Annotated in this window: 43 protein-coding genes; 23 read left to right on the top strand and 20 right to left on the bottom strand. The window is 59.0% G+C overall.

The window, feature by feature from the left end:
* From JWR14_RS21495 to JWR14_RS21475, 5 genes are all read left to right on the top strand, one after another.
* Positions 1 to 1220: hypothetical protein (locus JWR14_RS21495; RefSeq protein ID WP_299711148.1), on the top strand; the 1220-nt coding region annotated here is incomplete at its 5' end.
* A 307-nt stretch (positions 1221 to 1527) separates the two neighbouring features.
* The gene (locus JWR14_RS21490; protein WP_299711145.1) at positions 1528 to 2184 is read left to right on the top strand and encodes a response regulator transcription factor; all 657 of its coding nucleotides are present in this window, start codon (positions 1528 to 1530) and stop codon (positions 2182 to 2184) included.
* A gap of 349 nt (positions 2185 to 2533) precedes the next feature.
* Positions 2534 to 3286 carry an alpha/beta fold hydrolase gene (locus JWR14_RS21485; protein ID WP_299711142.1) on the top strand — a complete coding sequence of 251 codons (753 nt, stop codon included), beginning with the start codon at positions 2534 to 2536 and terminating at the stop codon, positions 3284 to 3286.
* A gap of 211 nt (positions 3287 to 3497) precedes the next feature.
* On the top strand, positions 3498 to 3965 hold the full coding sequence (locus JWR14_RS21480; RefSeq protein WP_299711139.1) for a cupin domain-containing protein: 468 nt from the start codon (positions 3498 to 3500) through the stop codon (positions 3963 to 3965).
* Positions 3966 to 4514: 549 nt separating this feature from the next.
* On the top strand, positions 4515 to 6002 hold the full coding sequence (locus JWR14_RS21475; protein WP_299711136.1) for a SulP family inorganic anion transporter: 1488 nt from the start codon (positions 4515 to 4517) through the stop codon (positions 6000 to 6002).
* Positions 6003 to 6138: 136 nt separating this feature from the next.
* On the opposite strand, the gene JWR14_RS21470 is transcribed toward JWR14_RS21475, so the two are convergent.
* From JWR14_RS21470 to JWR14_RS21460, 3 genes are all read right to left on the bottom strand, one after another.
* Positions 6139 to 6441 carry a DUF4148 domain-containing protein gene (locus JWR14_RS21470; protein WP_299711133.1) on the bottom strand — a complete coding sequence of 101 codons (303 nt, stop codon included), beginning with the start codon at positions 6439 to 6441 and terminating at the stop codon, positions 6139 to 6141.
* 292 nt (positions 6442 to 6733) lie between these two features.
* Positions 6734 to 7156, bottom strand: a complete 423-nt coding sequence (locus tag JWR14_RS21465) for an ACT domain-containing protein (RefSeq protein WP_299711130.1) — start codon at positions 7154 to 7156, stop codon at positions 6734 to 6736.
* A gap of 114 nt (positions 7157 to 7270) precedes the next feature.
* A complete protein-coding gene (locus tag JWR14_RS21460) occupies positions 7271 to 8728 on the bottom strand; it encodes an NCS1 family nucleobase:cation symporter-1 (protein WP_299711127.1) in 1458 nt (485 codons plus the stop codon).
* A gap of 358 nt (positions 8729 to 9086) precedes the next feature.
* Here JWR14_RS21460 and JWR14_RS21455 point away from each other — a divergent pair, with 358 nt between their 5' ends.
* Both JWR14_RS21455 and JWR14_RS21450 read left to right on the top strand, forming a co-directional pair.
* Entirely contained in the window at positions 9087 to 9929 is an 843-nt protein-coding gene (locus JWR14_RS21455; protein ID WP_299711125.1) for a DMT family transporter, read from the top strand.
* Between the two features lie 87 nt (positions 9930 to 10016).
* Positions 10017 to 10910, top strand: a complete 894-nt coding sequence (locus JWR14_RS21450; protein WP_299711122.1) for an alpha/beta hydrolase — start codon at positions 10017 to 10019, stop codon at positions 10908 to 10910.
* A 47-nt stretch (positions 10911 to 10957) separates the two neighbouring features.
* Here the strand turns inward: JWR14_RS21450 and JWR14_RS21445 are convergent, their stop codons facing one another.
* On the bottom strand, positions 10958 to 11284 hold the full coding sequence (locus JWR14_RS21445) for a hypothetical protein (protein WP_299711119.1): 327 nt from the start codon (positions 11282 to 11284) through the stop codon (positions 10958 to 10960).
* Positions 11285 to 11516: 232 nt separating this feature from the next.
* Between JWR14_RS21445 and JWR14_RS21440 the strand changes: the two genes are divergently transcribed.
* A complete protein-coding gene (locus tag JWR14_RS21440) occupies positions 11517 to 11945 on the top strand; it encodes a MarR family transcriptional regulator (RefSeq protein ID WP_299711116.1) in 429 nt (142 codons plus the stop codon).
* Between the two features lie 404 nt (positions 11946 to 12349).
* Positions 12350 to 12802 carry a ferritin-like domain-containing protein gene (locus tag JWR14_RS21435; protein WP_299711113.1) on the top strand — a complete coding sequence of 151 codons (453 nt, stop codon included), beginning with the start codon at positions 12350 to 12352 and terminating at the stop codon, positions 12800 to 12802.
* A gap of 100 nt (positions 12803 to 12902) precedes the next feature.
* Here the strand turns inward: JWR14_RS21435 and JWR14_RS21430 are convergent, their stop codons facing one another.
* The 3 genes from JWR14_RS21430 to JWR14_RS21420 form a co-directional block, all read right to left on the bottom strand.
* The gene (locus JWR14_RS21430) at positions 12903 to 13712 is read right to left on the bottom strand and encodes an alpha/beta fold hydrolase (protein ID WP_299711110.1); all 810 of its coding nucleotides are present in this window, start codon (positions 13710 to 13712) and stop codon (positions 12903 to 12905) included.
* 161 nt (positions 13713 to 13873) lie between these two features.
* Positions 13874 to 14020, bottom strand: a complete 147-nt coding sequence (locus tag JWR14_RS21425) for a DUF3563 family protein (protein ID WP_299711107.1) — start codon at positions 14018 to 14020, stop codon at positions 13874 to 13876.
* Between the two features lie 526 nt (positions 14021 to 14546).
* The gene (locus tag JWR14_RS21420) at positions 14547 to 15455 is read right to left on the bottom strand and encodes a transporter (protein ID WP_299711157.1); all 909 of its coding nucleotides are present in this window, start codon (positions 15453 to 15455) and stop codon (positions 14547 to 14549) included.
* A gap of 723 nt (positions 15456 to 16178) precedes the next feature.
* Between JWR14_RS21420 and JWR14_RS21415 the strand changes: the two genes are divergently transcribed.
* Together JWR14_RS21415 and JWR14_RS21410 are read left to right on the top strand one after the other, a co-directional pair.
* Positions 16179 to 16574, top strand: coding sequence for a hypothetical protein (locus JWR14_RS21415; RefSeq protein WP_299711104.1), 396 nt, complete (start codon positions 16179 to 16181; stop codon positions 16572 to 16574).
* 36 nt (positions 16575 to 16610) lie between these two features.
* The gene (locus JWR14_RS21410; RefSeq protein WP_299711100.1) at positions 16611 to 17498 is read left to right on the top strand and encodes an EthD domain-containing protein; all 888 of its coding nucleotides are present in this window, start codon (positions 16611 to 16613) and stop codon (positions 17496 to 17498) included.
* Positions 17499 to 17636: 138 nt separating this feature from the next.
* Here JWR14_RS21410 and JWR14_RS21405 read toward each other — a convergent pair whose 3' ends face one another.
* The 5 genes from JWR14_RS21405 to JWR14_RS21385 form a co-directional block, all read right to left on the bottom strand.
* A complete protein-coding gene (locus JWR14_RS21405; protein ID WP_299711097.1) occupies positions 17637 to 17942 on the bottom strand; it encodes a helix-turn-helix transcriptional regulator in 306 nt (101 codons plus the stop codon).
* Between the two features lie 300 nt (positions 17943 to 18242).
* Positions 18243 to 19487 (bottom strand): MFS transporter, encoded by a 1245-nt coding sequence (locus JWR14_RS21400; protein ID WP_299711094.1) that lies wholly within the window; start codon positions 19485 to 19487, stop codon positions 18243 to 18245.
* 271 nt (positions 19488 to 19758) lie between these two features.
* A complete protein-coding gene (locus tag JWR14_RS21395; protein WP_299711091.1) occupies positions 19759 to 20382 on the bottom strand; it encodes an NAD(P)H-dependent oxidoreductase in 624 nt (207 codons plus the stop codon).
* Positions 20383 to 20450: 68 nt separating this feature from the next.
* Complete coding sequence (locus tag JWR14_RS21390) at positions 20451 to 21092, bottom strand: glutathione S-transferase family protein (RefSeq protein ID WP_299711088.1); 642 nt, start codon at positions 21090 to 21092, stop codon at positions 20451 to 20453.
* Between the two features lie 106 nt (positions 21093 to 21198).
* On the bottom strand, positions 21199 to 21780 hold the full coding sequence (locus tag JWR14_RS21385) for a CGNR zinc finger domain-containing protein (RefSeq protein ID WP_299711085.1): 582 nt from the start codon (positions 21778 to 21780) through the stop codon (positions 21199 to 21201).
* 72 nt (positions 21781 to 21852) lie between these two features.
* On the opposite strand from JWR14_RS21385, the gene JWR14_RS21380 reads away from it, so the two are divergent.
* The 3 genes from JWR14_RS21380 (at position 21853) to JWR14_RS21370 (ending at position 26008) form a co-directional block, all read left to right on the top strand.
* Complete coding sequence (locus tag JWR14_RS21380) at positions 21853 to 23040, top strand: MFS transporter (protein WP_299711082.1); 1188 nt, start codon at positions 21853 to 21855, stop codon at positions 23038 to 23040.
* A 258-nt stretch (positions 23041 to 23298) separates the two neighbouring features.
* A complete protein-coding gene (locus JWR14_RS21375) occupies positions 23299 to 24351 on the top strand; it encodes a methyl-accepting chemotaxis protein (RefSeq protein WP_299711079.1) in 1053 nt (350 codons plus the stop codon).
* 457 nt (positions 24352 to 24808) lie between these two features.
* The gene (locus JWR14_RS21370) at positions 24809 to 26008 is read left to right on the top strand and encodes a GGDEF domain-containing protein (RefSeq protein WP_299711076.1); all 1200 of its coding nucleotides are present in this window, start codon (positions 24809 to 24811) and stop codon (positions 26006 to 26008) included.
* A gap of 120 nt (positions 26009 to 26128) precedes the next feature.
* On the opposite strand, the gene JWR14_RS21365 is transcribed toward JWR14_RS21370, so the two are convergent.
* The 4 genes from JWR14_RS21365 to JWR14_RS21350 all read right to left on the bottom strand — a co-directional run bounded on the left by JWR14_RS21365 (position 26129) and on the right by JWR14_RS21350 (position 28951).
* The gene (locus tag JWR14_RS21365; protein ID WP_299711073.1) at positions 26129 to 26422 is read right to left on the bottom strand and encodes a hypothetical protein; all 294 of its coding nucleotides are present in this window, start codon (positions 26420 to 26422) and stop codon (positions 26129 to 26131) included.
* Between the two features lie 370 nt (positions 26423 to 26792).
* Complete coding sequence (locus JWR14_RS21360; protein WP_366144580.1) at positions 26793 to 27302, bottom strand: hypothetical protein; 510 nt, start codon at positions 27300 to 27302, stop codon at positions 26793 to 26795.
* A gap of 84 nt (positions 27303 to 27386) precedes the next feature.
* A complete protein-coding gene (locus JWR14_RS21355; protein ID WP_299711070.1) occupies positions 27387 to 27785 on the bottom strand; it encodes a DUF1090 domain-containing protein in 399 nt (132 codons plus the stop codon).
* Positions 27786 to 27988: 203 nt separating this feature from the next.
* Positions 27989 to 28951: a LysR family transcriptional regulator gene (locus JWR14_RS21350; RefSeq protein WP_299711066.1), complete on the bottom strand. Its 963-nt coding sequence runs from the start codon at positions 28949 to 28951 to the stop codon at positions 27989 to 27991.
* 132 nt (positions 28952 to 29083) lie between these two features.
* On the opposite strand from JWR14_RS21350, the gene JWR14_RS21345 reads away from it, so the two are divergent.
* The 3 genes from JWR14_RS21345 to JWR14_RS21335 all read left to right on the top strand — a co-directional run bounded on the left by JWR14_RS21345 (position 29084) and on the right by JWR14_RS21335 (position 33117).
* Positions 29084 to 30373: an MFS transporter gene (locus JWR14_RS21345; protein ID WP_299711063.1), complete on the top strand. Its 1290-nt coding sequence runs from the start codon at positions 29084 to 29086 to the stop codon at positions 30371 to 30373.
* Positions 30374 to 30478: 105 nt separating this feature from the next.
* Positions 30479 to 31987 carry a M81 family metallopeptidase gene (locus JWR14_RS21340; protein WP_299711060.1) on the top strand — a complete coding sequence of 503 codons (1509 nt, stop codon included), beginning with the start codon at positions 30479 to 30481 and terminating at the stop codon, positions 31985 to 31987.
* 98 nt (positions 31988 to 32085) lie between these two features.
* Positions 32086 to 33117 carry an alpha/beta hydrolase gene (locus JWR14_RS21335; RefSeq protein WP_299711057.1) on the top strand — a complete coding sequence of 344 codons (1032 nt, stop codon included), beginning with the start codon at positions 32086 to 32088 and terminating at the stop codon, positions 33115 to 33117.
* Positions 33118 to 33152: 35 nt separating this feature from the next.
* Here JWR14_RS21335 and JWR14_RS21330 read toward each other — a convergent pair whose 3' ends face one another.
* Genes JWR14_RS21330 through JWR14_RS21315 form a run of 4 tightly spaced genes read right to left on the bottom strand, consistent with a single transcriptional unit; the run spans position 33153 to position 38264 of the window.
* Complete coding sequence (locus JWR14_RS21330; protein ID WP_299711055.1) at positions 33153 to 34427, bottom strand: MFS transporter; 1275 nt, start codon at positions 34425 to 34427, stop codon at positions 33153 to 33155.
* A 1-nt stretch (position 34428) separates the two neighbouring features.
* Complete coding sequence (locus JWR14_RS21325; protein WP_299711052.1) at positions 34429 to 34983, bottom strand: GAF domain-containing protein; 555 nt, start codon at positions 34981 to 34983, stop codon at positions 34429 to 34431.
* 38 nt (positions 34984 to 35021) lie between these two features.
* A complete protein-coding gene (locus tag JWR14_RS21320; protein WP_299711049.1) occupies positions 35022 to 36431 on the bottom strand; it encodes an MFS transporter in 1410 nt (469 codons plus the stop codon).
* A gap of 48 nt (positions 36432 to 36479) precedes the next feature.
* A complete protein-coding gene (locus tag JWR14_RS21315) occupies positions 36480 to 38264 on the bottom strand; it encodes a gamma-glutamyltransferase family protein (RefSeq protein ID WP_299711045.1) in 1785 nt (594 codons plus the stop codon).
* A 241-nt stretch (positions 38265 to 38505) separates the two neighbouring features.
* On the opposite strand from JWR14_RS21315, the gene JWR14_RS21310 reads away from it, so the two are divergent.
* The 6 genes from JWR14_RS21310 (at position 38506) to JWR14_RS21285 (ending at position 48237) form a co-directional block, all read left to right on the top strand.
* The gene (locus JWR14_RS21310; RefSeq protein ID WP_299711042.1) at positions 38506 to 39177 is read left to right on the top strand and encodes an FCD domain-containing protein; all 672 of its coding nucleotides are present in this window, start codon (positions 38506 to 38508) and stop codon (positions 39175 to 39177) included.
* A gap of 302 nt (positions 39178 to 39479) precedes the next feature.
* Positions 39480 to 40352 carry a 4-hydroxy-tetrahydrodipicolinate synthase gene (dapA, locus tag JWR14_RS21305; RefSeq protein WP_299711039.1) on the top strand — a complete coding sequence of 291 codons (873 nt, stop codon included), beginning with the start codon at positions 39480 to 39482 and terminating at the stop codon, positions 40350 to 40352.
* 117 nt (positions 40353 to 40469) lie between these two features.
* A complete protein-coding gene (locus JWR14_RS21300; RefSeq protein WP_299711036.1) occupies positions 40470 to 41645 on the top strand; it encodes a porin in 1176 nt (391 codons plus the stop codon).
* Between the two features lie 743 nt (positions 41646 to 42388).
* Positions 42389 to 45580: an efflux RND transporter permease subunit gene (locus JWR14_RS21295; protein ID WP_299711033.1), complete on the top strand. Its 3192-nt coding sequence runs from the start codon at positions 42389 to 42391 to the stop codon at positions 45578 to 45580.
* Entirely contained in the window at positions 45570 to 46769 is a 1200-nt protein-coding gene (locus tag JWR14_RS21290; RefSeq protein WP_299711030.1) for an efflux RND transporter periplasmic adaptor subunit, read from the top strand. Before JWR14_RS21295 ends, JWR14_RS21290 begins: the two co-directional genes overlap by 11 nt.
* Before the next feature lies 1 nt (position 46770).
* Positions 46771 to 48237, top strand: coding sequence for an efflux transporter outer membrane subunit (locus JWR14_RS21285; protein WP_299711151.1), 1467 nt, complete (start codon positions 46771 to 46773; stop codon positions 48235 to 48237).
* The last annotated feature ends 463 nt before the right edge of the window (positions 48238 to 48700 follow it).

Genomic DNA, 48700 nt, shown 5'->3' with positions numbered 1-48700 from the left:
GCGCTACGAGACGAATAGTTCGCCGCGCCTCGCCGACGGAAATGATCTACATGCAGACGCGCACGAATGTGGTGAGCCGGAGCAGTATCGGCGGCGCGGTCAACAGAGAGCAATTTGACACAGCCGTTGTGTATCTGGAGGCTCGCTACGGCATTCTTCGTTCGGTCGTCGAGGAGGGGCAATTTGTGGCGCGGACGGATAACTCGCCGGCGGTTGAATCCTGGTTGTCTGCCGATACGTGTTCCGCCGATGGTCTATATGCGAAGTTGCTGAATGCCGAGTTGGATACGCGGATAAAAATCTACAGCATCCACGTCATTGCCGGTGACGATACGCTCGATGTCTTCATGCTGAGCACCCATGCAGTGACAGACGCGGCATCGCTGGTCGAGTTGCATGCATGTCTTGCTTACGTGTGTGATTGCGTCGTGCTCGGCGAAGTCCCGGCGTTGGAGACGCAGCCCTTTCCGAGCCCGCTCGATGCGGCGGTGAGTCAAAGCCTGGCTGCGCTTCCAGCCGACCGTATAAGGGACCCCGCTTCGTATTCGGGGGCATTTGCGCAAATCCCGCTGCGGGCGCGGCACGATGGCGCCCCTTTGAGGCGACGCCTCGAGCGGACGGTGATCAACGCGGACGACATGCATCGAATCCACACCGCAGCCCACGCGCACGGTTCCTCCGTGCATTCACTTCTCCTCGCCGCGTTTGCCCTCGCGATTGCCGACGTAGCGAGGGAGCATCCGCGGCAGATTCTGATGCGATCGAACGTGGATATGCGCCGCCGGCTTGAACCGCACGTTTCAGCAGAACTTGTCTTTACCGCCATCACAGGACACATCACGTTGATCCCCGATCTGGACCGACCGCTCTTTGACATCGCGAAACTCGTTTTTCACGATATCCACGAGGGGGTGACCAACGGCTCCGTGTTTCGTACTTACCTGAACTACCCGAAACTGTTTGGCGGCACGCAACAACCGCCTGTTGCGCTCAATGTCTCTGACATGCAGGCGATCAATTTTCGCTGGCCGACACAACGGCTGAAAGTGACCGGCTTTGATTATGCGTGCGGGTTGAAGAATTTTCCGAACGTTTCGGTGGCGATTTTCGACGGATTGCTGGTCGCAAATACCGTGTACGCGGAAGAGTTTATTGAACCCGCGATCATGCGGGCGATTTCGGAAAACGCTGTGAAGAGATTAAATTTCGCTTGCCAGTAGGAGCCGCCCGCCCGGGAGCGAGCGATGAACAGGGCGAGCTATATGCGCTGCTTATATTGGCATCGTCAGTCGGTATTTTCGTTATTGCAAAAAATCCCGCACACTGCGCCCCGTAGTATCAAGACGACCACTTGTCGCGATTCGATCCAGGGCACAACCATGAGCGTAGATGCGCAAAACTCTTCACGATTCTGAGTTTCAGCTGATTAGCCCATCGCAATACGTTATACGAATCAACAGGGGGATTAGTAGTTTCAATAGCGTGCGGCCAACGCGGAGCGAACGCTATCCAAAACGGTGGGACATCATGCGAGTTTTACTGGTTGAAGAGGATATTCAGATTGGCGAAAGCCTGCTTCGCGCATTGAAAGGTGCGGATTGCAGTGTCGACTGGGTTCGCGACGGCAAGGCCGGTAGCGTGGCCATCAACACGGCTTATTACGCTGTCGTGTTGCTCGATCCCGGCCTGTCCGGCGCGGGAGGTATCGATCTGCTACGTTCGTTGCGTGCCGCGGGCAACGACGTCGCCGTGCTGATTCTCACTGCACTGGACGATCTGGAGACGCGTGTGCACAGTCTTGACATCGGGGCCGACGATTGCGTACTCAAGCGAATCGAAGTCCGCGAACTTCTTGCGCGAATCCGGGCGGTATTGCGGCGCAAGGCGGGTTACGCAACCTCGCGTATCGGCTGCGAGTCGCTCAGCCTCGATCTCAACAAGCGCCTGTTGTGCTGCAACGGGGTAGCGTCGTCGCTCTCTGCGCGTGAATTCGCGCTGATGCACGCGTTTCTGGAAAGGCCCGGCATGATCCTGTCGCGCGGTCAGCTTGAGGACAGGCTATACGGATGGGGTAAAGAGGTGGAAAGCAATGCCGTCGACGTGCTGATCCATACGATGCGCAAGAAGTTTGGCCAGTCCCTGATCCGCAACGTGCGCGGGATCGGCTGGACGGTGGCCCATTGAGTTCATCTATCGGAATGCGACAAATCGCGTGTTGGTTCCGGGTGATTGGTATGCAGGCGCACCGTTGAATCCGCAAGGACATCTCATGAGCACAATCGGAAATAGTACTGGCGCGACTCCAGGTCTCGCCGCGCCTTTGCAGGTGTGTGACATCGGCAGCTTTCACGTTGGCGGCCATATGGTTTCGCTAACCGGGATGGCACCACGGTCGCGTGTCAGCACGGCCCACGGCGCAGTGCATCCTATCGATCCCAACGGAGAGATGATCGTTGGGCAGATGTACGTGCAGTATGTAAAACTCGCGGCTCCCCGTGGCCGTCATCCTCTCCTGCTCTGGCATGGCGGAGGAATGAGCGGCGTCAATTGGGAAACAACACCGGATGGACGCGCGGGATGGCAGATGTTTTTCCTTCATGCGGGCTTTGATGTGTTTGTATCCGACGCGGTCGAACGAGGCCGGGCGTCATGGGCTCCTTATCCTGACGTCTACCCGGAGGCGCCCTATTTCCGCACGGCACGCGAAGCCTGGGAAGAAACGTTCCGCTTCGGTCCGGCCGACTCCTGGAGTGCAGATCCTGCACGACGTCATGCCCACGACGGACTTCGTTTTCCTGTGGCGCGAATGGAAGCGTTCATGAACCAGTTCGTGCCGCGCTGGGGTGGCAACGATACGCTCACCCAGCATGCCTACGACGCACTCATCGGCCGCCTCGACAGCAGTATCGTTCTGACCCACAGCCAAGGGGGAAATTTTGGGCTTAACGCCGCCCTGCATGCTCCAGATCGCATCAAGGCTGTTATCTCGCTCGAACCGTCTGGCGCACCTGACCCGGAACACTATGACCCCACAGCCTTGCGCGGCATACCGCATCTGTTCCTTTGGGGGGACTACCTGGATCAACACCCTTTCTGGATCAATTCCGTGCCCAATGTGCGGCGATGGGTTGAGGCGCTGGCCGCCGCTGGCGTGGACGTGCAATGGATCGATCTGCCTTCACGCGGAATCACTGGAAACAGCCACGCGTTGATGGCCGACAATAACAGCGACTTGATCGCCGAAATAGTGCTCGACTGGATGCGAGAAAAGAAACTCGTCAGCTGATTCGGTTTTCCATCAGCTATGCTAAACGTTTCCCGATTTATTCTTCACGGCTGAAGCCGCCAGGAGCTCATTCTGAGCTAATTCTACGGCTCTACGCTATGCACAGGTGATGGCTGACTATTGGGCTTTCGATTGCATGCCATCGTGTCACTGGATATCGGTCTCGAGCATGACTGCATGCCCGCGGCGTACAAACTCGAGGAGTAAAGTCATGCAACCGGAACTCAACCACTCAAAAGCATTGGATAGCACGATTGCCATACCGGCCATCGGTGTCAACGTTCAGGTGCGCATTGCCCCGACGGCGACCGGGAACAAGGCAACACTCATCGAAACCACGGACGAGCCCGGATACGGGCCGCCACAGCACCGGCACGAACGGGAAACCGAAATCTTCCATGTGCTGAGCGGTCGATACCTGTTCGAAGTGGACGGGAAGCGCTTTGTCGCGGGCGCGGGAGAAACCGTGGTGGCACATGTGGGCAGCACGCACCGCTTCACCAACATCGACGACAAGGCGGCACGCATGCTGGTTCTGATCACGCCGGGGCTCGATGCGGCCGCGTTTTTCACCGAACTTCGTGGTGTGATGGCAAACGGTGAGCCCGAACCCGATAAATTGCGGGACTTCGGTAATAAATGGGAAGTTGAGTTCCTCGGCCCCCCGTTGACTGCATAACGGCTCGACCCACGCGAGACTGGCCTTGCGACCGATCAAGCATGATTGACGCATAGTGGGTCATGAATCACCGTTCACCGATCTTGGCTTAGTGCCGCTGGACCGATAGGACCGACACGACCGCCGCACGCGCCCCACGTTCACGGACATGCAGACCCTGCGCCCGTCCACATTTTTGATGAAATTCACGCGATCGCGTCGGCTCCGGTAAACTACCAGCCGGCCCGGGTGAGAATTTGCGCATGCGGGTCTACATCGACTTCATTTCGACTTCATTCCATATTCGTACCCATGTAGCTTTCCGAGAACCTCCTAACCGTTCATAACGGCTTCCCACCTGGGGGTTCTCGGGCATGGGTGCGCTCGCTTGTTCGATATTCGAACGACGCGCTTCACCTTTCGACTTTTGACTTCTACCGACGCTACGCTTTTGAAGCGATGCGCTGTTATCTTGTCGCACTTTGAGCCCGAGGGCTTCCAGCCGGCACATTCAACACCTCGCGCCGGTGACAGGCGCAGTGTGTTTTTATCTGACTGCGAACACAATTAATGAAGATTCAATCACTCCGAGAGCAGTGGTCATCGAACCTCCCCGGTAACGTGCTTGCGGGCCTCACCTCGTCGTTTGCCCTCGTCCCCGAATGCATCGCTTTTGCGTTGGTCGCGCAAGTGAATCCGCTTATGGGGCTTTACGGTGCTTTCATCATTTGTACACTGACCGCCATCTTTGGTGGCAGGCCTGGAATGATCTCGGGCGCCGCTGGTTCGATGGCTGTCGTTATCGTTGCGCTAGTCGTAGAGCACGGTGCCCAATACCTTCTTGCCACTGTTGTCCTGAGCGGCGCGCTGATGATGCTTTTCGGGCTATTGCGTCTGGGTAAGCTAATTCGAATGGTGCCGCATCCGGTGATGATCGGATTCGTGAACGGCTTGGCCATTATCATCGCCATGGCGCAACTGGAGCATTTCAAGCGTGCTACTCCCCAAGGGGACGTGTGGCTGCAAGGGACATCGTTGGCGGTCATGTGTGCATTGGTTGCACTGACCATGTTGATTGTCTACCTCCTGCCTCGAATCACCAGGGCCGTACCGCCGGCCCTGGTCGCCATCGTGAGCGTCGGATTGCTCAGTCAGATCATGCATTTGCCTACGCGGACATTGGGCGACATGGCACATATCGCCGGCGCCTTCCCGAGCTTTCATCTGCCGCAGATACCGGTTGACTTCGAGACCTTTCGGATCGTGTTTCCCTACGCACTGCTCATGGCGATAGTGGGTTTGCTGGAAACACTGCTCACTTTCAATCTCACCGATGAGATCACCGAGACCAATGGGCGGCCCAATCGCGAGTGTCTCGCGCTCGGCGTTTCAAATGTCGTGTCGGGCTTGTTCGGCGGCATGGGCGGTTGCGCGATGATCGGTCAAACCATGATCAACCTGAGTTCGGGAGGGCGCAGCCGTCTGTCAGGAGCGACGAGCGGCATCATGATCCTTTTGTTCATCCTCTTCTTATCCCCGCTCATCGAACGGATCCCCTTGGCCGCACTGGTCGGAGTGATGTTCGTTGTCGCGCAACAGACCTTTGCATGGGGATCGCTTCGAGTGCTGGGTAAAGTTCCCCGCAACGACGCGCTGGTGATCATCGCCGTGACGGTCATTACCGTTTTTACCGACCTGGCAATTGCCGTGTTGTGTGGCATCGTCATAGCCGCATTGAACTTCGCCTGGCAGCATGCACGCGAAATACGCGCCGAGGTGAAAAACAGCGACGAGGGTGCGCGGATCTATGTCTTGCACGGCACATTGTTCTTCGCGTCCACGGCAAATTTCCAGGACCTTTTCCAGCCCCAGACCGATGCAGAAGAGGTCATCGTTGATTGCCAGCATTTGCACGTGGCTGATCACTCTGCAATAGTCGCTTTCGAAACGCTGAAGGACCGTTATCAAAAGGCCGGAAGGCGTTTGCGATTTGCGAACCTATCGACGCGCAATCAACACATTCTCAAACGTGCCGGTGTTTCCCTTATCAACGTTTGACGCTGATTGAATCGGAAACCTGTGTGGCAGTGATACTGGTCGATATTGCCGGGCTGCGGACATGTCCGGCGAACGTGTGCACTGCTTGCCCGCAGCGTGGGCGCTTGCGCCGTGGGCCACCATTTACTTAAGCGGCCTATGTTTGCGGGCACTCGGTTTTGTACCAGATATCGACCTGATGCTGCGCGGCCTCAAGATCGGCTGGGTAGTAAGGGTCATAAAACCATCCCGGATGGTAGCCCGCTTTTTCCAGGGCCGCCAATTCACTCATATTGCGCTCGCGGGTAACGGGTGCCTTGTTCCTGATGTCAGTCAGGTCGCGGCACTCCGCGGCGCTAAGGTGTGTCCCGCTGCTTGCCTGCATGCCCCCTGTGGCACATGCAGCGAGCAGAAGCGCTAACGCGGGAAGCATTAGCCAAGCCTTGATTGCGTTCTTCATTTCGCATTTCCCTCCAATGAAGAAGTAACGCTTTACACGCATGGTTTATTCCCGGGCATAGGCCGGTGTCGAGCCGAGGCGCTTCCCACCCCTCAGCCTTCGCCAGTCCGTGATTGCCGGCAAAGGTCGACAATCGGCGACAATCGGCGATGAGCGGCCACGCCGCTTGATTGTTGTGCGGACGTTTGAGGTTCCACTTTCACGGGCATTCACGTCGGGCAAGCGCCATTGTCCCGGATTAAGACCCAGCCGCTTCGCGCCAGGTGCAGACCCAGCGCGAAGGCTTTGAGCGTCAGGCCCTCCGTAAAACGTCCACCGCCTTGTCAGCGTCATCCAACGAATCGATCGCGAGATACGCAATGAACTGTGTGCCGAGCACAGCGGCGGACACGCCGCGCAGATTGATCCCCTCATCCGCCAACGTCTGGGCCAATTGGGCGATGATTCCCAACTGGTCCAGACCCATTACACGGACGGAGTGAAGACTCGGAGTGATGCTGAAACCCGCCTGTGTCGCGGCGCGGATTTCCCTCTCTCCCTGCAGCGGTGCGACAAACACGACGCCCTTGCCCGGTGTTTCCGGCGTTCGTCGCGCGACGACAAACTGCAAGTCCACGGCAGCATCGCGTAAAGCGCTTAATACTTGCGCCAGTCCACCCGCTTTGTCGTCGATGGTAGCCGCCCAGACATCGACACGTTCTACGTTGAGTTCCATGGCAGTCCCTCCCGCCTGATGCCCGCTCAATAAAATCTACTTCACCGACTGCACGCAAGCAAGGCCGACGGCGAATGCCGGTACCCTCGGCACCGGCACTGCCACCGCGAGTCACTAAGCACGTGTCGGTGCGATCGCACTACGCGGCCGCAGCGTTGCCATGATCAGGTACACGCCGCCGCCGATCACCACGCCGAAGAACCAGCCATAAGTATTCCACCAGACCGGCAGCAGATTGGTGAAGTTGGGCAGGAAGGTCGAAAACACGCTGCCCACCGCCGCGGAGACCAGCGCGTTGACGTTCCATCCGCCTTCGTAGCGGTATTCGCCGTACTCCTGGTAGAGCGCCGCTACGTTGATGTTGCCCTTGGCCACCAGGTAGTAGTCCACCAGAATGATCCCCAGCAGCGGGCCCATCGTGGCGCCTATGGCGTTGACGAAGTGCGCGGCGTTGCCTTCCCACGGCGCGAACGGATAGAGCACCAGCGCGATGGCCGCAGCAATGTACCCACCTTTCTTGAAGCTGATCCGCTTGGGAAACACGTTGGAGATGTCGAACGCGGCCGAGACGAAATTGGCCACCACGTTAATCCCCAGCGTGGCGACCGCGAAGGTCAGCGCCGCGATGAGCGCCAGCACCCAGCTGTCGAACTTGGCCGAGATCTGTTCTGGGTGCAGCAGCACTTCGCCGTACACCTTGAAGGCAGCAATGGTGGTGACGCCGGCAACCAGCGAGAACGCGATCAGGTTGACCGGCAGGCCCCACAGGTTTCCTTTCTTCACTGCGCTGCGGTTTTTCGCGTAACGCGAGAAGTCGCAGAAGTTCAGGTACAGCGCCGCGAAATAGGTGATCCAGGTGGCGCCCACTGCCATCAGCGCCCAGAACGAGCCGGGCTCGCCGCTGACTCCGGCGTCCTTGGTCTTGTCGAGCAGCACGTCCATTGGTATGCCACTGCTGAACGAGAAGCCGCCTGCCTTGACGCACAGGCCGATCGCCAGGATCAGCATGGCGACCCACACCGCCGGACCGGCCCAGTCCTGGAATTTGCGCACCGTCTCCATGCCCTTCTGGATGATGAGCAGCTGCAGCGCCCAAATGACCACGTAGCAGATCACCTCTAGCCCGGAGTGACCCAGGAACTGAGTGCCTTTGTGAAAAGCCATCAGGCTGTCGCTGCGGATCAGCAACGCGACCATCGCACTCGAAGCCGCTGCCGTCTGCGCGCCGTACCAGAAGCAGGCCACCACGGCGCGCACCAGCGCCGCCAGGTTTGCTCCCCACACGCCGAAGGAAGCGCGCGCCAGCACGGGGTAGGGCACACCGGTCTTCTCGCCGGCGAAGCCGATCAGGTTCATCAGCGCGAAGATCACCAGCGAGCCGATCCCGATCGCGAGCACGAAGTTGATAAAGCTGCCGCACAGCAGGAACAGGCTGGCGGCGAGGTAGTAGCCCCAGAGGCTGTGAACGTCCGAAGTCCAGACGTTGAAGATGCTGAAGGCACCCCAGTTGCGCTGGCGGGCAGGCGCGAGATCTTCGTTGTAGAGGCCGGGGGACGGGTCGCGGATATCCATCTGTCATCTCCTTTCAGTTCGTGGAACTGCGGAAACACCGCCAGACGCCTCTTCGCAGTAATGCCCCCGCGCCTGAAGCGAGCTGGTATGCAAGAACTGTAGATACTTTGCAGCACAGTTTCGAATGGGTTAACCCTGATCGAGATGCTGAACGCAATGAGTGGAAGCAATACCTGGTTTGGTCGAATGAGTTTATCTAACTCGAACGATCAAATTATCTGGTTTGTTGGACGGATCCAAGATAGATATCCTTCTTGTTTCATCGCCGACCCAGGCGCGCTGATTGGGTAGCGCTTGTACGCGCAGGGCTTGTCCTCTCGCACCCTTAACGCTTCCCCTTTCCCCTTGCCGAACCTGCATGCTTAGTTATACCGGTGCTTTCGTACTACTTGCCGCCGTGCTCCACGCGAGCTGGAACGCGCTGCTGCACGGCAACCGCGACCGGTTCCTGTCCATGACGTGGATGAGCATCGCCATCGCGGCCGTCTCCACATTCGTCGTCCTGTTTGCGCCGCGGCCGGCCGAGGCAGCATGGCCGTACATCGTCGCATCGGGGCTCGTGCATATTGTCTATAACGGAAGTCTCGTGCGTTCGTATCGACGTAACGATCTGGCGCAGGCTTATCCGATCGCACGCGGTTCGTCGCCGTTGCTCGTCGCGCTCGGCGCCGCGCTTTTCGCGCATGAGTCGATCGGCCCCTTGCATGCGCTCGGCATCGCAATGATCTCGGGCGGCATCCTCGCGCTCGCGCTAGAGGGGAGTCACGTGTCGCGCGCGGGCGTGCTGGCCGCAGTGATGACCGGCGTGACTATCGCGCTTTATACCGTGATCGACGGCATCGGCGTGCGCTCATCCGGCGGCCAGGCGCTTGCCTACACCGCGTGGATGTTCCTGTTCTATTGGCTGATGCCGGTGCTGTTCGTCGCTATGCGCGGACTCGGGGCGCTCTGGAAACCGGTTCGGGAAGCGCCCATGACACTCGGCTCGTCGCTTGCTGGCGGGTTGGTGTCAATCGCGGCCTATGGCATCGTGATCTGGGCGATGCAGTCGGGCGCGATGGGCGCGGTATCGGCGTTGCGCGAGACCAGCGTGGTGTTTGCAGTGCTGATCGGACGAATGTTTCTGCGAGAACAGGTCAGTGGAAAGCGCTGGCTCGCGTGCGTCATTGTCGCGGCCGGCGCGGTTTGTCTGGGAGTTTGACATCGCCTGAAATGCGCGATTTGTTGTTCTTGCGTAATCTAAGTAATCACTTGACCGGCTAATCGGTTTCACGCGAGGGATGACTTCATGCTTAAGAACATTACAACCAAGTTGCTTGACATCGCCTATGACGAACAAGGCGAGTCCAACGGATGGCCCGTAGTCCTGCTACATGGTTTCCCCTACGACATCCATACGTATGACGAAGTAACACCACACCTCGTGTCCCAGGGCGCCCGTGTTATCACACCGTATCTTCGGGGCTATGGGTCAACGCGTTTCCTTGCATCGGCAACATTGCGATCGGGCCAGCAGGCGGCACTTGGAGCAGACCTGTTAGCGCTGCTCGATGCGCTTCATATCGAGCAGGCCGTGCTGGGCGGATACGACTGGGGCGGCCGGGCGGCATGCGTTGTGGCGGCGCTGTATCCGGCGAGAGCGCGGGGGCTGGTTTCGGTCAACGGCTACAACATCCAGGATATAGCCACCGCCATGCGGCCAGCCAGCCCGGAGAAGGAACATAGACTCTGGTACCAGTATTATTTTCATAGTGAGCGCGGCCGGGCTGGACTGACTGAAGACCGGCGCGCCTTCTGCCGCCTCTTATGGTCACTATGGTCGCCGACCTGGCGCTTCGACGACGACACCTACGCGCGCACGGCAACCGCATTCGACAATCCGGATTTCGTCGATGTTGTCATCCATTCGTACCGACACCGTTTTGGACTGGTCGATGGCGATCCTCAGTTCGACGATATGGAGCGCCGCCTGGCCTCCACGCCATCGATCACCGTGCCTGCGATCACCCTTGAGGGAGATGCCGACGGCGTCTCGCCACTGGCGGAAAGACCGGCAGGCTCAAAGCGCTTCACTGGACGCCATGAGAACCGTGTTGTGCGGAATGCGGGCCACAACCTTCCGCAGGAGGCGCCAGAGGCGTTCGCCCAAGCGGTTCTTGATATCAACGACTGGGCGGGTTGATGTCTCGCGCACGCGGTCAAGGATGCGTGGGGCTGCACTCGACCCGTTCATTGGGTGGCAGGGAAGCCACCATGAAAACGCCCGAACGTCCTGGCGGCAAAGATCGCCATCAACAACGCACCGAGACCAGCGGTGCCAGCGTCCGCGGCGGCGCGTATGTCGAAGTTTCCAACCCGGTAGATCAGAAGGTAACCGACCGCGGCGTTGAACGCTCCCCACAACACATTAACGGTCGACGAGGACAGTCCTTTGCCCGATGGCGTGGCAAATGGACTCTGGAAAGACCGGCCCATCATTCCGCTTACGAAGTGTGGAATGGCGTTGGAAACAAACGCTCCGCCCAGGAAGTAGGAAAGGTACTGATACCACGGCATCTGATGGTTCTCCAATCGTCATAACATTGTTTGTTGAGACCGCCTTATGCTGCGAAGCGGGCGGTCAATGGGGTTCAGTGCGCGTCTGCCGCGTTGACCCATTCGCCAATTCACCACGGCGCCGACTGCGGACCAACCCATCGCTCAAGATTCACACTAAACAGCCAAACTTGCAAGTTTGCCTGATGACATTCATCCTTACACACGCCCAACTGACCACATTCCAGACATCATGCCGACCAGGACTTTCGAGCAGAACATCATCGATTTGATGCAAGCGGTAGGACTGCTCGTTCGACGTACCCGCAACGAAGCCCACGCGGCTGAGCTCTCAATGACAGAGTCCGTTGTCATGTCGCGGCTGGCTAATGACGGGCCCGCCACTACCGCGGCACTCGCTCGCGCCGAAGGCATGAAGCCGCAGTCGATGGGAACGACTATTGCCTCGCTTGAGGAAATGGGCATCGTGAAGCGCACGCCGCATGTTACTGACGGGCGGCAGATGCTTATCGAGTTGACGCCGAAGGGTGTTCGATTGCGCAAGAAGAATCGCGAGGCGAAGCAGATGTGGCTATCGCAGATGATCGCGGCACTCGATCCAGAGGAGCGAGACACGCTGTTCAAGGCTGCCGGGATCATCAGGAGGCTGGCCGAGAAATGAACGAATGAGGCGCCTCGGGCGATACCTTCTGAGTAGGGGCATAGGCATGTTGGGATCAGCCGCTATCAAGAAACCTTCTGCATTGGCGATAACGAATGTAATGGGCATTACGCCGATGCGGTGACAACGCGTCGCAAGATCGGACCGTAGCGAATGCGCCGGCAAAAGGGGAGACCCCTATAACAACTCGAGACGATGGTTGCCATGAAGCGAATGGCGTTCGCATATCGTCCGGGGAAACAGACGGATCAAGGACCCCGCTGAAGCTGGATAGAACCGTAGACGGCGACCCCGACTCCCGCCCTATTTTTCGGCCTTTAATGCCTGCGCCTTTTGCGAGATGATTAAGCCACTTCCCCCACGTGGACTGCGTCTGGCGTAGTGACATAAAAAGGAGCTACCAAATGGCAGAGATAGACAAGGAAGAGGTCGTTGCGGTGCTGAACCGGATTCTTGAATCCGAGTTGGCCGGTGTCGTTCGATATACCCACTATTCGTTTCTTGTTTTCGGATTCGGACGCATTCCGATCAGAGCCTGGTTGCGCGAACAGGCCGATGAATCGCTGTTGCACGCACAGCAGGTCGGAGAATGGATCACCACGTTGGGCGCCTATCCGTCGCTTGAGATCGGTCAACTCCTCGACTCGCACACATTCGATATCTCGTCGATCCTCCGCGAATCGCTGCAAGCCGAGAACCTCGCGCTGGAGCTTTATCGCGAACTGCTCGCGCTGGTCGAGGACCGCTCCGTTGCACTCGAGGAGTTCGCCCGGCAGATGATCCATATCGAAGAGATGCACGCGGGCGAAGTCGACAAGATGCTGCGCCGGCCCGGAGAAATGACGACGTCCCACTGACGGCAGGCGGCCCAACCCTGATCAAACCGACTATGGCGGTTTCGCAGAGAAGCCTGCCATGCGAGCGGCTTTAACCGGTGTCGTTGTCCTGTGGATCGGTTCAAGCCGCCGCATCGGCCTCGGCGATATGCCGCACGATGATCGCGTTGACGTTGTCGGCGTGCGTGAGCGGCCCCATGTGTCCCGCACCTTCAACGATCGCAAGACGCGCCGCTGGCAGTAACATCGGCAGCCGCTCAGCAATCGCGCGCGTCGGGACGGGCGCGTGCTGGCCGCGCATGATCAGCGCTGGGACACGCAAGCCCGTGTATGCGCTTGCAGGCATGCGTTCGTCGAGCAACGCGCGGAAGTCGAGCGGTGCCTTCGGCGCCCAGCGCGTGAGCGAAGCCTGCACCGAGGGCCGCAGCGCTTCCCATGCGCCCCGGCCGCCCCAGTAATCCACGAATGAAGCCGCCGCGCCCCGATAGTCGCCACAGGTCACGCCGTCGGCGGTGCGCTTTGAGATATCGATTATTTCCGCGAGCGCGTGCGCTCCGTGCGTGCCCATCGCCTTCAACAGATGAAACGCCGAGGGCTCGTAAAGCGTCAGGCTCGCGATGCGCTCCGGCCGTTCGACGGCTGCGCGCAACGCCACGCCACCGCCATACGAATGGCCGACGAGATGCACCTTGCCGCGCGCGGCGTCGATGATGCGGATAGTCCTTGCGGCCTCGTCGGCGAGCGTGAAAGCGCGTTCGCCGCTCCACGGGCCCGTGCTGTCACAGCCGTAGTGCTCGGGCGCGACGAACGCGTGACGCGAGCCCAGCGCCTCGCCGAGCTTGCGCCATTGCGCCGCTCCCGCACCGGAGCAATGCAGCGCGATAACGGACGTTCCAGATGAGAAGGATTGCGAATCAATAGTGCTGTTCATGTTGTTCATGTCGTTCATGTAGCTAAGGAGTTGGGTGGTCGGATGCCGGAGCGGGAAGTCTCCACTATCGGCGCGGCGCGGGCAGTTGACTATGATCGGGACGCCAGCGAAATTGCCCGGGAATCCGAACTGATCGATGGAAGGCGCGTTGGTTTATCACCTCAGCGCTCAATCTCCATCGAATGCATGCGGCGTTCGAGATCGCCCATGTCGACGGCGGACGCGAGGTACGCGTCACGACGGCTGTGTTCAGCACGGTCAAGCGCCTTTCTTAAAAACGGCAACAGATAGATAAGCAAAATCAACACAACGTCCTCCGGGTCGGCGACCTGGTTATTGACGTGTCGGCACGAAGGGGCGCGACACGCGGGTTCCAGGCGTGCATCCGGGCGAGACATCCAGGTTCGATGGACAGGCGGCAGTGCTACGGCTGGACGCTGGATAGAGCAGAGTCCATGCCACTTTGCAGCAAGCCTTGTCTGGCGGGCGTTTCAGCGATCTCGGAGGGATGCAGGCCGGGCGAAGTGTTGCCGGGTGACCAACGACTAGCCGAGTGGAAGTTGGGCCGCGGCAAACACGTGTTCAGTACGTGTCGCGCGGTTCGAGCGCTACGTCTCGGAAAGGGAGGGTTTCGCCAACACCGTCATCTGATAGTCCGACCGATATGTGCGATCACGAAGGACCGTGTCTCGGCGCGTTCGAATGAAGCTGATCGATCCGCTACAGTCATTTGAGCGCCTATGCATCGTTCGGCAATGCTCGACCTTCAGCGGCTCCTTTTTTGAATGCACGGCTGATAGGAAAAGGCACGACGGCATCTTTCCCCCGGTCCAGCTAAAAGGCGATTGCACCGGTCATCATGAACGTCGAAGTGCTCTTCAAGCGGTTCTGGCTGCTGACTGTCGGGACCCATCGCACACTGAGGGACAGCGGCGTCTTGCCGTCGAGCTTGGTGTCATAGGTGACGATCGGCCCCACGGCCCAGTCGTGCCCACGGAATCCGTTCAGTCTGTCGGCGGTCGGCCCGGTGTCATTACCCAACTGCTGTACGGTACCAACAATCAGGCCCGCGCTGAAGCCGCCAGGCAGATGCTTCAATGCCATCACGTCGAACGTGAACAGTGGCGCGTTCTGGTAGTTGGTCGCCGTGTTTTTGGTGTAGAACTGCACGCCCATCACTGCATCGATCTCGAATCCCCAATGCGGGAAAATCCGCGTGTAGGCGACCTGCGGGATAAACGTCCAATTGTTCAGGCTGGGGTTGGCTAGTGCATTTGGATCATACTGGCCTGTGGGAGCCCAGATGTTGAAACTGAACGCCACATGATCGACGCTGGTTATGTGGTAGCCGGCAATGACGGGCGTGAAATACAGGTCGAACAGGTTCGATGCACGGTCGGACGTGCTCGCTTGTCGAGATCCGAGAGCCAGCGACGCATCGACCTTCGTCCAGACGTAGGGGAGCGTCACGCTGGATGCAAAATTCCACGCACCTGTATGGATGTCCCACACCTTGAGCAGCGTCGCAAGAGTGAATGCGACCTGACCGTCGATGCCAAGCGACGTCTTGCCCGCGATAGGCACCTGTCGATCGGCACCGATCGAGCCGTCAAGGTATATCTCGCTGAGGCTTATTGCGGTGATCGGTTCCGGCGAAACGACTCCGATATCTGGAACCACTCCGGCACCGGCGACCGGTCGGCCCAAGCCTCCTTCTGTCGCATGGCCTGGCGTGCAAAGCATAAAGCTCGCGACAATGCTAAGGATGCGGAAATACTTTCCGGCACTTGCAGATTTTGTCGAATCGAAGTGGCGCATTGTTCACCCAGTTCAGATCAGGGCATCGTCCGGAAGTCTGTCTCTTCTTCTGCAACGGATAAATGATCTCAACCGTTACGTCAAGCACCTCGAAAAAAATAATGGGACACACGCTCGATGGCCGGGCTAGCTGTCAGGTCCGTCCTGAGTCCGTCTTGACCAAGCGCAGGTTGGCAAGCGCTTCTCGCGGAGTGAGGTGTATGCGAGCGTTTGCCACAAGTTGACTCCAGTAAGGTATTGCGATATCGGTTTCTCGAGCATGGATCCTGCCATGCGGTTGCGTGGAGGGCGACATCTGGTGCGACACGCAAAACCCCATGCGCTGTTCAACCACCGCATCCGCCTCGCCAGCCTGCTGGCGACGCAGCATTCGTACTGGAAAATACGAATCGGAAGGTCATGTCCGAGAGCGCAGTCATGAGCATGCGACGCGAATTTGACTGACGGTTATTGGCCGGCCTCTGCCTGACGGCGGCCGGCGCTACCCGACGCTAATCAGTTCCTCCCTCAAAATGATGCTGAACGTCTCAGGCCGGGATCTCACCAGGCATTTCCGTAGAACTCGCAGCCCAGTCCATTGGTAATCCTGACTTAAGTGCTCAACACGAGCGTATAGTCGGTCATCTGTCACGGTGGAGATTTGCAAACATGAACGATCTCGCTACCAAAGAAGCGGACGCACTGGCGATTGTCAAAACGTTTTATCGCGGCGCCGCCGAGGGCAGGATAGTGGACTTCGAAAAGTACCTGGCCGACGACTTCGTATTGCGCGTTCCCGATTATCTTCCTTGGGGCGGTCAATATGACAAAGCCGGCTACGTGTCGATCCTTCCCAAGGTGGCAGCAACACTCGATTTCGCGAGGCTTTCGTACGAGAGCCTGACCGTACAGGGCGAACATGTCGTGGCTCTGATCCGGATTGGTGTTCAGGGGACTGACGAATCGATCCTGATTTCTGAGCATTGGGATATCTCAGACGGTCAGGCAAATCGGCTACTTGTAGCTTACTTCGATCCGAAGGTGCTTCTGGACAAGGTCGCGTAACGCCTGGCAAGGCGCCTTCATTGCTAAGGAGTTTTGATGAATCAGCCAGATTTCTCTGCTCGTGACAAGGTTGTCAAACACAACGTTTACGCCTCCGTGAGACGGCGGGACGGTCTCCCCCAGGAAGCCTTTGCTAACTACTGGCGCGACGTGCACTCAACGCTCTGCTCGCGCCTGCCGGGACTCAACTTCTACGTTCAACAACACTTCGACCGAGACTATTACGCGAACTTCTGGCCCATCGCAAATGGTATTCGCCGGATTGAAGCGAAGCTAGACGGGTCAGCCGAACTGGGCTTTGCGAATCTCGAGGAGCAATCCTTGTTCGCCGAGGCAGGGAAGATTCTTTACGACGATGAAGCCAACTTCATTGGTGAAGCCGTTGCCTACAACCTGCCTAACGGTTCGCTCACACTTGTCGATAAGGATCAGAATGCCACTCGCAATGGCGCAGATCCATTTCATCGGATTCATTTGTACATGAGCCGCAAGCCAGGACGGGACACAACGACGTGGCTGACGGAGACAAACACCGCGCTCGCAAAACATGACGCTGTGATCAAGTGGAAACTGCATCTCCCTGAACCGTACGACAATGACAAGCCCGCTCCTCCGTCGCCTGACGTCGAGCACCGTGTCGAGGCGGACAGACTGAATCTGGCGGTTGCGGAAATCGCATTCGCCAGCCCCTTGGCGGCAAAGTCGCTGTTTTCATCTCCAACGTTCAAAGAAGTGCAGCACGAACAGGCGCGATACGTCGACGCCATTGGCGTGTATCTCGTGACCGGGTTTTACACGTTCGTTCGTGACGGCCATCCAACATTAGCAGGCTTGCGCGGAAGTCGACCTGCAGAACTCATCACCACTTTGGGCGCAGTGAATCAGCTTGACGAGAGGGTGACTGCAAGGTTTGCTCCGCGATAGGCAGGAATACTTTCTTCAAAGCATTCGAAGTGTTCTGACGTGCCAGGGCGTGAGATATGGCCGTTCAACGTGCAGCTTTTCGACAAGACACGGACACTTACCTCCTCCGTTTTTCCAGGCCGAAGCTTAAGACAGGAATCACTGCAATGCGTCCATTTGCGTGGGTCCGCGGGCATACTGACGTGGCGAACAACCCATCGTCCGCCGGAAGGCTTTGCTGAACGCACTCTCGGATTCGTAACCAAGCATGACCGCAATCCTGGAGACGGATTCATTCGTGTTTTTCGATCTGTCCCCTGCCAGCAACATGCGCCAGCGTGTCAGATATTCCATTGGCGAGGATCCGACCGTCTCCTTGAACCGCAAGGCGAAGGTCGTTCTAGACATGCCAGCGCGTTCCGCAAGCGTCTTCAGCGTCCAACGATAGGCAGGCTGTTCGTGCATTGCGTTCATTGCCGAGCAAAGTTGTTTGTCCGCAATGGCGAACAACCATCCGACACCCTTCTCAACATGTGCCTCCAGATGCAGGCGCAGTGCCCGAACCAACAGGGTGTAAGCAAGATGCTGGCTCAGGCATCGAGTACAAGAACCAAGGAAACGTTGGGATGGGACCCGAAGCAGGTCCGCTTGATTGCGGATCTTCGGGATGCTTGAATTTTCTTTGCGCTAGTGTGCAGAGAAGGGACTGCCTTGGCGGGAGGGGGAAGCGGGGGAGGGTGAAGCGCGCGAAGAGACTGGCCGAGATCAATACACCTTGAAGTTTTCGGTGCGTGCCATCAATGCCAGTCCAATAACTGCCATACCCGCGAAGAGCGCTGGCAGCAGGAAGACATTGGGAAGGCCCAGGAATGCGACCCCGAAACCGCCCGCGATGCCTCCTAACGCCGAGGCGAGAGCCGTCGAGCTCATGAAGATTGCCGACGCCGTCCCTACCGCGTTGGGAAGCAGGCGTTGAGCGACGATGATGCCCAGAACCATGAATATGCCCCAAACACCACCCATGAGGATCTGTCCGGCGAACATGCCCGCTGCGGACGACCAGAGCGCAAAGCAAAGATTGGCAAACACCCCGATGGCAGCCGCGATACACATCAACCAAACGTTGCCAAACTTGCGGCCCAGCCCGATGCTGAAGGGCATGATGAGCAGTTCGATGAATGGCTGTATGCCGATGACCGCACCCCGTGCGGCTGGACTTAGCTTGAGGTGTTCTTCCATGTAGATCAGCAGGAACCCGTACTTCACTGGCTCCCCTGCGTAGACCAGGACGAAGAGTCCTGTGAACGTCAGCAGGGGAAGCATGGCGCGTAGGCTGGCGTGACGCGCGGGCTCACTCGCTGACTCCGGCTTGAGCTTGACGGTTGCGTTCAGCGTTCCGAGAGGTGCGATCTGTAGAAGCATGCAGATGGCGGTCATCCACAGCATGGGGCGCAGGCCATACGTAGCCGCCACCCACGCTCCCAAGACAGGCCCAACGATCCATCCGCCGGTAAGCGCCATACGGATGATGGCAACGACACTTTCATTTGCGTCGCCGGGCTCGTTGCTGAGTTCATCGTGGACAGCCGCAAAGATTTGCGAGGCGGTCGCACCGGAAACGGCCAGCAAAGCGACGGCGATGATAAAGGGCATCCAGACCGAAGTAGAGAGGGCCAGCCCCGCCCAGCCCACAAAGCCGGCCGCAGCGCACAGGCGAAAAAGACCGAGGCGATTCCCCGTGTAATCGGAGTAGCGGCCGACGAAATAGCCTGCGACTGGCGCGGCAAGGCTGGTCAAATAATAGAATCCCGCCAACGGCAGCGAGGCGCCGAGTTCCTTCACCAGGAACAGAACGATCTGGGGTGCAGCCGCTGACGCGCCGAGACCCGACAGAAACATCGCAATCGTTGCGCCGAGAAAAAGCCTCGAGGCCGCAACTTGACGCAATGCAGATTGACTACCGGGTCGGTCAGACATCGTGACGGGTTGACTACCGCTTTCGTCGGACATCGTGGATCGAACCCCATGGTTATGTTCCTGAACTTGTTCGGCAGCGACGGTCCGCCCGGAGCGCACGCTGGAGTTTATCGCAACCGTTTTCTCGATTGTTATGGTCAGGTCGAGCGGGTCACTTCCGCATTGCCGAAACAACGGGCTGAGGCTTGAAACTGGAAACGCTTGAGCAGTCCGCGTTTTCGTTAATAGCGGTCAGCCGACCCCCCGGCGGTCGCCGCAATCTGACCGCAGGACGTGCGGATGGAAGGAAAACTGCAAACCCTACTTACAAACCGCGAGCAAGCTCGCGGGCTTTTTCGCTGGCTTCATTGCGGGATGCATGGTCCTGCTCGGGGCCGGCCAATGTTTTTTCGACACTAATCACATGTACGTCGGTGATTCCGACCATACGCGACCACATGGTCAGATAGGCGGTCTGAAAGTCGAACTGTTCCTGTGGAAAATCCGCTCCAAGCTGAACGCCTCGCGCTGCGACCGTGACGACTGTCCTTCCGCCAAGCAGGCCGTGCAATCCTCTTTCGTCGAATGTAAACAGCACGTCCTTCTGCGATATGACATCGATCAAATGTTTGAGGCGATACGGGATGCCGAAATTCCACATGGGTACGCTGAAGAGAATGATGTTTGCCTGTCGGAACCGTTCGGCAAGCGTATCGACCGTGCGCCATGCGTCAGCCTGCGCAGGATCGAGCGGCCGGCCCTCGATGCCTGCGTATTTTGCTTCAAGCACCGGCCCGTCAAAAACGGGCAGATCGATTTCCCAGACATTCAGTTCGTCGACCGTCCCGTCAGGATGTCGCTCCTTCCAGGCTTCAATGAAGGCGTTAGCGACCTGCCGCGAGGCTGAGCGCCCTGTGCGTGGCGAACCAATCACGTGAAGAAGATGCATAAGTCCTCGTAAACTCAAGTTGGATAAGGAGCGAATCGGAGCGAATCGGAGCGAATCCCGCCGCGAAGTCATGTCAGCATCGGCGCCAAGTCGGGATCACCTTGAGCCATCGCCCGTTGATACCCGGCCCGTTCGCCGATGCGCTGAAGATACGCCAGTATGTTCGGATATGGCTTGAGATCAACAGGATGAAACAGACGCATCGTGGTCAGCGAAAAGACGCTCATGATGTCTGCCGCGGTGAACGCGCTACCAGCGAGATAGTCATTCTGTGCAAGCCGCGCTTCGATCAGCGCGAGCACCTTGTCCAGTCGTCCTTGCACCGACGCTTGGATCGGATGGTCCGGTGGCAGCCCGCAGCGCCCAATGAACATCGACCGTCCCATTACCGGCTGAAGATTGCCATTGGCGAAGTGAAACCAGTAAAGATAGGAAGCGAAATCGGGATGGTCGGGTCCATGCTGCAAGCGTCCGTCACCATATCGGGCGAGGATAAATTCGACAATTGCGGCTGATTCGGCAAGCAAGATTCCGTCGGCTTCGATAAGCGGTGCCGCGCCGAGTGGATGCAACGCCTTGAGCTCCGGCGGCGACAACTGCGTGAGCGGGTCGCGCGTGTATTTTTCGAGCTCGTAGGAAACCTTGAGTTCTTCACAAAGCCAGACGATCCGTTCCGATTGTGAGTGACCAAGGTGATGGATTTTCAGCATGAAGCTTTCCTTGTAAGAAGTGCGACAAGTGATCCGGTTCATTCGGACCAGGGATGGACCGCCAGACGACGGACCGAATGGCAGCCATTAGTCGGAAAGCCTCGAGTCAGACAACGCCAGCCTTGATTGCTTCGCGTGCGCGTTCACGGGCGCGATAAGCTGTAACTTTTGCAATCGTGCCGCACGCCCGACCGTCTGCACTGCCTTTCGTCATGCCGCACCAGCGTTTGCTGCCGTTGCGCGTGTGATCATAGAAAGCCCACTGGCAATCAGGACACGTCTTCAGACGCGCCCACTCGCCCGATGCAATGGCATTCGCCACTGCAGCCACGATATAGCCAACGAAGCTCGCTTCCGAGGATTCGATAGTCAACTTCGTAGCGCCATCCATCCATCGCGCTTTCACACTCAGCGCAGCGCTGCTGAACCACTCATTCAGCGCCTCTTCACTAGCCCCCTCCTCATGGCATGCACCGCGCAGATCGGCGCGAAGCCGCCGCAGCTTGCCCAAAGCGTCGCTTTTGGATCGCACCCGGTGGGGAAATTCCTTGCGCCACAACTGGGACGTTCGTACCAATTCAGGCAGTACGTCTGATTCTTCACGCGTGTCGTTTGGAATCGACCAGGTGTTGATGAACCGCCGCACGACTTCGAGCTCGCCTGGCGCAGTCTGATTGTGATCCGGCATGGCGTCTCCGTGTTGCAAAGTCAAGGAGTTTACGTAACCATCAAAATACTACAGTGGTTACAAGGATGCAAGATGTTCACCAAGAGCCATTCGATCCGTCCGACCTTTTCACGCGACATCCGGGCGTTGTTGCGGATTCAGGGCGTCATGAACGCATCGCACTTCATGACCGTTCCACTGCTTGCGCTGCACATGTCGATGACCTTGCATTTCAGTGCCGCCGCGCTTGCCACAGTGATGTCGGCAAATTTGGTCTCCGCCCAGGTGTTGCCGCTGATGACCGGCGCGGTCGCGGACCGCTTCGGCTCCCGGCGCATGATGGCGTTGGGGCTTTGGTTGAGGGGATTGGGATTTCTCGGATTCGGCATGACGAACGACGCAAGCGCCTGGGTATGCTTCGCGTTCGTGGCCGGTTCGGGCGTTGCATGTTACGAGGGCGGTCTTTACGGAGTTCTCGGCCGTCAGCCGAAGGCAACGCTTTCCGCGCTGTTTGCCACTAACAACCAGATGCTGAACCTGGGCACCGCGGTCGGTCCGATAATAGGCGGACTCGCGGGTCTCGCCGATGCCCGTTTCGCGTTTGCCGGAAGCGCACTTTTATTTGGCTTGCTTGGCGCAGTGGTGTTTCGATTAAACGTCGAAGTATCCGAAATATCGGATCGTCGTCCCGTTCTCTCAAGTCTGCGTGCTGCGGCGACCCATCGCGGTCTGTGGCGTTTGATCCTGGTCGCGCTTCCGTGGTTCTTTTTGTTCCCGCAGTTGTATGTCGCATTTCCACTATATGCGGGGCGTCTGGCGGGTCCGCACGCGGCGTCTGCGGTCTATGTTGTGAACGGCGCAATCGGACTGACGTTCATGCTGTCGATGAAACGCTGGCTCGTGCGGATGAATCCCATGACCGCGACCCTGTATGCCTATCTGGCTGCCGCAATCGCGTTCGCCAGCGTGGCCATTTTCGATGGCGTCGTGTGGTTCCTGTTATTCATCGCCGCATACACGGTTATCGAAACTATCATGCTGCCGGCACTTGAAACCATGACGGCTTCGCTGGCCACCGATGGAAGTCAAGGGACGTTTTTTGGCGCGCTGAGTGCCATAGGTGCGCTTGGTGGCGCGGCTGGATACTACGCAGGAAGTTGGCTCATTTTGAATGGAACATCGCACCAAACATGGGCACTATTCGGCAGCGTCGGTGTTGTCGGATTCGTGACGTCCGCGTTGATACTTCCGACAATCCCGCGTCAGGTGTTGCTGGATTAGGCTTGCGCCAGCAGTGCTTTGGCCGCCATTGAAAACTGGCAGCGACGACTTATTTGAGCGGCGAGTTTGAAGGTCTCTTTCTGGCCTGACCCCGCCGGTCAGCGCAAAGTGGGAATCACCCATACTTTCACATCGCAGAGAGAATTTCGGTTCGGTACTCAAGCATTCGCTAAATGCGCCGTTAATACCACTAGCGCGCTACCAGGGGCGGTAGTGAATCTCAGTTGGCAGCACCGTAACAATCGGAGCAAGCACGCCATGTCTGCAGTCTTAGCGAAGCACGGTCAACCGTCGAAAGACACGGTCATAGCCGAGTTGACGACAGCCGTCCGCAGGATTTCCAAAGACAAGATCGCGGAAATCGATCTGATCAACCGCGAGGCAACCTATCTCGCCATCAATGCGCTGATCGAGGCGGCACGCGCTGGAGAAGCCGGCCGTGGCTTCGCAGTCGTGGCGAACCAGGTGAAGGACGTGTCTCACCGGATCGGGCAACTCACTGGCGAGCTCGGCGCTGAACTTGCGACTATCAGCGAAACGATGGTGGCGGAGCTGGAACGGCAGCAGGGTCAGCGACTCACCGATCTGGCGCTGAACATGATCGACGTGATCGATCGCAATCTTTACGAGCGATCATGCGACGTACGCTGGTGGGCAACGGATGCAGCGATCGTTGATGGCGTGACGAGCACCCCGGAGGCCGCCGCTCACGCGTCAAAGCGGATGTCGGTGATACTCGACAGCTATACCGTCTATCTCGACATCTGGATGCTGGATCTCGACGGGCGTGTCGTCGCGAATGGGCGGCCCTCAAAGTTCCCGGTCGCGGGTGTGGCAAGCGCCGCCCGCCAGGAGTGGTTCGATGCCGCGCTCCGTACGCGCTCTGGCGACGAATATGCCACCGCCAACGTGGGCACGGTCGCGGAACTGAACGGAGCGCAAACGGCCACGTACGCGACCGCGATCAGGGAGAACGGCGCAAGCAATGGAAAGATCGTCGGCGTTCTCGCGGTCTTTTTCGACTGGACGAAGCAAGCATCGGCGGTGCTGGATAACGTGCGTTTGAGTAACGAGGAGCGATTGCGCACGCGTTGCATGATTGTCGACGCCAATGGGCGAGTCATTGCGGATTCTGGGCAAATGTCCAGGAATCCGAAGCGATACGAGTTGCGATCGGGTAGTACAGGTGCCGGCGCTTATCGCACCACTGAGGGATCGTTTGTTGGATATGCATTGACGCCTGGCTATGAAAGCTACCAGGGCATGGGCTGGTTCGGGGTGATTGAGCAAAAACCACATCACGCGGCGTAGGTGTCTAGCCTCGCCGGTGCACTGCGCAAAGCACCTTGGAGCGGGTCGTTGCACCAAACGTACGGCCGATGTCGTTTGTATTTCACCGTCAATCAATCTGGATAATCCCGCCGAGCGTCCCGTTGTGGACGTACTCCCCGGGATCTGTGACCGCGCGACGCCCAGAGCGCAATCGATACGGCGAGGGCACGAACCGCCCCAAAAGAGACCCTTGATTCAGGCTGATATGCCCATTTCTGGTATCTGCGCCGGCCGCCCGCGCCGCTCGTCAAGTCGGTCGTCGAACGCATGCTGTCGTTCGCGCGAGCGGCTGGATCCACGCGTCGTGGTGACTTGCCGCTATGCCCGCATGGGTGCATGCGTTCGAATCCGCATCGAGATTGACGGCTAGCATTGCTGGGCGAAACGCTGCCGTTGCCGGCGTTGCCGGCGCATTTCCGTTACATGGGGTAGCCAGGTGATTCTCGATATCCGGACGCTTTATGTTGTCACTGCCATCACCTGTCTCGTGCTCGGCGCGCTGCAACTGGTCGCATATTGCACGCAGCGGTTCGAGCGCTGGCCGGCATGGTGGGGCCTCAGCAATGTGCTGCTGGGATTAGGGACGCTCGGCGTCGCGCTGCGCGGCTTGGCGCCCGATTTCGTAACCGTGCAACTGGCGAACGTCGTGACGATGGCCGCCTTTCTGTTGCTGCTGGTGTCCGTGCGTGCATTCGCGCTGCGGCCGCCGCTGCCCTGGTGGGTGGTGACGAGCGTCGTGGTATCGCAGGTGCTGCTCGTCGCGCTATGGTCCACCCCCGCCGATTTCCGCGTACGTATTGCATTTGAATCCATGGTCGCCGCGCTAATCGACTCGGCGATCGTCGTCGAAGGGGTGCGGCTTGCGCGACGGCATCGACTCACGTCCGCGTGGCTGCTCGCCGGTTGTTTTGGCGCGACCGCGCTGTTGTTTGCCTTACGGACAGTGATGACGTTGCGCGGCGCGATCGGCGGCACGACACTTTTCTCTTCACCCACCGCGACCTACCAGTGGATGGCTGCGACCGGCGAGGTCTTTATCACGCTTCGCGGCTTCACGTTGTTGCTGATGGCTGCCGAGCGCAGCCATCAGTTGCTGTTCGACCATGCGCAGCGCGATCCGTTGACGGGTGCGTTGAATCGCAGCGGACTGCATCTGTCATATGGGCGGCTGGCGGCCGCGCGCCGCGCGGCGCGTCAGGACGACGATGCGATATTGAGCGTAGTATCGCTGGTCGTGATAGATCTCGACCACTTCAAGGCGGTCAACGACACGCACGGCCACGCGATGGGCGACGATGTGCTGCGCCTCTTCGCGGCCACTGCGAGCGGCGACCTGCGCACCGGCGACACGCTCGCGCGCTATGGTGGCGACGAGTTCGTCATGCTGCTGCCGCGCACCGGCGGCAGTGAAGCCTTTGCGATCGCCGAGCGAATCCGCGTCGCGTTCGCGAATGCGACCGGCTCGCTCGGTGCGCTCGCGATCCAGCCGACATTAAGCATCGGCATCGCCGCTGGCAGCCTCACCGACGACACGCTCGATACGATCCTGCAACGCGCCGACGAGGCGCTCTACCGTTCGAAGCGGGAAGGCCGCAACCGTGTGCGCGTCGCGGCTTTCGAGTATCACTCGCAGTGAAGTCTGTGTCAGGTACGTGAAAAACTAGTGGCACAGATCGGGGGAAATCCGGGAGTCACCCTCGCCCCACGAGCCCGGTGGCGATGACAATTCGCGACTAATCGTTGTCGCCAACAGCTGTTATTGGGCGGCAGCCGGCGACACTACGCTCGGTCGCGCCAGCGAATTGTTGCTTTTCCAAACGGTGGGAGCAGGGGTCGAGCCATTGCTGCTATTTTGCAGCCCCGAGTTCGGCGACGCAGCGGCCCGGCCACTGTCCGAGTTGGCGTCCCCTGGCGTTCCGTAGCCGCCCGTTGCAGCAGCCGGCGACACTACGCTCGGTCGCGCCAGCGAGTTGTTGTTCTGTGCATAAGCGCCGCCTGACAGCGTGAGTGCTGCGACGGCCGCGATTAATATGCTGGTTGCCTTGTTCATGAACCGGTCTCCTTGATTGAAATGGAATTTCCACGTAAACGGTGCAACCCCATTGTAGGAAAGTGGTCGCTGTTGATTAAGCGCATTGTTCGCAAGGGTGAATTTCTATTTTCGGAGTTACCCCTAACGGGCGAGCCCAATCCAAGGCCGGCGGTTCGGCATTTAACGGTGCATGCTTCGTGATCCGCCAGGAAACTAATCGGGCTGCGTGGATAGCGAATGGCCAGTGGAGCGGCGCTTGGTGAGCAAACTTGCAAACGAAATCCCCCACGATTGACGACGGTCCGAGCGGACCACGTTTAAAGACACCTGCCAGCCAGGTCGGACAACTCGTGACACACCTGAGCAAACAACGGTTCCGGCCCTTTCCTCATTGGAGCCACTTCCTCACATCTTTCTCCCACTCCGGATCGCCGCAACCTTTCGGGTTCTCCGGCCCAAGCACGGTGATGTAGCCCTTACCTTTCATACACGACTCGTACGCACGAACTTTCGAGCATTGATCCGGGCCTGCTTTCTTCGAAACCGCTTTACATTGTGCGATGGTCCTGTCCATCGGACCGAAGTCCATATCGCTCGCCTGATTGAGCGTCGACGCATCAGCGCCCGATACGGAAAACTCGACGGGGCTGGTCTGCGCACAAGCGCTCAACAATAGACCAGCGAATGAGGCAATGAAGAGAAGATGAACACGCGGTCCCATGGATCGGCTCCTGCTAGAAAAAGATAGACGCAGCATGCGGATGCGGATCGAGGGAGACGGTTGCCAGCCGACCCGCGCTTTTCCAACACTGGTTGAATCCGCCCGCCCTGAGCGGTCATCGAAGTCACCCAACAGCGGACACTCGCGGGCGGCACCTTCAGAAAACGCGATATTCAACCAAGGTGCCACTACGATACGGCCGTGTCCTGGACGACCATATTGCAAACATCAGCGGGCTGGAAAGCCATCGTGCTGACCGGGTCAGTCAATGCTTTCGGCCTGTGCCCGCTCCAGGTCGGCGTGCGCTTCATCCACCTTGCGTTGGCGCTCGGCAATTTTCTTAGAACTTTTCCCCTGAGTCCTGGCTTCCTGCAAATCGTGTTCGCGTTCCGCCAGCTTTTTCTGTGCCGAAGCAACTTTGCGCTGAGTCGCGCTGCGCAAAACTTCATCTGTACAGTTCGCATTCAACCGGGCAAGCGCGGTTTCCAAGCCGTCGACGCGACGTGCATTGCCATGCGCCTGAGCGTACGTAATCTCCCTTTCCAACGAAGTACGCTTGGCTTCACAGCCACGCACTTGCGCCCAAACAAGCATCGGACACATTACTGAGGACAACAACAGAACCTTGAAGGCCGTCCTCATTGTCTTCATTTTCTTCATTTACTACCTCGATAGAGGTTGATTGAGGCGCTCGATCAGCCGCGATCGAGCGTCGATGATTCATCATACTATCCGACCGAGCACCCCGCGTGAAGAGGGGATAACAGAAGCCAGAATGCCCGCGTTTGCATGCCTCATCGAGACCAGCGACATCGCCTTGATACCGCCAACTTCAACCATAGTGCAACGCCTGGTCCGCACGGTTATTTCTTGCGCCGGCCGCGGGACGTTCTCGTTCGCGATTCCGGTGCGCGAGGCGCAGCAAACATCGGCATGCGTTCCTGAATCCACTTAAGCAGTTCGAGCGGGCCTCCAGCGAGCGGCCTGCCGGTCTTGACTAACGCCCTCGCCTGCACGCCTTCAAACAGCGGGTGCGCGATCGGAACCGTTGTCAGTTCGCCGCTCGCAAGCTCCCGGTATGCAGCAAATTCGCCGATGAGCGTCACGAAGTTTTCAGCCGTCACGAAGCGCTTCAATGCACTCAGGGAATTCGTTGTTATCGCGGGGCGGATCGTGATGTTCTCGGCGAGTTCCAGCATCGATACAACATGGCCGATCCCGAACGTGGATGGCATGAGCACCAGTGGATAGGCACGCAGATCCTCGATGCTCGCCGGCCCGGTACGTTTAACGAGCGGATGATCGCTTCGCAGCAACAGCACGACGGGTTGGCTGGAACTCGCTCGATATTCGATGCGCGGATGCGGCGGCGGATTGTAGGCGAGTCCGATATGCGAGCGGCTTTCCGCGACATCGTCCAGCAGCTCGTCCACCGCGAGCATGGTCATGCTGATTTCCAGGCGGGGGTAGCGGGCGCAGAACGGCGCAAGCACGTCGTCAACAAGCGTATCGACAAACCCCTCGCTCACCGCAAGCTGGATACGGCCCTGCTGAAGTCCCTTCAACGCGTGCAACTGGTCCTCAAGCTTTTCCTGCTGCGACCGGTAGCCCTGCCAGAACTCCAGCAGATGAAACGCAGCTTCGGTAGGCTTGACGCCGCGAGCCTGACGTTCGAACAGCGTGGCGCCCAGTTCATCCTCGAGGAGCTTGATCTGCCTCGTGATAACCGAAGGCGAGGTATTGATGTGTTCTGCGGCGCCGCGGATGGTGCCGTGAGTGAGCACCTCGTGGAAATACCGAAGACGCTGCTGGTTGATCTCGCGCATTTGATTGTTCCGTTTGTGTTGTCTACAGAGCAACGATATGTGAACTTAGTTGCTCTTGCTAGCCTATTTTCGCGCTGTCACCATGAACTTGGCCGTTACCACTGGTCCAGTGAACGAAACCGGGAGACACGCATGTCAGCAATCCACCCATCGACCGCGGGCGACGACCCCTCCGCGCTCTACAGCAAGCTCAACTGGCGGCTCCTGCCGTTTCTAGTGACCTGCTACATGTTCGCGTATCTGGATCGCGTCAACGTCGGGTTCGCCAAGCTCCAGATGCAGACCGACCTGGGTTTCTCGGACGCCGCATACGGAGTCGGCGCAGGGATTTTCTTCATAGGCTACGTCTTGTTCGAACTGCCGAGCAACCTCATGTTGCCAAGGGTAGGCGCCCGGCGGACATTCAGCCGCATCCTCGTGCTCTGGGGCATTACATCGGCCTGCATGCTGTTCGTGCGTAACGTGCCCGCCTTCTACGCGATGCGATTTCTCCTCGGCGTCTTCGAGGCGGGTTTCGCGCCGGGCATGATCTATTACCTCTCGTGCTGGTACGGCCCGGCTCGCATGGCCCGCGCCATCGCCCTCGTGTTCGTGGCCGGACCACTGGGCGGGATTGTCGGCGGGCCGTTGTCGGCGTGGCTCATGACGCGTCTCTCCGGCGTCGGCGGCCTGGCGGGCTGGCAATGGATGTTCCTTGTAGAAGGACTGCCATGTATCGTGCTGGGTCTTCTGACCCTGCGTGTGCTGTCCGATCGCCCCGACGACGCGCCCTGGTTGAACGACGACGAAAAGCGGCTGCTCAAGCACGAGACCGCGCCGAGCCAGCATCGCGCGGATTCTTTCAAGGCGCTGCTCAAAAGCCCGAGGGTCTATGTGCTCGCGTTTGCGTACTTCAGCATCATTTTCCCGATCTATGCCATCAGCTTCTGGTTGCCGACGCTGCTCAGGGAACAGGGCGTGAGCGATACGCTGCGCCTCGGCTGGTACACCTCGATTCCCTATGTAGCGGCCGCGGTCTCCATGTACCTCGCCGGGCGCCGCTCCGACCGGCTGGGCGAACGGCGCTACCACTGCGCCATTCCGGCGTTCGCCGCCTCGGTCTGCCTGATCGCCGCCATTCTCGCCGACGGAAACCTGCCGATGACCCTTCTGGCACTGACCTTGGGAACTGCTTGCCTGTGGATGGCCTATACGGTCTTCTGGGCCATTCCGTCCGAGCTTGTCGAAGGAACCGCGGCGGCAGGGGGGATCGCGCTGATCAATACAGTCGGGTTATCGGGAGGATTCTGGGGACCCGCGGTAGTCGGCTGGACAAAAGCATGGACGGGAAGCATGCATGCCGGGCTCTTTGTCATGGCCTGTGCGGCCGCCGTGGCCGCCGTCTTGATACTGACGGGCAAGCTCACACTGAATAGGAACTAGGGCGTACAGGACAGTATTTTGCATTTGGTCACAAGCAGACAAAACATAGGTATCCACATTATCTATTCGTGGACCGTGGTTAGACTCAAGTAAAAGGTGAGACCCATGAAAATATTGATCGCTGGTTTCCAGCATGAAACCAATACCTTCGCGCCGACCAAGGCGTCTTATCCGAGTTTCGTTCAAGGGGAAGGTTTTCCGCCGCTGGTGCGAGGCGCTGACGTGCTTGATCTTCGCGACGTCAACGTCCCGATCGGCGGTTTCATCAAGGCGGCACAAGCGCGCGGGCACGAGCTGTTGCCTGTGATCTGGGCAGGCGCAAGTGCATCGGCGCATGTGACCACGGAGGCGTTCGAGCGGATCGGCGGAGAAATCATTGCGGCTGTTAATGAAGGCGGCTTCGACGCGATCTATCTCGACCTGCACGGCGCGATGGTGACCGAGCAGCACGATGACGGCGAAGGCGAGATTCTCGAACGCGTGCGCCGGATCGTCGGTGATCACATGCCGGTAGTCGTCTCGCTGGATCTTCATGCCAACGTCACCGCGCGCATGTTCAAGCATGCCAGTGCGCTCGTGGCATATCGGACCTATCCTCACGTCGATATGGCGGATACCGGCGAACGTGCTGCGCTGATTCTCGACGAACTGGTGTTGCAAGGACGGCCGCTGCATTGCGCGGTTCGTCGCGTACCGTTTCTGATTCCAGTGAATGGCATGTGTACGCTGGTCGAACCGGCACGCGGGATGTATCAGTTGCTGGCGGATCTCGAAGAAAAGCCTGTCGTGTCCGCGTCGTTCGCACCGGGCTTTCCGGCTGCCGATTTTCCTGAGTGCGGCCCGACCCTCTGGGCTTATTCGTTTAGCGAGGAAGCCGCTGAGCACACGGCGAACGCGCTCTTTTCGAAGCTCGTAAATGAAGAATCGCATTGGGAGGTGCCGTTCCTGACTCCGGACGAAGCCGTGCTCGAGGCGATCCGGTTGAGCACGGCTTCTGATAAGCCCGTCATCATCGCGGACACGCAGGACAACCCAGGCGTAGGCGGCGATTCGAACACCATGGGCATGGTGCGCGCGCTCTTGCGCAACGGTGCGACCGGCGCGGCAGTGGGCGTGATCTGGGATGCGCAAGCAGCAGAAGCGGCGCATCGCGCCGGCGTGGGTGCGTGCATTTCGCTGTCGCTGGGCGGCGGTGCCGGTGTGCAAGGCGATTCGCCGCTCGTGGCCGAGTTCGAAGTCGAGTATCTGTCGGACGGACGCTTCCGATTCGACGGACCGATGCTCAATGGCATGCAGGGCGAGTTGGGACCGGTCGCCTGTTTGCGGATCGAGGGCGTCAGGATTGCAGTCAGCTCCGTGAAGATGCAGGTGTTCGATCGCAACCTGTTCCGCGTGGCGGGCATCGAACCAGAACGGATGAAGATCCTCGTGAACAAGAGCTCGGTTCACTTCCGGGCGGACTTCGAAGCCATTGCCGAGGCGATTCTCGTGGCAAAAGCGCCCGGCCCCATGGCTGCGGATCCGGCTGACCTTCCGTGGAAGCACCTTGATCCGGACATCCGCATGCGGCCGATGGGGCTTTCATTCAAATCGTTTCGCGCGCAACGCTGCTGACTGCTGCGCATCAGAGCAGCCCCAACACTTTCGATTCATCAAGAGCGTGCCGAATCGGGCACCGCTCGTACGTGGCCCATCTTCAAGGAGAATCAATTATGTCGGACCCGATTAATACTCGACGTCGTCGCCTGCTTGGGACGACCGTTGCCGGTATCAGTTTGTTGGAACTCGGCCTGAGCGCGTCCGCCAGCGCCCAGTCGAACGACGCTAAGCCCGGAACCCGTCTTGCTTCGTTCGAAAACATTCGTCAGGTCAACGCCGGTACGCTCAACGTCGGCTACGCGGAAGCCGGCCCGCAGAACGGACCGGTCGTGATCCTCCTGCACGGATGGCCCTACGATATCTACAGCTTCGCGGAAGTGACACCATTGCTCGTATCGGCCGGATACCGGGTCATCGTGCCGTATCTGCGTGGTTATGGTTCAACGCGATTCCTCTCAGCCGATACACTACGCAACGGTCAGCAGTCAGTCGTCGCCCTCGACATCATCGCGCTGATGGACGCGTTAAAAATCGATAAAGCGATCTTCGGCGGCTTCGACTGGGGTGCGCGAACGGTGAATATCATCGCTGCGTTGTGGCCCGAACGATGCAAGGCCATGGTTTCGGTAAGCGGCTATCTGATTGGAAGTCCGGAAGCCAACCACGCGCCGCTACCGCCGAAAGCTGAGCTCGCGTGGTGGTATCAGTACTATTTCGCGACCGAGCGTGGCTATGCAGGTTATGAAGCCAATCGCCACGACTTCAATAAACTGATCTGGCATACCGCATCACCCAAATGGAATTTCGACGATGCCACCTACGAGCGCTCCGCCGAGTCGTTCAATAATCCGGATCACGTAGCGGTGGTGATCCACAACTACCGCTGGCGTCTGGGGCTGGCCAAGGGCGAATCGCAGTACGACGATCTGGAAAAGCGTCTGGCGGTGGCGCCGTTGATCGCGGTTCCGACCATCACCATGGAAGGCGACGCCAACGGTGCGGCACATCCCGATCCGGCCGCCTATGCGAAGAAGTTCTCAGGCAGGTATGCGCATCGAAATATCGGGGGTGGTGTCGGTCATAACCTGCCGCAGGAAGCACCGAAAGCATTCGCCGATGCGGTCATCGATGTGGCTCGCTTCTGACAAAGCTGCAACGTTGATTGCGTTGACTTCGTTGACTAGTGCTGCGTGTCATGCAATCGATCGGGAATGAACAGTGCGGTTACACCGCTTAAAAAGAAGACCGCACCGACCACCAGGAAACCAATGCCAATTGAAAACTGCGTGGCGAGGTAACCGATAACAACGGGCGCCGCACCCGAGCAGAAGCGGCCGAGGTTATAAGAGCCGCCTACCGCCGTGCCGCGGATCGACGTTGGGAAACTCTCCGACATGAATGTCCCGATCGTCCCCAGCGGCACACCGTACATAAAGCCGAAGAGGAACATGAGATAGATGATGTTCTCGCGCGTGTGCCAGAAGATGATCACGGGCAGAAAAAACGCTGCGCCCATGCAGCCAAGAACATACACACCGCGTCGACTCCAGCGGTCCCCGAGCCACCCGGCGATAATCTTGCCCGCGAACGCGACCACGTAGGTGCCAATCATGTACCCGGCCATCGCATTGAATTTGATGTGCAGTTCCTTTTCCAGGTAAGTAGGCAACCAGTTGTTCAAGCCATAAAACCCGGACAGTGCGAACACCGAGGCCAAGGTCCACAGGATGAACAGGGTACGCGATTGTCGATTGCTGAAAATCTGGTAATAGCGATTGTGGACAAGCCCGCGTTCGTTGTTGCGTTCGTTCTCGCGCGCTACAGCACGACTCGCTTGCCAGTTTGCCGGTTCAGGCACAACAAATTTAATGGCCAGCGCCAACAGCACTGGCAGCGCCGATACGTAGTACAACGTACGCCAGCCATAGTGCGGCAAAATCCAGTTACTCAGCGCGATGACGACAATGTAGCCGGCCGAAATGCCGGTCTGCAGGGCACCGAGAATCAGGGAGCGCCGTTCCGTGGGCACGTATTCGGCAACCAGTGTGGTGACCAGCACCATGGAGCCGATGCCCAACGAACTGATAAATCTCACCACCGCGAATTCAAGGAAGTTATGGGTGAATCCCAGCATTCCGGCGCCTAGGGAAAAAAGCGCCAACGCCCACGCGATCACCCTTACCCGCCCGAGACGATCGCTCGCCCAGCCCCCAAGAATCCCGCCTACAGCCATGCCACACAGCGTCAATGCCCCCAACGCTCCCGCTTCAACATTGCTCAGAGCGAACTCATCCTTGATCCGCGTGAGCGTCAGGCCGTACATCATGACGTCCGCGCCATCGGCTATTAACGCGAGATAGCCCAGTGCAAAAACAAGCAGCCAGGAACCCTGTGCCTGGAATATTTTTGGCAGCGTGGATGTTTCGGTAACCTGATTAGTTGTGTTGATGTTCATGTCAACGGCCGATGGAGTCGGCGATTCGCATGGCGCTCCGCTTAACGAGTGCAGCGGCAAGGAACGAGCCGATCAACATGCCGATCTGTTCATCCCTGGCCGTATACCACCCTTCCCTATGCGTCATGTTCATCGTGCCCACGCATACGCCGTCGTAAGCAATCGGGATATTCAAAATCGATCCCAGGCCCATGCCGGTCATCACCGCGTGATCGTCAAATGCATCCCGGATACCTTGCTGCGTTTCCGCGCGAAAAGGCTTGAGATTTAGCAGAACCTGGCCAGCCCACGCGGTACCCTGTTTCTGCTTACGCCCTCCAGTTGGATAGACGTCCGGCATGTTGGTATAAACGCGCTCCACCTCGAGACGCTGTGCGTCGTAGGACATGATCGTGAACAGGCGAAGGCCTATTGTCTGTTCCGCCGCCGCGTGAACTGCACGAAATATCTCCGTGGGTTGATTGCTCAGCCGCAGCGCATCTGACAGACGCTCAAGGTCCGGAATACCAAGCACTCGCGTGGCTAGCGCCGCAAGCGCGATCTCATTGTTTTGCATGGCCTTGATACAAAGGTGATGTAAGGTAAGTTCGACGTTCAGCCGTTCATTTCGGTGGAACTGAGCGGAGCTCGCACATTGTGCTGCTCCAGACCACCTTCCTCGATGTCTTCAAGTGATCGATTGCGAGTCTCGATGCCGAGGAAGCCAACCACGCAGGCCCCAATCAACAAGACCGTCGTGGTCATGGCAAACACGCCCAGAAAACCGAGCGTGGGATAGACAAGGCCGACCAGAATGGGCGCGCTCACCGAGCCAATGCGACCAAATGACGAAGACGATCCGGTACCGGTCGCGCGAATCGCCGTCGGGAAGACTTCCGGGGTGTACGCATACACCCCGGCGAACGCGCCGTTCATGAAGAACGACAGGCAGATGCCCGCGCTCATGATTTGCAAGCCACTGTGAGAGAACGCAAGGGTGATTGCCGCAATCCCACCCAGCAGCATGTACGACGCCACCACAGCCTTCCGGCCGATCCGTTCATTGAGCCATGCCGCAGAAAAATACCCGGGAATCTGCGCTCCATAAATGGCGATTGAATAACCAAAGCTCTTCGTCATGGTGAGCCCCTCCTTGAGGAGCAGACTCGGAATCCATGAGAAGAACGAGTAGTAAGCAAACGCAACCGAGAACCACATCAACCAGCTCACTGCGGTCGTGCGCGCGAGGCGCGGCGACCACAGCGTAAGGACGTTCTGCAACGCACTGCTCTTTGTGGGCGCCGATGCGGCGACCTGGCCGAGAGACGCGACGGGGTTCAGATGGATGCCCTTGTCGTTAAACCATGCCTCAATTGCGCTCACTATCCGATTCGCTTCGGCAGTCCGGCCCTGGCTTTCCAGCCAGCGCGGCGACTCGGGGAGCGTCCTGCGCCACCACAGGAGCATGACAACGGGCAATGAAGTCAGCACTGCCATGTATCGCCAGCCATCGGCAAAGTTTCTCACCACGGTGAAGCCAATGATGGACGAGCTCAGATAACCGAAGGACATGAAACCGACCAGTGCCCCGCAAAAGATGCCCCGGTAACGGCGAGGCACAAATTCGGCGAGGAATGGCGCGATCACCACGGTCTCCGCGCCAGAGCCGAAGCCAGCAACTATGCGCAAGGCGAAAAACGTGTGCCAGTCGTTGGCGGCGGCGCTAGCGAGCGATGCAACGCAGTAGATGGCAAGCGCAGACATCATGATGCGACGCCGTCCGATCAAATCGGCCAGTACCCCCGACAAAAAGGCCCCGAAGAAGTATCCAATATAGGTACTGCTCGCGACCAAACCCGTTTCGGCACTCGTCAGGTGCCAAAGCTTGCCGACGACGGGCAGCAGAAATGCCAGCGACGATGAATCGAGTCCATCGAACAGATAGCCCAGCCCGCCGATGAGCAGGAGTTTCCGATGGAAACCCGCCAGAGGCAGTCTTTCAAGACGGTCGGCGATAGCGGACACGGCATGTTCTCGCTGAGGGAATTGGATGGAGTCTCGGGGATGCGAAAGTCACCGCCCGATAGCGTATGCCTGCATCTGGCGAGGTGTCGCCGCACCGCGCATCAGCCCGCCTCGGATCCCGACCGCGCAGACGCGGCCCAACGACCACGGCTCGGCGACAGTCAGGTCATGCCCGCGCGCGCGCAACTCGGCAAGCGTGCTCTCCGGAAAGCGCGACTCGGCAGACATCTTGCCCAGTTGCATCGAGCGCGGGTAGAACGAGCCCGGAAAATGAGCCGTCTGGAACGAGGGTGAATCCGCAGCGGCCTGGAAGTTCATGCCGGCATGCACATGCCTGAGAAACAACTGGATTGACCACTGGTCCTGCTGATCGCCACCAGGCGTGCCGAACGCCGCATAGGGCTGGTCTTCCCGCGTGACCAGCGTGGGCGAAAGCGTGGTGCGGGGACGTCGCCCTGGACCAAGCGACGATGGCAGGCCTTCTTCCATCCAGAACATCTGCGCGCGCGTAGTCACGTTAAAGCCGAGACCGGGGACAGCTGGCGAGGCCTGCAGCCATCCGCCCGATGGTGTTGCCGAAACCATGTTGCCCCAGCGATCGACCACGTCGAGATGAACTGTGTCGCCGCGCAGTTCAGGCAAGGGTGCGAACGTCGGTTCGCCCTGGCCGAAGCCGCCCGACTGCTGTTTTCCCGCATTGGCCATGATCAGTGCGGCGCGCTGTTCGCTGTCGCCCAGCCTGCCGGGACGGAATTCGAACGACGCGCGACTGGGATCGATCAGTCGGCGGCGCTCGTCGTTGTACGCGTCACTAAGCAGCACGTCCATAGGCACTTGCGCGAACCGGGGATCGCCGTAAAACACCTCGCGATCGGCGAACGCGAGCTTCGAACATTCGATGATCGTGTGGACGAAATCCGGGCCCATGGGATCCATCGCGGTGAGATCGAAGCCCTTGAGGAGCGCGAGTTGCTGCAGAAACATCGGCCCCTGACCCCATGGGCCGGTCTTGTGAACCTGGAAGCCCTCATAGTCGTATGAGACCGGATCTTCGTAGGACGCCTCCCAGCGAGCCATATCGTCCGCGTTGAGCAGACCATGATTGCGCTGGCCGGACGTGTCGAGAACCGCGGTCGACCGGAAGTAACGATCAATGGCTTCAGCCACGAACCCACGATAAAAAACCTTGCTGGCCAGTTCGCATTGCCCGGCACGATCGCGGCAGGTATTCGCCTCTTCGAGGATGCGCTTGTATGTGTGCGCAATTGCCGGATTGGCGAACAATTGGTTCGGCGTGGGTGCGTCGCCATTGCGCAGCCATTGCTCTGCCGACGTGGGCCATTCCGTCTTGAAGAAATCTTTGATGGCGAGGATTGACGACGTCATTCGCGGAAGAACGGGATAGCCGTTTTCCGCATAGCCGATCGCGTAGCTCATCACGTCTGCCAGGGGCAACTGGCCGTAGTCGCGCAGCATAAGCATCCACGCGCCAAACGCTCCGGGCACGACCGCCGGCAACAACCCCGTGCCTGGAACGACCTCCAGACCTAGCTCGCGCATGCGGGATATCGTCATTGCCGCGGGCGTCACGCCCTGGCCGCACAAGACGCGAACCCGTTTTTCGCGGGCACTGTAGAACACGACCGGCAATTCCCCACCCGGCCCGTTCAGATGCGGTTCAACGATCTGCAGAACAAAACCGGCCGCCGCTGCCGCGTCGAATGCATTGCCGCCTCTTTCGAGAACGGCCATTGCTGAAGCACTGGCTAGCCAGTGTGTCGAGGACACCATGCCGAACGTGCCAATCAGTTCCGGACGGGTTGTGAACGACATGCGCCACTCCTTTTGCGACGATGGGTGATCAATGAAGCGAACCAATTATCATTGGTTCACTTCAAGTAAAATACAATGGTACGGCTAACGATGCCGGGTTGCAGCCGGTTCCAACCCTTCTTTTGCGCCATTCTAGTGGATAAAAAATATCTGTGGCAGTGTGAAAATCAGCGGGGTTCCGGTATTTCTGTACCAATGATGATTGGTACAGAATTGGTTCGAGAAAGGTTCGAATAGACAAATGGAAAAATCACTGCTGGACAGGCTGCAGGACTATGTCGTCGACAACCAGCTCAAGGACGGCGACGCGTTGCCGCCCGAACGCAGTCTCGCTGAAGACCTGGACGTCACCCGGAGGGAACTGCGCACGGCACTCGCGTCGCTGGAGGCATCGGGCCGTGTGTGGCGAGGTGTCGGCCGCGGCACTTATCTGGGTGCGCGGCCACTGAAGTTTGCGCCAACACTACGCGGGCTTCGCGCGGGAGCCAGTCCGGCGGACATTGCAGAAATGCGGCTGCTTTTCGAGCCGGCGCTTGCCGGACTTGCTGCGACGAAAGCGAGTGGAGATGACTTGCTGGAACTTGAAAAATGCGCGCGAAAGAACGCCGCCGCAAAAAATGACGAGGAGTGGCAGCAGTGGGATCATCGATTTCATTTGCTGATCGGACAGGCCACGCGGAATCCCGCTCTCATCGCCCTGATGGAAGTCATCAATGGCATGCGGGTCAAGCCTGACGTACGTGAAAAAACCGCTGCCCAGGAGACCCGGCGCTATTTCGCCCAACAGCACGAGGATATTGTCAGCGCCATGAAAGCGCGCGATAGCGAATTAGCTGCACGTTCCATGCGCGAGCACCTGTTGAGCGTTCAGTGGCGTACGTCCGTTGGGCGTGACGATGCCACCGAACGCTGAAAACGAGCCGCCTGCTGCGCTTTAACACTACCTTAACCGTACCATTCAGCGTACCAAAACCCGCTCAACAACCCCGCATTCTATATACGCAAATTGCGTTTTTTAACAGGACGTTTACGCTCGATCCGATAGGCTTTGCTTGATCCAATTGAATGGAACTCGAAGCAAATCATCATGACGTTCGAAGATGTCTTAACGAGCATTCGCGCCGGTCAAACATCGCGCCCGGCAGCAGTGTCAAACGCTGCAAACCAGCCAAGTCCTTCGCGTGCAGCCGGTCGCCGCGCGCAGCGGAGTTGAGCATGGTGTCTGGAATATGGTTGCCTATTGTCACGCCGTTCAAGCACGGACAAGTCGACGTTGATGCGCTGCAGCGGCTTGCTGAGCGCTACCTGAGCCAGGAGATCAGCGGTTTCGTCGCGCTGGGAACGACCGGCGAAGCGGCCCTGCTCGATCACAGCGAGCGGCATAAGGTCCTGCGCTCCTTGTTCGAAGTCATCGGGACGCGCCTGACAGTGGTGGTCGGTGTCGGCGGTCTCAATACGCGTGACATGGTGCAGGAAATCCGCGAACTGGACCACTGGGATATCGGCGGATACCTGGTCTCCGCGCCTGCCTACATTTGCCCCGATCAAAACGGCATTCGCTGGCACTTCGACGAAATTGCGCGCGCCACCGAACGGCCCATCATTTTGTACGACGTGCCGCATCGCACCGGCGTTTGCATCGAGACAAGCACGGTTGAGCGGCTCATTGAACACGCGAATATTGTCGCCATCAAGGCTTGCGTGCCGGCAAATTTCCAAAGGCTCTGCCAATTGCCGATCAGCGTGCTGTGCGGCAACGACGATGCCTATGTCGACTGTCTGATCGCAGGCGGCTCCGGCGGGATCCTGACGAGCGCCCATCTTTTCGCCGATATTCTTGCCGAGATCCACGAACGGGTTTTATCGGCGAGAACGGACGACGCTGCTGCATTTTTCGAAGCGCTCAAGCCGGTAATCAAGCTCTTGTTCAGCGCACCCAATCCAGCCGGCGTGAAGGCAGCACTAGCGCTAGACGGCACGATTGGAAGCGAGACACGTCTGCCGATCATGGAAGCGTCGGTCACGCTCAAAGAGCAGCTCCGGATCGCGCTCGATACCTGCACCCGGCAGCTCGCAATCATGGTTTGAACACGGCCCCGCTCCCTTTTTAGATACAAAGTTTCTGTTTGCGCCTGGTCGAAGCTTCGACCAGGCGGCAAGCGGTTTTAAGCGCGCTTGGCGCCGCAATACCATGGAGCTGTCAATATGAAAAAATCCCTGAACGCGTCCTTCCTGGCCACGGCTTTGACCGCAGGCTGCGTTGTTTCGGCGCATGCTCAAAGCAGTGTGACGCTGTATGGCGTAATCGATACCGGCCTTATTTACTCGAACAACCAGGGAGGCCACAGCGCCTGGCAGGAAACGAGTGCTGCAACCGAAAACACCGTCTACGGACTCAAAGGCGCGGAAGACCTGGGCGGCGGCCTTCAGGCTGTGTTCAAGCTCGAGAACGGCTTCAACCTGAACAACGGTACGCAGTTCAACGGCGGCGATGCCTTCGGTGAACAAGCTTACGTGGGCCTGCAAAGCAGTCAGTTCGGCACCGTGCTGCTCGGGCGCCAGTTTGATTCGGTGAATGACTATCTCGGCCCGTTATCGGCGGCGGGCAGCGGCTACGGCGGCAATCTTTCGGCGCATCCGTTCAACAACGATAACCTCGCGGCCGACTCGTTGAGCCTGAACAACACAGTCAAGTACGTAAGCACGTCTTATGCAGGCATCACGTTCGGCGGCGCGTATTCGTTCAGCAACAACGCAAACAGTTTCTCGAATAATCGTGCCTACGGTTTTGGCGCGACCTACGCGCACGGGCCGTTCAATGTCGCTGCGGCCTACCTCCAGATGAACAATGCGGGCGGCGGCGTGTTGGGCACCAATCCCAATGGCGCGGTGTCATTAGCCGATGGCAGCGCAGATTTCGTCGCAGCGCGTCAGCGGATCTGGGGCGTGGGCGGCAACTACGTGTTTGGCCCGGCGACTGTTGGCTTGCTGTGGACACATTCGCAGATTGACAACATGGCTAGCGTGTTCGCCGGCAGTGCAGGAAATGTGCCGTTGAACGGTGGCTTACGGTTGAACAACTACGAGGTCAATGCCCGTTATGCGTTGACCCCCGCGTTAAGTCTGGCAGGTGCCTACACCTTCACCGACGGCGCATATAGCACGGGCGGCACGTCGTCATCGCCAAGGTGGCACGAGGTGACGCTGCAGACCGACTACTCGCTCAGCAAGCGCACGGACTTGTATGCGGAAGGGGTTTATCAACACGTCAGTGGCGGGACGGATGGCTCGGCGCTTAACAACGCCACCATCAACACGCTGTCACCTTCGTCGACGAACAGTCAGGTCGCCGTCACGGTCGGCATCAAGCACGCGTTTTAAGACTGCGTAGTGCTGTAAGAAGCCTTGTAAGAAGCGCGGTGCATCGGGGATGAATGCGAATGCGAATACTCCGGTGCACAGTGCTTTGTGCCGATTAGTCAGCGACGGATCAACCCCGCACACGATATGTCCGGCGGGAAACTCCGCTATCTTGGTGTGACTGCAGGCACGCATGTCGCGTCTGGCCGAGCCGGAGTGACAGCCGGCAAGATGAGCCGCGGGGCCGGCGATCAGCGCCCCACTCCCTACCTTGATCCATGCAGCATCGACTCGCATGCGTCACGCTCCCACCCCGTTGGTAGCCGCAGCCGAAAATTTCATGGCCTCGTGGCTCACTCCGCGGACCCGATCTGCGAGCACCTTCATAAGCCAATGTCGTCTTAAGCAATCCGCGCCGTAAACGGCGGTAATAAAAGAATCCATGCGTCTGTCGGCACCGCTACACAGGCCTGCGCTGACGACGGAGAAAAGCCGCAGACCATTGTGAGTTATGGCGCAGGCGCTTATTCACTGCCTTCAATCCGCTGCCGAAAACGGGCCGGAGGGCTTCGATCGCCCTTCCGAATACGCGCTTGTGCGCTGCAGCTTTGTTTTCGTTTGTGTACATTCCCGGATTGTCTTCGTTTCAGACAAAATCACGCACGCTTGGCGATGTCTAATTTCAAATCGGTTCTTATCCGCAATTTCGAAAGTAATTAGAAAGAATCCGTCGGTTCAGTTCAACCCCAAGTATTGGAACGCTCATGCTCGGCCTAGTACGTATCGCTCTTCGACGACCCTACACCTTTGTCGTCCTCGCGATCCTCATCCTGATCATCGGACCGCTTTCCGCGATCAGAACGCCGACCGATATCTTCCCCGATATCCGCATTCCCGTGATTAGCGTCGTATGGCAATACACGGGCTTGCCGCCGGATCAGATGGTCGGACGAATCACGTCGCCGTTCGAGCGCTCGCTGACCACGACGGTCAACGACATCCAGCACATCGAAGCCGAATCGGTAAATGGCTTCGGCATTATCAAGGTCTTCTTTCAGCCGGGCGTGAACATCAGTAACGCGAACGCGCAGGTGACCGCGGTCGCGCAGACGCAGTTGCGTCAACTGCCACCGGGCACCACGCCGCCGCTGATCCTGAACTACAACGCGTCGACCGTGCCGATCATCCAGCTCGCGCTCTCGGGCAAGGGTCTCTCTGAACAAAACCTGGGCGACCTTGGGCTGAATCAGTTGCGTCCGGCGCTGGTGACGGTTGCCGGTGCGTCGATCCCTTATCCGTTCGGCGGCAAGTCTCGCCAGATACAAATCGACATCGACCCAACGGCCTTGCAAGCGCGCGGCCTGTCTGCCCAGGACGTCGCCAACGCGCTCGCTGCGCAGAACCTGCTGACGCCGATCGGTACGGAAAAAATCGGCGATCACGAATATACGCTGCAGTTGAACAACGCACCTTACGCGCTTAAAGCGCTCGGCGATCTGCCGATCAAGGCGGTCAATGGCACTACGGTGTATATCCACGATGTCGCCAACGTCCGCGATGGCAGTCCGCCGCAAACGAATATCGTGCATGTGGACGGCAAGCGTTCGGTACTGATGTCGGTGCTGAAGAACGGCTCGGTGTCCACGCTCGGCATCATCGCCGGCATCAAGCAGCACGTGCTCGACGCCAAGGCTTCATTACCCGACGCGCTGCAAATTGCGCCGATCGGCGACCAGTCGCTATTCGTGCGCGCGGCCATCAGCGGCGTGGCTCGCGAAGGCGTGATCGCGGCCGCGCTGACCAGTCTCATGATCCTGCTGTTCCTCGGCAGCTGGCGTTCGACCGTCATCATCGCGACCTCGATTCCGCTCGCCATTCTCGGTTCGATAGCGACCTTGTCTGCGCTCGGCGAGACGCTCAACATCATGACGCTCGGCGGCCTTGCGCTCGCGGTGGGGATCCTCGTCGACGACGCGACCGTGACCATCGAAAATATCAATTGGCATCTGGAACAAGGCAAGCAGGTAGAAGAAGCCATCCTCGACGGCGCCGCGCAGATCGTCACGCCGGCGTTCGTGGCGCTGCTCTGTATCTGCATTGTGTTCGTGCCCATGTTCTTCCTCGACGGCGTCGCGCGTTTCCTCTTCGTGCCCATGGCCGAGGCTGTGATCTTCGCGATGGTCGCGTCGTTCATCCTGTCGCGAACGCTCGTTCCCACGATGGCGAAATACCTGCTGCATCCGCACAACCTCGATGAAGATGCACATGAAAAGAAGCGCCCCGGACCACTCGGACGCTTCCAGCAAGGCTTCGAACGGCGCTTCGAAAAAATCCGCGCCGGTTATCACGGCCTGCTGGAACTGGCGCTGAATCATCGCGCGCCGTTCGTGAGTTGCTTCCTCGGTTTCGTGCTGATCTCGTTCGCGCTGGTGCCCTTGCTTGGCCGCAACTTTTTCCCGGACGTGGACGCCGGGCAGATCCTGTTGCACGTGCGCGCGCCGGTCGGCGTGCGGGTCGAAAAGACCGCGCAGATTTTTGCGGATGTGGAAGGGTCGATCCGTCAGATCATTCCAACTGCTGAACTCTCCACCATGGTCGACAACATCGGCCTGCCGGTCAGCGGTATCAATCTCGCCTACAACAACACCGGCACGATCGGCTCGCAAGACGGCGACATCCAGATCGCGCTGAACGAAGATCATCGCCCGACCGCGGAGTACGTGCGGGAGATGCGCGAAAAGTTGCCGCGCCTTTATCCGGGCGTGACGTTCTCGTTCCCGCCGGCGGACATCATCAGCCAGATCCTGAACTTCGGCTCGCCGGCGCCGGTCGACCTGCAGGTGCGCGGCAACAACCTGTCCGCGAACTTCGCTTATGCGAACCGGCTGCTGCGCGAGATCCGCCAGATCCCCGGCGTAGTCGATGCACGCATCCAGCAAGCGCAAAACTCTCCCACCTTCAACGTCGATGTTGACCGCACTCGCGCGCAACTGCTTGGCATCAACGAGCGGGATGTCACGAACAGCCTGGTCGTGAACCTCGCGGGGTCGAGCCAGGTCGCGCCGACGTTCTGGTTGAACAACGCGAACGGCGTGTCGTATCCGATCGTGATGCAGACGCCGCAATACAACCTCGATTCGCTGGCCTCGCTGCAGAATTTGCCCATCACCTCAAGTCTGCAGAGTAGCGGCCAGATCCTCGGCGGCCTCGCGACCGTCCAGCGCACGAACACCAATGCGGTCGTAAGCCAATACAACATCCAGCCGATGGTCGAGATTTTCGCCACCACGCAGGATCGCGATCTCGGCGCGGTCGCGTCCGACATCCAGCGCGTGGTGAAGAACAATGCCGGCACGTTGCCCAAGGGTTCATCGGTTGCGCTGCTCGGCCAGGTGCAGACCATGAACAGCGCATTCGCCGGCATGTTGTTCGGCCTGCTCGGCGCGGTCGTGCTGATCTACCTGATCGTCGTGGTCAACTTCCAGTCGTGGGCGGACCCGTTCGTGATCGTCACGGCGTTGCCGGCCGCGCTCGCCGGCATCATCTGGATGCTGTTCGCGACCCACACCACGTTGTCCGTGCCCGCGCTGACGGGGGCGATCATGTGCATGGGGGTGGCGACCGCCAACTCCATTCTTGTGGTCAGCTTTTGCCGCGAGCGCCTGGCCGTTCACGGCGACCCGTTCAAGGCTGCGCTCGAAGCCGGCTTCACCCGTTTCCGCCCCGTGCTCATGACTGCCCTTTCGATGATCATCGGCATGGCGCCGATGGCCCTCGCGATGGGCGAAGGCGGCGAACAGAACGCACCCCTTGGCCGCGCCGTTATCGGCGGCCTGATTTTCGCCACCACCGCGTCGCTGCTCCTGGTCCCGGTGATCTTCTGCATCATTCACTCGCGCCCTGGCCGCGCGATTGCCCCGACACCCGTTACGGGAGGTCCTGCTCATGTCGTCTGAACCCGCTATCACTAATGAACCGGTGACTAATCAACCTGTGCCGCGCCGGCGGCTCGTCGTGATCGGCGTGGTCGGTATCGCGGTTGCCGTGCTCGTGGTCGCCGTCGGCGTCGCGCTGCGCGCCGTCGATGCCCGTAACCTCAAGACCTGGACCAACGCGCAGGTTATCCCGACGGTCAACGTGATCCATCCGGTCAGCGCGGCAACCGGTCCGACGCTCGACCTGCCCTCGCATCTCGAAGCGTATTCGCGTGCGCCGATCTTCGCGCGCGTGAGCGGTTACCTGAAGTCGTGGAATGTGGATATCGGCGCACCGGTGAAGGCCGGGCAACTACTCGCGGTGATCGAGTCGCCGGAACTCGACCAGCAGTTGCTGCAGGCTCGCGCGGACCTGGCCAGCGCGCAAGCCAACTCGGCGCTGGCGGGAACGACCGCGAAACGCTGGCAGGCGCTGCTCGGCACCGACTCGGTCGCCCAGCAGGAAGTCGACGAACGCACCGGCGACTACACCGCCAAGAAAGCGGCCGTGGCGGCCGCGCAGGCCAATGTGGATCGTTTGCTCGCCACCAAGGGCTTCGAGCGCATCCTGGCGCCGTTTGACGGCGTGGTGACCGCTCGTGACACGGATGTCGGCGCGCTCATCAATGCGGGTAGCGGCGGCGTCGGACAGGAGCTGTTCACGGTCTCCGACGTGAAGCAGTTGCGCGTGTATGTACAGGTCCCGCAAAGTTACGCTCCCGATGTCCGCAGCGGCACGACAGCGACGCTTTCCGTACCGGAATATCCCGGCCAGCATTTCACGGCGCGCGTGATTGCATCGGCGGATTCAGTCAATGCAACTTCAGGCACCACGCTGGTCCAATTGCTGGTCGACAACGCCAACGGCAAGCTCTTGCCCGGTGGTTTTGCCAGCTTGCAATTCAAGCTGCCGGTGCAGGCAAACGCGGTACGGGTTCCCGCCAGCGCCCTGGTTTTCGACGCTCGCGGCCTGACGGTCGCAACGCTCGGTGCGAACGGCCAGGTCGTGTTCAAGAAGGTGACGATCAATCGCGATTTCGGCGACTCGGTCGAAATCGGCTCGGGGCTTGTTGCAAGCGACCGCGTGATCGACACGCCGCCTGATGGACTTGTTGACGGCGATCACGTGCAAGTCGCCAGTGCCGACAAGAAGGTGGCCGCCAATGGCTAGGATGGCTAGGTTACGTGTCCCGGCGCTGCTCGCCGGCACCTTCGCACTTGGCGCGTGCTCGCTCGCGCCGGACTACAAGGTGCCGCCTTCGCCGGTTGCCGCGCAATATCACACGGTCGGTCCGTGGATCAGCGCACAGCCCGCCGACCAGTTGAGCCGCAGTGGCTGGTGGAAGATGTATAACGACGCCCAGCTCGATGACCTCGAGCAACGCCTGCTCGCGAACAATACGGATCTTGCCGCCGCATTCGCGCACTACAGGCAGGCCCAGGCGTTCGTAGATCAGGTCTCAGCCGGACTGTTCCCGAAAGTCTCTGTAAACGCGGTTCCACAACGTGACCGGCAGTCGTACAGGCGGCCATTGCGTGTGGGTGGCCCCAACGACTACAACTCCGCCACGCTCGGCGGCGAGGTCGATTATGACCTCGACCTGTGGGGCCGCGTGCGGGATTCCGTGGTAGCGGGCAAGGACGAAGCACAAGCATCGAAGGCCGATCTTGCCTCGGTGCAATTGAGCCTGCAGGTTCAACTCGCCGACAGCTATATCCGCCTGCGCGGTCTCGATCAACAGACACAGTTGCTCACCGACACCGTCGCGGCATTTGCGCGCGCGCTGCAACTCACGCAAACGCTGCACGGAGGAGGACTTGTTTCAGGGCTCGACGTATCGCGCGCGCAGACGCAGTTGTCATCGGCGAAATCGCAGCTGTCGCAGAACCTCGCCCAACGCGCGTTGATCGAGCACGCGATCGCTGAACTGGTTGGTGCGTCCGCGTCCGAGTTCACGTTGCCGCAGCAAACTGCCGCGATTCCCCTACCCGTGATTCCAGCTGGCTTGCCCTCTACGTTGCTGCAGCGGCGCCCGGACATTGCCGCGGCCGAACGCCGCGTTGCCGAAGCCAATGCGAAGATTGGCGTAGCGCGTGCGGCCTACTTTCCGTCCATCACACTCAGTGCGCAAGCCGGATTTCAAAGCACCGCCTATTCGAATTTGATCAGTGCTCCGACCTTGTTCTGGGCGATCGGTCCACAGCTTGTGCAATACGTTTTCGATGGCGGCTTGCGCCGCGCGCAGCTCGATTCGGCGAAAGCGGCGACCGATGAAGCCGGCGCGCGTTATCGCGGTGTCGTGCTGTCGGCGTTCCAGCAAATCGAAGATAATCTTTCGCTGCTGCAGGACCTTGGCACGGCGCTCGACCAGCAACGCGATGCCAGCAACTCGGCGCAGTATTCCGTTGATCTGGCGCTGCACCGGTATCGGCAAGGTGCGGTCGGTTATCTCGATGTCGTGCAGGCGCAGACCGCCGCGCTCGACGCTCAGAGCGGTCTACTCGATATCCAGACACGTCAGCTAAGCGCGAACGTGCAATTGATCAAGGCGTTGGGCGGCGGCTGGTCAAGCGAAGAGCTGGCGAGCACGGCGGCGGCTCCGGTGCTTGTCGCCGCCAGCGAGAAACCGAAAGAATAGTGACAGGCCACGTCGCGCAGCGGTAGAAATCCAAAAAAATACCCCGCTTTAGCGCTGCATTCATAGCGTGGCCCATCACGCCTGGACAAGTTACTAAAAGCGCCATCGAATGCCTGGACGTGGTCGACGCGGACCTTTCCACAGTGCCGGTATCGCCCTCTATTCAGCGCTCACCGCAACACGGTGATTACGCCCGTCGGCGCATTCGGTCTTCCTATGCAAGCCTAACGTCAATTCGTCTTTTCTGACCCATTTTAACGTTTGCCTATTTGCAGAAAATGATCGCTATGCCATGCCTAAATACATGCCTTCTACGCCCGTCGTCAATTGATCATTTTGTTGCGCAGGCATCACTAAAGAGTTCCCAAAATGGGCCGATATCGCTTTCAGAACACTTAAATATCGGCGAAACGCTTGAGTACCCGTCAGACAGAAACGGGACCGGGCGATCACTCTTCGGGGG

This window comes from Caballeronia sp., from assembly GCF_028292365.1.
Lineage (GTDB): Bacteria > Pseudomonadota > Gammaproteobacteria > Burkholderiales > Burkholderiaceae > Caballeronia.
Note: the sequence above shows the minus strand (reverse complement) of the source record. Positions and strands in the feature narration are given on the sequence as shown.

What these genes read in the sequence shown, in the direction of transcription:
- JWR14_RS21480 (WP_299711139.1), top strand. Translation starts at nt 3,498, where the DNA reads ATGCAACCGGAACTCAACCACTCAAAAGCATTGGATAGCACGATTGCC.
- JWR14_RS21475 (WP_299711136.1), top strand. Translation starts at nt 4,515, where the DNA reads ATGAAGATTCAATCACTCCGAGAGCAGTGGTCATCGAACCTCCCCGGT.
- JWR14_RS21315 (WP_299711045.1), bottom strand. Translation starts at nt 38,264, where the DNA reads ATGTCGTTCACAACCCGTCCGGAACTGATTGGCACGTTCGGCATGGTG.
- JWR14_RS21375 (WP_299711079.1), top strand. Translation starts at nt 23,299, where the DNA reads ATGTCTGCAGTCTTAGCGAAGCACGGTCAACCGTCGAAAGACACGGTC.
- JWR14_RS21300 (WP_299711036.1), top strand. Translation starts at nt 40,470, where the DNA reads ATGAAAAAATCCCTGAACGCGTCCTTCCTGGCCACGGCTTTGACCGCA.
- dapA (WP_299711039.1), top strand. Translation starts at nt 39,480, where the DNA reads ATGGTGTCTGGAATATGGTTGCCTATTGTCACGCCGTTCAAGCACGGA.
- JWR14_RS21420 (WP_299711157.1), bottom strand. Translation starts at nt 15,455, where the DNA reads ATGCTTTGCACGCCAGGCCATGCGACAGAAGGAGGCTTGGGCCGACCG.
- JWR14_RS21460 (WP_299711127.1), bottom strand. Translation starts at nt 8,728, where the DNA reads ATGGATATCCGCGACCCGTCCCCCGGCCTCTACAACGAAGATCTCGCG.
- JWR14_RS21310 (WP_299711042.1), top strand. Translation starts at nt 38,506, where the DNA reads ATGGAAAAATCACTGCTGGACAGGCTGCAGGACTATGTCGTCGACAAC.
- JWR14_RS21445 (WP_299711119.1), bottom strand. Translation starts at nt 11,284, where the DNA reads ATGCCGTGGTATCAGTACCTTTCCTACTTCCTGGGCGGAGCGTTTGTT.
- JWR14_RS21285 (WP_299711151.1), top strand. Translation starts at nt 46,771, where the DNA reads ATGGCTAGGTTACGTGTCCCGGCGCTGCTCGCCGGCACCTTCGCACTT.
- JWR14_RS21330 (WP_299711055.1), bottom strand. Translation starts at nt 34,427, where the DNA reads ATGAACATCAACACAACTAATCAGGTTACCGAAACATCCACGCTGCCA.
- JWR14_RS21350 (WP_299711066.1), bottom strand. Translation starts at nt 28,951, where the DNA reads ATGCGCGAGATCAACCAGCAGCGTCTTCGGTATTTCCACGAGGTGCTC.
- JWR14_RS21410 (WP_299711100.1), top strand. Translation starts at nt 16,611, where the DNA reads ATGAATCAGCCAGATTTCTCTGCTCGTGACAAGGTTGTCAAACACAAC.
- JWR14_RS21390 (WP_299711088.1), bottom strand. Translation starts at nt 21,092, where the DNA reads ATGCTGAAAATCCATCACCTTGGTCACTCACAATCGGAACGGATCGTC.
- JWR14_RS21415 (WP_299711104.1), top strand. Translation starts at nt 16,179, where the DNA reads ATGAACGATCTCGCTACCAAAGAAGCGGACGCACTGGCGATTGTCAAA.
- JWR14_RS21465 (WP_299711130.1), bottom strand. Translation starts at nt 7,156, where the DNA reads ATGGAACTCAACGTAGAACGTGTCGATGTCTGGGCGGCTACCATCGAC.
- JWR14_RS21325 (WP_299711052.1), bottom strand. Translation starts at nt 34,983, where the DNA reads ATGCAAAACAATGAGATCGCGCTTGCGGCGCTAGCCACGCGAGTGCTT.
- JWR14_RS21450 (WP_299711122.1), top strand. Translation starts at nt 10,017, where the DNA reads ATGCTTAAGAACATTACAACCAAGTTGCTTGACATCGCCTATGACGAA.
- JWR14_RS21385 (WP_299711085.1), bottom strand. Translation starts at nt 21,780, where the DNA reads ATGCCGGATCACAATCAGACTGCGCCAGGCGAGCTCGAAGTCGTGCGG.
- JWR14_RS21395 (WP_299711091.1), bottom strand. Translation starts at nt 20,382, where the DNA reads ATGCATCTTCTTCACGTGATTGGTTCGCCACGCACAGGGCGCTCAGCC.
- JWR14_RS21470 (WP_299711133.1), bottom strand. Translation starts at nt 6,441, where the DNA reads ATGAAGAACGCAATCAAGGCTTGGCTAATGCTTCCCGCGTTAGCGCTT.
- JWR14_RS21290 (WP_299711030.1), top strand. Translation starts at nt 45,570, where the DNA reads ATGTCGTCTGAACCCGCTATCACTAATGAACCGGTGACTAATCAACCT.
- JWR14_RS21440 (WP_299711116.1), top strand. Translation starts at nt 11,517, where the DNA reads ATGCCGACCAGGACTTTCGAGCAGAACATCATCGATTTGATGCAAGCG.
- JWR14_RS21335 (WP_299711057.1), top strand. Translation starts at nt 32,086, where the DNA reads ATGTCGGACCCGATTAATACTCGACGTCGTCGCCTGCTTGGGACGACC.
- JWR14_RS21485 (WP_299711142.1), top strand. Translation starts at nt 2,534, where the DNA reads ATGAGCGGCGTCAATTGGGAAACAACACCGGATGGACGCGCGGGATGG.
- JWR14_RS21430 (WP_299711110.1), bottom strand. Translation starts at nt 13,712, where the DNA reads ATGAACAGCACTATTGATTCGCAATCCTTCTCATCTGGAACGTCCGTT.
- JWR14_RS21400 (WP_299711094.1), bottom strand. Translation starts at nt 19,487, where the DNA reads ATGTCCGACGAAAGCGGTAGTCAACCCGTCACGATGTCTGACCGACCC.
- JWR14_RS21295 (WP_299711033.1), top strand. Translation starts at nt 42,389, where the DNA reads ATGCTCGGCCTAGTACGTATCGCTCTTCGACGACCCTACACCTTTGTC.
- JWR14_RS21340 (WP_299711060.1), top strand. Translation starts at nt 30,479, where the DNA reads ATGAAAATATTGATCGCTGGTTTCCAGCATGAAACCAATACCTTCGCG.
- JWR14_RS21355 (WP_299711070.1), bottom strand. Translation starts at nt 27,785, where the DNA reads ATGAAGAAAATGAAGACAATGAGGACGGCCTTCAAGGTTCTGTTGTTG.
- JWR14_RS21435 (WP_299711113.1), top strand. Translation starts at nt 12,350, where the DNA reads ATGGCAGAGATAGACAAGGAAGAGGTCGTTGCGGTGCTGAACCGGATT.
- JWR14_RS21490 (WP_299711145.1), top strand. Translation starts at nt 1,528, where the DNA reads ATGCGAGTTTTACTGGTTGAAGAGGATATTCAGATTGGCGAAAGCCTG.
- JWR14_RS21405 (WP_299711097.1), bottom strand. Translation starts at nt 17,942, where the DNA reads ATGCACGAACAGCCTGCCTATCGTTGGACGCTGAAGACGCTTGCGGAA.
- JWR14_RS21455 (WP_299711125.1), top strand. Translation starts at nt 9,087, where the DNA reads ATGCTTAGTTATACCGGTGCTTTCGTACTACTTGCCGCCGTGCTCCAC.
- JWR14_RS21380 (WP_299711082.1), top strand. Translation starts at nt 21,853, where the DNA reads ATGTTCACCAAGAGCCATTCGATCCGTCCGACCTTTTCACGCGACATC.
- JWR14_RS21345 (WP_299711063.1), top strand. Translation starts at nt 29,084, where the DNA reads ATGTCAGCAATCCACCCATCGACCGCGGGCGACGACCCCTCCGCGCTC.
- JWR14_RS21365 (WP_299711073.1), bottom strand. Translation starts at nt 26,422, where the DNA reads ATGAACAAGGCAACCAGCATATTAATCGCGGCCGTCGCAGCACTCACG.